We start from the raw sequence: 54,828 nt of genomic DNA, 5'->3' as shown, positions 1-54,828 counted from the left end.
GGGTGTGATGGCAATTCTCGCCATCCGGTCGTATGTCTGGCGCACCTCATGTTCGAACTTCCTGGCCTGATCTTCGTCCATCGTCTTGCGGGCAGCGGCGAGGTACTCCGGCACTACACCGTCGATGATTTTCACGCTGGCGCGGCCGCGGATCGATAGGGCGCGCGCTGTCTCAGCCGTGTCTCCGGAGTCGATGGACATAGCGACCTCCGGGGCTTTCAACAGGGCGGCGACCTTCGGAGACGTGGGGGCGGTGGCGATGACGAATTCTGCACCGGTCCAGAAGTATCCGACCGGAATGACCCGCGGCGTCCCGTCCTTACCGGCGTAAGCCAAGTGAGCCGCGGACGTCGACGCGAGCAATTTCTGCGCCCCCGTCACACTCAGTTCGGCGTCTATCTCCTGCCTGATCACAGTGATGCCCCTGTTCGTTGCTCGGGTCTGTCTACCTTTGTCGACTCGAGTGACACAACGGAGTCATCGGCATTGGGTGACTATTCGGGCTACAGCCCGGACGGCACGACCTTGCCGTTCACCGTCACGTCAACCTGGTCGGTCTTCTGGTTGTATGCGATGCGGCCGTGCTCGAAACTCGACACGAGCAGATCGCCGTCGGCGTTTGCGTCGCTGATCGGCAGCCCCAACGGACCTGCCGAACCGTTGGTGCCAGTGATCGCAGGCGTGCCGTCCGGGCCGCGCGGGATATTCCACGCCTCCCGGATCTTGCCCAGGGTGATATATGCGGGGGTGCCGGCCGCGTCGTTCTTGGCGGTGATCACCCCGCCCTGGAACTGCTGGAATACCACACCGCTGTCGCGCTTTCCGGCATTGCGGTCACCCGTTAACGGCTTGCCGAGAGCCTTCTTCTGATCCTCGGTTGCCGACGAGTACTTGGCAGCGATAGGCCCGGTCAGAGTCACCTGGACGTCGCGCTCCCCGATGAGCTTCACCTCGGTGGGCTGCGCTGGGGTCGTAGACGTGGAAGGGGCGTTCGCCCCGACCTGAGGCGGCGCCGATGCGTCGACGCTCTTGCCATCGGTGCAGCCAGTGATCAGCGCGGCCACAGTGAGGCAGACGGCTGCGGTGTGGCGGTTTGCGATCGTTCTCATAACTTCCTCTCGCGTCGTCCTGTGCGGTCTCCGTTGGCTCCGAACGAACTTACGCCGCGGATCACAGTCGGCGAGCCTGAGCACTCGTAAGGCTCCGCCGTGCTCGAGGTGACATGGCCTCGATCTTCGGCCGTGGGGATATGCATGAGTCGAATATGCGGCGTTAGCGCCAAAACTCGCGACGTTAAGTCATGCAAGTCCATTGTTGCCCCGCCCCTTCGGCGGTGAAAAAGCCGACAAGAATGGTCCGGCAGACGCCAGGTTTGAAATTTCGAGCTTTGGATAGACGTCAATCCAGTTGCCGCTCCTGGATAACCGGCACCTCACGAAGGGAGCCCGACGTGGCGTTCTCACACATTGCATCGAAAACAACCGCGGCGGCCGCCGCAATGGCGGCGGCCGGACTCCTCGCGGCGACGCCGGCATGGGCCGACCCACAAGTGCTGCAGTTCGGCCAGATGGCGGAAATTTCAAGCATGGGCGGCACCATCGACTACACCGTGAGCAACCTGCAGCCCAGCGGCCACAACGACGGCATCTGGTACTCCGACGTGACCGCCAAAGGCGTAAGCGGTAACGCGACTCCGAACATCGCCGACTTCAACGCGCGGGCCGTGAACAGCTCCACGTTCGCGGTGATGAAGGGTAACCAGACCGACGGCCTTCCCGAGGGACCACTCCCGCTGGGCAGCCCGGTCACTGGGCGCATTTACTTCGACGTTCGCAACGGAACGAACCCCGACAGCGTCGTGTACCGGGATGCCGGCGGCACGGACAAGGTTGTCTGGAAGGGCTAGCAATTCGCTTCGCGCACACGCGCATACGCACGGATTGAATATGCAGCACTAGTCCGAATCGTGCCGGCTGCGCTCGTAAAACCGTCGGACGCGCGCGCGATTACCGCAATCAGCCGTGCTGCACCAGCGGCGGTTCTGCCGATGGCTGCTGTCGAGGAAAAGCCATCCGCACTCCGGGTCGCCACAGTGCTTGACGCGTGAGCGGGGCACGGTGGTCAGCAGCGTCACGGATTCGATGGCCAGCCGGTGTAGTGGCGTTTGCGCCGTCAGCGCCGTGTCATACCACGAGACTTCATCCTCGTCGAGAGTGAGCCGCCTGCCGCGCAGCGCGGATCGGTAAGCATCGGCGACCCTATCGGCGTCGCGAGCCGTCCCGCGTCCCGTCCAGATGCAATGGAGCGCCTCTCTGAGCTGTCGCGTCTGACGCAGCGTTTTCGCGCCGGCGTCGCTGTCCGAAACCACGCGCTCGGCGAGGCCGCGAGCCTCGGCGGCCGACACCACACCGGCATGCTCCGTCCAGCTGACGAGGTCGAGATAGTCAACTAAGTAATCCTTAAGGCGCTGCGGGTCTCCGCGCCATGCCACCGTGTTCACCAAGTCGACCGCGGGGTGGCCCCCGCGTAGGTCGAGTTCGGAAGCCCCGGATCGCGCCACGGCTTTCAGTCTAATGCCCTTAACTTGATTTAGGCATTAGGACATCGGGTACCTGTTTCAGCATGAGATGGAGACGCACGGACGCAATGAGTCAGTTTGGGTTGGTCTTCGGCGCACTGTGCCTGTCGGCCTCGGCGATACTGCTGAAGTTGGCATCGACCACGCCGGCTACCGCGACAGCCGCACGTTGTCTGCTGGCGCTGCCTGTGGTGGTCGCCCTCGCGATCCCGGAATGGCAACGCGGAGAAGGCTTGTCGCGTCGCGGTGTGCTGTCAGCGGTGTGCTGTGGTGCGTTGTTCGCCGCCGACATGCTGCTGTGGACGCAGGCCATACCAGAAGTGGGAGCAGGGCTTTCCACGGTCCTGGTTAATACTCAGGTCGCCATCGTTCCGTTCTTGACCTGGCTGGTCGACCGGGAACGGATTTCGCGGCGATTCTTGCTTGCGCTGCCGGTGCTGCTGGCCGGCGTCATGCTCGCCGGCGGGTTGCTCGAGCACGGATTCTCCGGCGCCGACCACGCACGCGGAACGTTGCACGCGGTCGGCGCCGCGGTCTGCTATTCGGGGTTCCTGTTCTTGCTGCGACGCGGCGGGCAATCCGGCCGACCCATGCAGACCTATGCCATCGTGTTGGCGACGTCGGCGGTGGTGGCGGCGGCGGTCGGACCTTGGTGGCACGGCTTTGACTTGTGGCCGGGCTGGCGCGCCATAGGATGGCTGACCCTGGTCGCCATCACCGGGCAGTTGCTCGGTTGGCTGCTGGTGGCCGTGTTGTCGGCCCGCCTCCCGAGCACCGTCAGCTCCGCGCTGCTGTTGCTGATGCCGGTGGGCGCGGTCGCGCTCGGCGCTGGCGCGCTGCGCGAACGCCCTTCACCGCTGCAGCTCGCCGGTTGTGCACTCGTGCTGATCGCCGGCTACCTGGGCAGCGTAAAGCGCCCGGCGCCAGCACGCGGCGAATCTTGCGGCCCTTCCCTATTCGAACGACAAACGGACCGATCCGAGACCCGCGAAGTCGGCGACGAACTCGTCGCCGGGGCGCGCGTCGATCGCCCGCGTGCACGATCCCGGTAAGACGATGTCGCCGCGTCGCAGTCGCACGCCGAAACTCTCGACCTTGCGCGCCAACCACGCCACCGCCGTGACGGGATTGCCCAGCACGGCGTCGCCGCGGCCCTCAGCGACCACCTTGCCGTTGCGTGTCAGCACCGCGTCGATGGCCTTGGCATCGAGCTCGGCTGGCGGCACCCGCGCCTCCCCCAGCACAAAACCCGCCGAGGAGGCGTTGTCGGCGATCGTGTCGCAGAGGGCGATCTTCCAGTCGGTGATCCGCGTGTCGATCAACTCGATGGAAGGAACCAGCGCCTCGGTCGCCGCCAGGACGTCGTCCTCGGTGCAGCCGGCCCCGGGTAGGTCCGCCGACAGGATGAACCCCACCTCCACCTCGACTCGCGGGTAGAGGTAGCGCGCCGCCTTGACCGGGATGTCCTCGAACAGCTGCATCTCGTCGAGCAAATGACCGTAGTCGGGCTCGTCCACCGCCATCATCCGCTGCATCGCCAACGACGACAGGCCCACCTTGTGGCCCACCACCCGCGCACCGTCGGCCACCCGCTGGCGGATGTTGATCAGCTGGATTTCATAGGCGTCGACCACGTCGATGTCGGGGTGGGCGGCGATCAAGGGAGCGATGGGCTCGCGACAGCGCTGGGCGTGTGCGAGGTCGGCGGCCAACTCGTCCCGGATCGCCACGCTGAGCATCTGACGAACTCCCCTCATCCGTCCGACCGCGTCGCTCTCGCATGAGCGAGCGGCACAGCCGTAAACACGGTGCTCGGCCGTCAGAGGTTCATGAATGCAGGGTGGGCCGGTAAATGAGCTCTTGGATATTGCGGTCCAGTGTCCGGGTTTCGATCAGTTCAAGGTCGAAGTCCGCCGCACCCCGGAAGATCGGGGCATCACCGGTCTTTCCGGTGATCACCGGAAAGAGCGTCACCTGGACGCGGTCGACCAGGCCGGCGGCCATCAGCGCTCGGTTCATCGACAGGCTGCCGTGGGACCGCAACGGCACTGCTGACTCGTCCTTGAGTCGGGCGACGATCTCGACGGCGTCGCCGCGCGCGAGCGTCGCATCAGGCCAGTCGAGAGGTCCCTCCAGGGTCGTCGACACCACCGTCGCCGGCAGCTGCCTCAATCGGGTTACCCACGGGTCGCGCACGTCGGAATCCTCGGTGCTCTCGGCCAGCATTTGCGCGAATAGCCGATATGTGTTGGCGCCGACGACCATTCGCTGCGTCTCGCCATACAAGGTAAAACGGTGCTCAAGCAATTCTGGGCCTTGCTTGCCCCAGTAGCCACCCCAGTCTCCGGCGCTGACGCCGCCGAACCCGTCAAGGCTAGAAAAGACGTCGAACGTATAGGTAGCGGTCATTGATGCTCTCCTTGACTGCGGTTGGGGGCGCCTCGGGAGTACAGACCGGAAGCGACGGCGAAAGTAATCGCCGTCGAAGCCGAATAACCGCCGGTTTCGGCGCAATGGCGGCTGGGCATTCGCAGACATGAGCTTGTTACGTTCCATTGCTTTTCTCGCGGCTGCGGTGGTAACCGCATGGGCGGGAATTCTCTGTGCACCCGTCCCACCGTCGTCGGCCGACCCATGTCCGAATGTCGAAGTGGTGTTCGCCCGCGGCACCGGCGAGCCACCGGGGGTCGGCGGGATCGGCCAGGCGTTCGTCGATGCGCTCGGATCACGGACGGGCGGCAAGTCGGTGGCGGTTTATCCAGTGAATTACGAGGCGAGCAGCGACTTCAACGGCGGCATCGCTTTCGCCAGAACCGTCGTGGACGGAATCAGGGACGCCGGCACTCATGTCGAATCCACGGCGTCGAACTGCCCTAACACCAGGGTGGTGCTCGGTGGGTACTCCCAAGGCGCCGCGGTGGCCGGCTTCGTGACTTCGGCTGCCGTGCCCAAGGAAGTGCCGCAGGAATTCGTGTCCTACGTCCCGCAACCCTTGCCGCGGGCGGTGGCTGATCACGTGGCCGCCGTGGTCCTGTTCGGCACGCCGTCCACTGAATTCTTGCGCGGCGCCGGCGCGCCGCCGATTACGATCGGTCCCCTTTACGCGGGCAAGACCATTCAGCTGTGCGCCCCCGACGACAATATCTGCAATGGCGCACCTCCGGGACCGCCCGGTCTGGCTCACACTCTGTATGCGGCGAATGGCATGGTTGACCAAGGCGCGGATTTCGCTGCAAATCACCTTTAGCCGGCTGGCTGACCCCGGCCGTCGATCGGCGGTTCGAGAGACGCCCAGTGCGTTTTCGTGAGTTCTCATATCGGCGCGCAATCATGTACTGTCGTACGCAAGGGTAATTAGTCGCGCGTTGAACAGCGAGGTCTCAAATTCTCAGATCCTCGGGTTGTCGGGGCCTCGGACGCCGGATCCAATGCAGGCATCCAGTTTGACGAGACGGGCTGACAACCGACGTATCCACAGCATTTCGGAGAGGCGGGGGATTCACCGATGGCACGCCATGACCCAGATTACGAGCTTTACGAGCCACGTCGATCCCCCACCCTCTACACGTGCAAGGGTTGCGGCACGATCGTGCACAACATAAGAATTCATGACGCTTGGCATCGTGGGATAGACGAGCGCCGCCGGCAGGCTATCGACGGTGACCTCACGGACGACCATTAGGGCCCGTTGGTGATGCAAAGTAGCGCCCCTACGGGGCGATGCCCTCGACCAGCATGGTTGGTCCGAAGTGGCGGACTCGTCCGGGTCTGAGCCCGGCGTCGCGCATCAAGGCGTGCACTTGCTGCGGCGACCGTTCCCGACCGCCTTCGCAGGAAACCAGCATCAGCACGTCGAGCATCGCCGACACAGTGTTCAGCTGGCCTGATTCGTGGTGCATATCGATGGTGACCACCTTCGCGCCGGGCGGCATGGTGGCGTGCACCCGCTTGAGAATTTCGCAGCAGGCATCATCGTCCCAGTCGTGCAGGATCCACTTCATCGTGTAGACGTCAGCGCGAACGTCGAGCTGACCGAACAGGTCGCCGGTGCGGCGCTCTATCCGGTCGGCCAACCCTCGCTCGCGTAGAAACCCGTCTGCCTGCTCGATGATCTCGGGCGAATCGAGCAGGATGCCGCGAGCGTTAGGCCGACGTTCGAGGATGGCCGCGAGCATGTGCCCGACTCCCCCGGCCACGTCGCAGATGACTCCATGCGTTGGCCATGGATAGGTCCGCACGATGCCGGCGAGGTCGAACTGGGTGAGCTGGCGCATGGCGTCTGCGAACATGCTCCGCCTGTCGGGGTGCTCGTCCAGGTATTCCCATAACGACGAGCCGAAAGCCCTTCGGTATCCCGAGGTTTCGGCGCCTTCGCGGAGCTGGGCGTCGAGGTGCGCATATGCGGCTGCCGTGTCGGGGTGCGCGTAGTAGGCGACCCAGGAGGCGATCGATCTGGGGTGGTCGCGACGTAGCGGTGCCCCGAGCTTCGTCATGCGTGCACGGCCCCGGCGATCCAGTTTCATCAACCGGGACCCGGTCGCGGCGTTGACGATTCTGACCGTCACGTCAGGGTCTAATCCGAGTATGTATGCCAGTTCGACTGGATCCTGCGCGTCCTCGCCGAGGGCATCGGCTAATCCTGAAGAGACAAGCACGCCCGCGATTTTCAGCTTCTGCAACCCGAAGGTGATGTCGGAGAACAGCGCGAACTCCCCCGGCACCGCGACGTCCGCGAGATCCAACACACGGCGTCGAGCATCGAATACGCCGCGCGCCACCGAACGCGGTAATGGCAAGGTGGGCAGGCGCATCGACATCACCTATCGCCGATCGCCGAAATCCGGCGCAGCCGAAAGCGGGGATGCCGGATCGGTCGTTGGGCAGGCGCGATCATAGTGTCGGGCTCGCTTTCTCGTCGGCCGCAGTTTGGATGATGTCCTCGGTGGCGGCATGGGCGGCAGGCCACCATTTCGCCAGCATCGCGAGTTCGGCAGCTTCCTGTTGCAGCGTCGCCGCTCCCGACGCGCCGATCAGCGCTGCGTCCACGTCGGGCAGCTCCGGCGTCACTCCGGCCGCTTTGGCTCTGGCCGCGTAAGCCAGGCGCAGGGCCGCGACGGCCGCATCGCGGTCGCGCGTCGGCACCAGGCGGGGCTTGGTCAGAAAGCGCATCAGCTCATGGTTTGGTATCTCACGGACATATGGGCGCAGTCCCAAGATTGCGTCCCGGATCTCGACGACAGTGTGATGTAGCTGCAGCTGTGATTTTTGGCGCCGAGGCTCCTCGTGGTCAAGGGCGAAGACACACTCTGGGACGACGGTTCGCAGAGCCCGGCGCAGCGGTTGCAGCGTGCGCCAGCTGTGGCTGATGGGATCCAGGCCGAGTGAGCGACGCAGCTTGGTGGCAAGAGGGACAGCCGCGGTCGCGAACACGCCAAATATCATGAAGAAAAGGCCGAACGCGTGGTACTGCTGCCTGAAGTCGGCGGTGTGAGTCCAGCCAAACTGGTCGGACATTTGTAGGGCGGCCTCCTGTACCACATTCCCGATGCCGGCCAGGCCCATTGACAGAGTGCTGATCGCGATCAAGCGCTCCCGCAGCCTGCTGGCGATACGGAACTCGTGTACGGAAAGCAGAATCATGCGGGTCGCCAGGACCGTCAGCAACGCCGACACACAAGTCAAGCCCGTCACGCTCTCCCAGCCGACTGTGAACTCGAGGGGTTTTTCTGCGATTCGGGCGGGAGTGCCGAAGATGAGGACTCCGGAAGCCAGTAACACCCCCGCCAGGCGGTAATACCTGTGCTTGCGGCGGGCTTCGGCTTCTGACATCCCCGACCACAGCAGGATGAATCCCATGAATTCGGCGTAGCTGTAACTCATTAGAGCGGTACTCAGTTGCCAGGTGCCCGGTCTCGTCATGAAAGCTGCACCGACGAGCATGTTTTGGACCAGCCGCTCGCGCAACAATTGCGTCAGCAACAGGAGCACCAACGTGTTGTTGAAGTATTTCTCGTAGAGGTTGGTGTTGCACCATCGGAAGCGCCCGAGCAGCACGAGCGTCATGAACGCGATCACGGGCCAGGCGATGATGCCTGGCACGGCGGACGAGCTCACTGGCGGAAGAACACGCTGCTCATCATCGACTTCGGCGCCCTGCCCTCGGCGGCCGCGAGCATCACTATCGACGCGAACATCTCAGCGTCGCGTTCTCGGTCGTCGTCGAAAGCGGTGCGGCCCAGGATCTGCCCGACGCGGGGGTCGAAACCGGCCAGAGCGGTCGCAAAGATCATTTTGTGCTGGCTACCATCACTCCCGCTCGCGACCCCGCGGTCATGTTCCAACACCATGTGCCCGATTTCGTGGCACACGATCTGATCGATGTGGTACTCCGAAGTGCCTGCTTCGTGGATGATGATGTCGTCGTTGTCCCGTTTCATCCACAGCCCACAGGCGCTTATCGCGAGTTTGTCTACCGTCGGGACCACGCGAATCGGCCGACCACGCAAACGGGCGACGCCATCGATAAAAGTGGTGCGATCCCAAGGGACCGGGACGGGCAGGGTTCGCACCAGCGCGAGCATGTCAGCCTTAGACGTCATCTAGACCCGACCATTCTCCTGGCGCCATGGGCGGCAGGTCTTGCAGTTTGCGAATTTCATCGACCATCGCGGCCAAACTGCTTATGGCTTGCGGAGTCAGGCCGGACGTGCGCATGGCCAAATCTCGCACGCCGCTGTCGCGCAATGCCTGCATCAAAGTCAGCTGTGCCTCGATTCTCGGATCAGTGTCGCGATCAATCAAATAGGACGCAGGCACACCGAAAAAGTCCGCGATTGCGCGCAGATGTTGCACCGTCGGGTTGGTCTTGATGCCGTTTCGGAGCTGCCAGAGATAGGCCGGACTGATTGACACGCCAGTCTTGCTGGTGATAGCCGCCGCAGTGGCGGCGTTCGATAGCGGAGGCGTGCCGGCCTGCCGCATCACCTCGAACAGCTGGTTCAACTTGACCGAGAGATCCGAGCCGTCGTCAGCAACACGTTTCACACCGTTTGGCACATTGCCGCGATCCATTTACTCTCGTTTCATCGCAACGTTGTCCGCATATACTGACGTTATCAGCTGCCCGGCCTGCTAACCACCGACTTTTCGAACAACCCCAATTACACGCGCCGGTCATTAGGCTTTGAAAATGCGTTCGTACCGATATGCCTTCGCGGCAGTCATCAGCCTTTTATTCGCAGGCGTTGCCGCGACGGCGTGCACCAAAAGCACCACCGGGCACGCGGTGCATCCCCCTGGCGGTGCCGGCAACACCTCACAGATCGCGACGTCGACACCGCCGGCGCCGACCTCAGCTGCGGTCACCGGCCCGCCGGTCGGTACTGCGGTGATGAAGGTCAGCGGCGGGAGCGCACCGGTGACGATCCGTTACCGGATCAACGGCGGCCCGGAGCAGACCGAGACCAATGTGCCCCTGCCGTGGGAAAAGCAGTACTCCGTCTACAACGAAGTGGAGTCGCAGGTCTCCGCCGACGGCGGAGACGCGCCGCTCACCTGCACGATCGTCATGGACGGCGACAAGCTCGTGTCCCTCAAGAGCGAACCGCGCCCCACCTGCAACTTCGCCTACTGGGGCTGATCGGCAACGCAATCTGGACCGCGCCCGGGAGGCTCCCCGTCAGCGGACCGCTCGTAGATCATTTCGGGCGGGGGCGGTACCGGGGGCAGCGCGCCGCGGTATACGTCGAGATATGGTGCGGCATAAGGGTTTTGCCATGGCCGCACGCCAGCGCGTCGCCTGCGCACATACGTCACGACCAGGATGCCACAGGTCACGATGAGAAAGGCCAGCAACAGGGCTTTCGCGACCACTACCGCAGTCATGACGCGGATCTTAGCCCTGTTCTCGGCAACAGGCCGACGCCATATCTGTAGCCATACCATCCATACGTTCCGGCTTTCGGCGGTGACCACTGAGGCTTGAGCGATGCCTGAGACCACTGTGACCGACCCGCCCAAACCATCCCCCGACACCCCGCCGGCCGAACGCCGATTGTCGCCTCCGTGCCATATCTTGGAGCGTCCGAGACATGACTGATCGAGACGGAGGGCGCGTGCTGGACGACGACACAACGCTGTCGCCTGCCGACCTGCTCGAGTCCAACCGCGGCCTTCAGGGCTCGCCAACCGTCCGCCTGCTGGCCGCGTTGAACCTCAACCTCTATGCAACCCTGATGGAACGCCAGCTCAGCGGCGGTGTGGTCCCCGAGACCGACCTGGTCATTCGCCTCGAGCGCGACCTGGCCGAACTCGACCAGTCGGGAGAGCAGTCCGGCCTGGCCCTGATCAAGTCGTGGGCCAGCCAGGGCTGGCTACACCGGGTAGCCGACCAGCGCTCCGGCCTCGAACGCAACCTGTGCTATCTGACCCAGGAGGCACGCCGCGCGCTCGACTTCCTGCGCGGCATGCGCCGGCAGGACACCATCGCCACCGGCGGCTCGATCAACGGCATCGCCTCGCGGCTCAAGCAGATCGCGTTGCGGATTGGCAACGACCCCGCCCACATCCGCGCCGGCATCGAAGCCGAAATCGCCGCGCTGCAAGCCGAACTCGATGCCCTGGATCAAGGCGCCACTTCGGCTGAGGCCAGTCAAGACGTCGACCTCACCGACGCCTACGACGAAGCCCACGCCATCGCCCTGCAGATGGAACGCCTGATCACCGACATCGGCCAGTACGGGACGATGATCGAACGGGCCACCGCAGCCCTTGACGAGCCGATCGACAGCAACGTCGAATACCGCGATCGTCAGCGCCGCATGTACGCCGACTACGAGGCCGCGTGGGACTCGCAGGGCCGCGACTCGCACCGTGCCTTCCTGCGGATGATCAACGACCCGGATCAACGTGCCGAGTTCGAAGCCGACGTCGCCGCGGTCGCCCAAGCCCTGCCGGCCCTCGATCCCGCCCTACGCAAGGTGATGGCCGGCTTTTTCGAACTCGTCGGTCACCAGATCGATGAAGTGGAACGCATCCAACAGCGGTGCGCGCAGCGGGTCAAACGGTTCACCGCATTCGGCACCCTCGAGCAGAGCCGCGGCGTGGCCCGTCAGCTCAACGAGGCCATCGGCGCCGCGCGCAACCTGCTGAAGGCGTCGCTGACCGATTCCCGCCTGGACATCGAACTTCCGCTGGCCCGTCACGCGTTCAGTTCGGTTGGGGCGCTGAGCTTCCGGATCGGTGACCTGTCGAATCCGAAGCCGGCTCAGGCGGCCGAGGGCGAGGTCGACCTGACCAGCTTCGCCGCACTCACCACGCAGGTCGACGCGCCCGCGATGTCCGAGATGATCAACACCGCGATCAGCTCCGGGGCCAAGCTGTCGCTGCCGGATGCGGTCGCGATGCTGGATTCGGCCTATTTGGGCCACGTCATCGTGTTGTGGTCGTGGGCGCTCAAACAACCGGAATCCGAACAGGTTTCCGAATCGGCCACGGTCCGCTTTCAGTCCCTGGACGGGCGCGACCGCGAGATGGAGGTGCCGTCCTTGATGTTCACCGAGCCGGTGTCCAGTCTGCTGGGAGCCACTGCGTGACCGTCGAAGAAACCGTCGACTACAGCGGATTCTCCGCACTCCCCCAGGTCGACCAGACCGCGCGCATCCCGCACCAGCGCCGGCCCCGGTTCGACGGCGACGTCTCCGAGCTGCCCGACCGGGCCTGCTGGGCGCTACAACAGCTGCTGACCCGCCGCTACATCAGCGCCGAGGCCGACCGCGACATCTACACGTGGGTGCAGGAATACCGCGCCCAACTGTCCGTCAGACTCTCGGAACTGGATCTGTTGCTGCGCGTCGTCGAGGGCGCCTCCGAGACCGACGGGGTCGCGTTCGTCGAGCAGGCTCGCTACGAATCTGCCCGCGGCGTAAAGCTTTTGCGCCGTGAGCCGCTGGGCACCTACGATTCCATCTTGGCGCTGCACCTGGCGCAGATGATGCGCGCCTCCGGTGATCAGGCCGTCGTGATCAGCCGCGAGGAAATGCATGGGCTGTTCTCCGGGGTCCTCAACGATGTCGACCGCGACGCCGTCACCTTCGCCGCGCGCATCGACGGCGCCATCGCCCGGCTGGCGTCGCTGGAGATCCTGCGCAAGACGCGCGACGACGAGGACAGCTACACGGTCAGCCCGGTCATCAACGCCGTCATGACGGCCTCGGTGATCGCCGAGCTGCAGCAGCAGTTCGAGATCCTCCTGGGCGGCGGCATGCCAAAGGAACGGGGGCAAGGCGACGAGGAGGAACCCGAGGATGACTGAACAGTTCCACCTAGCGCGCCTGCAGGTCATCAACTGGGGTGTGTTCGACGGGTATCACTCCATCCGATTCAGTGAAGGCGGCGCGCTGATAGCCGGCGCCTCTGGCAGCGGCAAATCCTCACTCCTGGATGCCATTTCGCTCGGCTTCCTGCCCTTCAACCGCCGCAACTTCAACGCCTCCGGCGACAACACCGCCGCCGGGTCGAGCGCCGGCCGGCGCACCGTCGACAAATACGTCCGCGGCGCCTGGGGTCAGCGCAGCGACGCCGGCAGCAGCAAGGTGATGTATCTGCGCGGCGACGGCACCGCCTGGTCGGCGGTTGCCGTCACCTACCGCAGCAACACCGGACGCACTGTCACCGGCCTGGTGCTCAAATGGCTCACCGGTGAATCGCGATCGGACTCCTCGAGCCGGTTCGTGCTGGCCGACGGCGACCGCGACATCGAGAACGTCTGCAACCGCTGGGCCGCGGGACGCTTCGACGCGGCGGTGTTCAAAGACGATTGGCGGTTCTCCACCAAGGTGGAGTCGCAATACCTCGCCCAGTTGTATGCCACCATCGGCATCCGGGCGTCCGACGCCGCGCAGCAGCTGCTCGGAAAGGCCAAATCGCTGAAAAGTGTTGGTGGGCTTGAGCAATTCGTCCGCGAGTTCATGCTCGACGAGCCGGCCAGCCTGACCCGGCTGCCCGAGGCGCTCAAGCAGATCGACCCGCTGGTGGACGCCCGTGAACTGCTGGCCGTCGCGCAACGCAAACGCAAGATCCTGGGCGACATCGAGAAGATCCAGCAGCGCTACGCCTCGGAGTCCTCCGACCTGGGCATCATCGATCTCGTCGACCAACCGATGGTCCGCGCCTACACCGATCACGTCCGACTGGCGCAGTGCCCCGCGCAGATCGAATCGCTCGACGCCACCATCGATCAGCTCGGCAACGAATATGAGGACGTCACCCGCCAGCTCAATCTGGCTAAGGCCGAAGGTGATTCGCTCAACGCGCAGATCAGCGGATCCAGCACCAGCCTGGGTCCGCTGCAGTCGCAGGTGGCCGCCGCCGAAGCGCACGCCGAGCAGGTGTCGCGGCGGCGCACCGCCTATGAAACCATGCTCAGCGCGCACGGCCTCGACATCCCGGACACCGCCGACGAATTCTGGAATCTGCGTGAGGAACTCAGCACCCGCGCCACCGAGCTACTGGCAAAACTGGATCGGGGCCGGGAGGCCTCGACCGATGCCGAGTACGCCCAGAAGCTAGCCCGCATCGCCCGCGACGACGCGGCCAAGGAACTCAAACGCGTCGAGCGTGTCGGCTCGGCGCTGCCGGAGTTCGCACTGACCATTCGCGAGCGCATCTGCGGCGCGGTAGGTATCCACCCCGGTGAACTGCCCTATATCGCCGAGCTGATGGATCTGCGGCCCGAGCACAGTCGGTGGCGCGTCGCCGTCGAGAAGGTGCTGCGCGGCGTCGGTCTGCGGCTGCTCGTGCCCGACAGCCACTACGCAGCGGTGCTGCGGTTCGTCAACGAAACCAACATGGGTGGTCGGCTGCAGCTGCAGCACGTCCGCACCAGGTTCATCGGCGCGCAGATCACCGAGGCCGAGCCGAACACGTTGGCCGGCAAGCTGTTCGTCGTCGACCCCACCCATGACTGCGCCGCCGAGGCCGCCGACGTCATCGCCGCCGCCGGCGATCACGTCTGCGTCGACACCCCCGACGTGTTCCCCCGCTTTCGGCGCGCCGTCACCGACACGGGCCTGTACAAGGACTCCGAACGCCTCGCCATCAAGGACGACCGGCGACCGCTCAAACAGGCTGACTACATCTACCAGGGCGACGTCGCCGCCAAGGTCGATGCGCTGACCGTGGATCTGGCCAACGCCGAAGATGCGTATCGGTGCGCCCGCAGCGTCGCCGACGACATCGCCGCCGAGCGCCAGCAGTGGCGCGACCGGGCCGCGGCGTTCAAGGCGATCTGCGATCAGTACGAGCAGTGGACCCATATCGACACCGAGACCGCCGACGGGCACGCCGACCGGCTGCGCGAGCAGTTCGAGCTGCTGCTGGCCGACAACCCCGATATCGAGGCGCTCACCGCGCGGGCCGAGGAGTGCTGGGAGCAGATTCAAACCCTGATGACCCGTCGCGGCGCGATCCAGACCCGCCGCGACGACCTCGACGGTCGCCGCACCCAGTTGCTCGAGCTCTCCGACCGGCTCGCTCCGGCTTTCGTCTCCGAGCCGCTGATTGATCTGTTGGACCGCTACGCCGCCGACGTGCCCGTCGCGCTGGACATGCTCAACCCCGAACCGCACCGCGACGCGCTGTTCACCGCCATCCGGCGCGAACGCGAGCAACTGCGCGAAAGCCGCAGGCGCTCATACGATGAGCTCGCGCGCATCCTCAACACGTTCGACACCGCGTTCCCCGACGCGATCCCCAACGACAGCGACGTCTTCGACGAGCGCGTGCACGATTACGTCGCGCTGTGCCGTCACATCGACGAGCGGGAACTGCCCGAGGCCTACGAGCGAATGATGCGGCTGGTGACCGAGCAGGCACCCGACGCCATCCTGACCCTGCACCGGGTCGCCGAACAGGAGGCTCGGCGGATCGGCGAGCAGATCGAACGCGTGAACACCGGGCTGGGTGCGGTGGAGTTCAACCGGGGCACCCGGCTCACCCTGCGCGCCACCGGGCGCAGCCTGACCGCGGTCGCCGAGCTCACCGAGATCGTCCGGGCCATCTCGCGGCGCATCGCCGAGGTGGGCCTCGGCGACAAGCAGGCCATCCTGGACCAGTACGCCGACATCCTGCGCCTGCGTAATCGATTGGCTTCGACGGCCCCAGAAGACAAGGCGTGGACCCGCGATGCCCTGGACGTCCGCAACCGCTTCACCTTCGACTGCGCCGAGTGGGATGTCAGTAGCGATGAGCTGATCCGCACGCACAGCAACGCCGGTGACAACTCCGGGGGTGAGCAGGAGAAGCTGATGGCGTTCTGTTTGGCCGGGGCGTTGAGCTTCAACCTGGCGAATCCTGAAAGTGCCGACAACAAGCCGGTTTTCGCTCAGCTCATGCTCGATGAGGCGTTTTCCAAGTCCGACCCACAATTCGCTCAGCAGGCATTGCAGGCCTTCCGCAAGTTCGGTTTCCAGCTCGTCATCGTGGCAACCGTGCAGAATGCCACGACCATCCAGCCGTACATCGACAGCGTGGTGATGGTGTCCAAGCACGAAGCCACCGGCCGCAACTCGCGCCCGGTGGCGACCGTGACCACCAAGACCATTACGGACTTCACCGCGTTGCGGCATGAGATGCGGACGTCGTCGGCACTGGTCGCCGCCGGGGTCTAACGCGCTGACCCTTTTTGGGATCGGTAGCCACGCGAAAGCGCAAAAATTTCGCGAGTTTCGGCGTCGAATTTCCGATACCAGCGAAAGGGCACTGCTGTGATCATCAACCGAATCGCGAAGAAAGTCGTTGGCGCGGCGCTGTTGTCGGGCGGTGTCGCGGTGGCCGGAGTCGGGCTCGCCCTCGGCACCGCGCAGGCCCAGCCGGGGCCGGTGCCGCAGACGCATGGGTTGGCACCCGAAGACGGGCCGGTGCCGCCGGGTGCGAGCGGGCCGTATATCTGTTGCCCCGAAGATGAAAAGACCGGGCTTCACCCGCAGACCGGGCGCGGTTGCCCAGGGACGCAAGTCAACTGGGACGCCAGTCAGTGCCACACCTGGTACGGCGTCGTCTGGGGACATGGAAACGCCGCCCCCGGGATCTGGGAGGGTGGTCCCCCGCCGCCGGAGGCGACGCGCAAGCCGTGGTGCGGATTTCCGTTCATGTGTTCGGGAACGCCGTGATGTACCGGTGGCGGCCCATCCGCCGACCGAGCCCTGACACAGGCGCATAGCGACCGCTCAGTTTCTGCCCAGCGCGGGATCTACATCTTCGACAGCTTCGAAATTCGTTGATTAAGGAGGATGTGTGACCATCGCTGGGAAGACCGTTCTGGTGACCGGCGCGAATCGAGGCATCGGCAAGGCCCTGGTCGAGGAGGCGCTGCGTAGAGACGCCAAACACGTATACGCCGGCGCACGCCAACCGGCGCCCGATCCGGATCCGCGGGTCACCGCCTTGAGCCTGGATGTGACCGACGCCGCGCAGATCGACCAGGCCGCGCAACAACTCGAATCTCTCGACATTCTCGTGAACAACGCCGGCGTGGCACTCTACGACGACCTGAGTGATCGCGCGGTGCTTCAACAACACCTCGCCGTCAATCTCTTCGGCACCTCCGACCTCACTCAGGCCCTGCTGCCATTGCTGCTTCGATCTCGGGGCGCCATCGTGAACAATCTCTCGGTGAACGCGCTCGCGCCACTGCCACTGATTCCGGCCTATTCGATTTCCAAGGCGGCCGCATTCAACTTCACTCAGTCTCTGCGAGTTCTTCTCGCAGGACAGGGTGTAAGCGTTCACGCGGTCCTGACCGGCCCGGTGGACACCGACATGACCCGGGGCCTCGACATACCCAAGGCGTCAGCAGACTCCGTGGCCCATGCCATCCTCGACGGGGTGGAGCAAGGGGTCGAAGAGATCTTCCCCGATCCGATGTCGCAGTCGGTCTCGCCGAGCTGGTATGGCGGTGCGGCCAAGGCACTGGAACGTCAGTACGCCGCTCTACTGAATCGCTGAATCCGCACCGGGGTGCTAGCCGGCCGGCGGCCGGCATTCGTTGGTGCCCGGATCCCACCACCAGCCGTTGTCGCATGCGAGCGGTTGCGGCCCGACACCCAAGGGGCGGCACACGTTGGCTGTCGGGTCCCACCACTGGCCCGGGTCGCACGCCAAGGGTTGCGGCCCGACCCCGAGCGGCCGGCAGACCTTGCCGGTCGGGTCCCACCACTCGCCGTCGGCGCAGTCGGCCTTGCTCACCGCCGGCGTCAACACCGTCACGGCTGCCATCGACGCGAACGCCAGCATGACGATGACGACAGCTTGGCGAATGAATGTCCTCATTGGGACCTCCCTCGTAACGCCCCATTAATCGAACCCAGCGCGGGCATGGAGGTCAATAGCGTTTTCTGCGCTACGGCAGCGGCCAGGCGCGTGTCATTTCCGCTAGCGCCGGCGCTAGCGCAGATGCGATGCACCGATTGGATCAGCGGCAGCGGCGTCGGGGGCGTGCCGATGAATTTTGGACGCTGGACCGGTCAGACCTTTCGGACGGACAATTCGAGAGCAAAGGTGGAGCCATGTCCCCCGAAAACACGGCCTTGCCGCCGGTCGTCGATCACCAAACCTGGCGTGCCGCGCTGGACGAACTGCGTAAACGCGAGAAGGCGGCCACCCGCGAACTGGACGCGATCGCCGCCCAGCGGCGCCGGCTGCCCATGGTCGAGTTGCCCGACTACACCCTGGCGGGTGCCGACGGGCCCATCCGCCTGGTCGACGTGTTCGACGGCCGCTCGCAGTTGATCGTCTATCACCACATGTGGGCCGACGGCGCGGAATGGCAGTGCAGCGGGTGCACCGGCTTCACGTCGCAATTCACCCGACTGGAATTCCTTGAGAACTACGACGCCCGGTTCGTCATCGTCACCAACGGACCGATCGAGGAAGCGCTGGCCTACAAGCGGAGAGTCAGCAATCGGATGCAGTGGTACTCGTCAGCGCAGAGCCCGTTCGGCGCTGACATGGACGCCCCGCCCGGCGGCGGGTTCGGCGTGAACGTGTTCCTGCGCGACGGCGACACGGTGTATCGCACCTGGCACACGAACGGGCGAGGCACCGAGCAACTCAGTCACTCGTTCGGGTTGATCGACATTCTGCCGTGGGGTCGGCAAGAGGAATGGCTCGATTCGCCGCCAGGGTGGCCGTCGCGGCCCACCTACTCGGGATGGCTCGACTCCCCCGCCATCGCGGCCGTGTATGGAGGCACGACTGAGGCCAATCCGTGAGCGGCGCCGAACGTTTCGTCGTCACCCGCACCATCGCCGCCACCCCGGCCGCGATCTTCGCAATCCTCGCCGACCCGTCCCGTCACCAGCACATCGAGCCCACGGATTGGGTCCGCGACGCCGTGGACACCGCGCCGATCACCGGCGCGGGGCAGATGTTCGCGATGAACATGTACCTCACCGCGGCGGGTGGCGACTACGTCACCCACAACCTGGTGCACGTGTTCGAGCGGGACCGCGCCATTGCCTGGATGCCGGGGCTCATCGACGACGCGGGCAACCACTCTCCCGGCGGCTGGTTCTGGCGGTACGACCTGGTGCCGAGCGGCGACCGAACCGACGTCACACTCACGTACGACTGGAGCGGCACGCCGCAGGCCTTCCGGGACCGGGTTGGCGAGATGCCCATCTTCGGCGAGGATTACCTGGCTACGTCGCTGGCCGCTCTCGAGCGCTCGGTCGCCGGTTGACCAGCTAACCGGTCAATCCCAGCTCGTGGGCAGGCCGAAGGTGTCGCTGAGGCCTTGCCGTCCGGCATCGGTGAGCACCACCGCGCGGCATTGGTTGAGGTGACGGATCCAGTCCAGGTCGAACAGGCGCCGGGTAAGCGCCGCCCCGAGCGCGCCGGCGAGGTGGTGGCGTTGTTCGGACCAGTCCACGCAGTAACGGATCATGGGCCTGCTGCGGTCGAGCGCGGCCAGGTCAATTGCCAAGGCGCCGAAGGTTTCTCGTCCCTTCGCGGTGAGCCGGTAGGTCACGTCGCCACCTGGAGCGGACAGTCGGTCGGCGGCGGCGACACCGGGACGATGGCGTCCGTCGCCGCCGGCGAGCAGGTTCTGGTCGAGCATCGCGCTCATGATGGCAACCCCCAGCCTGCCGGCGAGGTGGTTGTAACAGGTGCGGGCGCGCCGCAGGGCGTGCGCGCGTGTCCCTTGGCGCAGGGAACGGATCGGCTCTGGCGCAGCGATTCGGGCGAGCGCCTCCAGGGCTTCGGCGACCGGTGGGCCGGCCAGCCGGAAGTAGCGGGCGCGGCCTTCACGGTGCACCGTCAGCAGGCCGGCATCGACCAGTCGGGCGAGGTGTTCGCTGGCCGTCGAAGCGGCCACTCCGGCTTCGGTGGCCAGCACGCTCGCGGGCAGCGCGCGCCCGTCGAGCAACGCCATCAATACCCGTGCCCGGGCACGCTCGCCGATCAGTGCGGCAACACTGCCGATGTCGGCGTCACCGCCATGCCGGGCGGCGACGGCGAGCGCGGGATCGCTGGACATGACACCACGATAAGCGGCGGACATTTCGGGCCGCACCGAAGCAATTCGGCGTCACGATGGGGTCATGGACAGCGACGACACCGCAACGCACACGACCACCCCGCGGGGCGCCATCGAGGCGGTGGTGCGGGCCTGGGAAAGCGCCCTGGCCGCTCATGACCTGGATGCCCTGCTGGCCTGTTATGCCACCGACGCGACCTTGGAAAGCCCGCTGGTCGCCCACATCACCGGCAAGGACGGAGTCCGCCGGGGGCACGCGCAGCTACGGCCGTTTCTCGCCGAGGTGGTAGCTCGCACCCCGAAGCTGCGCGCCTATCACCGGGCCGGCTTTTTCACCGACGGTCGGCGGGTGACCTGGGAGTATCCACGTGTGACACCAGACGGTGAGCAAATGGACTTCGTCGAGGTGATGGAGATCGACGGCGGCTTGATTCAGGCCCACCGGGTGTATTGGGGCTGGCGTGGCGTCCAGGTCCTGATGCGGGACGAATACCACCGGGATTCCTAGCGCCGGTGACTTTGCCGCGTGCACCTATCCATTCCGCAAGGTAGGGCGAACAATACGGAGATGGCCCTCAAAACCCGGTCGCACTGGCTGCTCGGGTACGGACTGGCTCGCGCGACGCTGAAGCTGCTGGCTCGCCGAGGCGACCCGTTCGCCAGGCTGGTGATCGACAACAACCAGCCGGGCAACGCGCACCGGCTCATCGAGCAGATCCGCGAACGGGGGCGCCTGTCGGCGGTGATCGGCGGCTGGGTCACCGCCGATGCGCAGATCGTCCGAGAGGTGTTGCGGGACGACAGGTTTCGGACCGCCAAACCCCGTGATCGCTCGCCTTTTCGCATCGCTCGGTGGGCGCTTGCGACAACGAATCCCGGCGTACTGAACGGTCTTGAGCCGCCGTCCTTATTGGTCATTGACCCACCCGAGCATGAGCGCCTCCGACGCCTGGTGTCGCGGGCATTCACCCCGCGGGCGACCGATCGGCTACGCCATCGCATCCAAGAGATTGTCGACGCCCTGCTCGACGACCTCGGCGACAACGGTCGTTGCGACCTGATCGCCGACTACGCCTCCCAGATTCCCATCGAGGTCATCGCCGAGCTGCTGGGAATCCCCCACACCGAAATCCCTTACCTCTACGCAATCGCCGAGCCGGGCGCCAAGCTGCTCACCACCACGGTGCCCGCGTGGCGGGACTTCGAGACCGCCCTCGCGGCCCTGCGCGAGTTCGAAGGCTGCCTCGAAACGCACATCGAACGGCTGCGCCGCAACGGCGGCGATAACAGCGTCCTGTCGGCGGTGCTGCAGGACAGCGAACTCACCGCGCTGGAAGTCAAAATGTTTGCGGGCCTCCTGCTCGGCGCCGGCTTCATCACCACCACCCACGCCTTCGGTAATGCCATCACGGCGCTGGTCGATCACCCCGACCAGCTGGCCCGCCTCCTAGCGCACCCCGAAGGCTGGCCCAACGCGGTCGAAGAAACGCTGCGCTACCACTCCGTCGCCCAATTCGCCGCCCGGGTGGCCACCCAAACGCTGCAGATCGACGGCCACACCGTGCGGGCGGGATCGACCGTCTTCCTCAGCATCGCCGGCGCCAACCGCGATCCGGCCGTCTTCGAACGACCCGACGAATTCGACACCACCAGGGTCAACGCCCGCGACCACATCGGCTTTGGTACCGGTATCCACGCCTGCCTCGGCGCGCCGCTCGCCCGGATGGAACTCAACATCGGGTTGCGCGCCCTCTTCGAACGATTCCCCCAACTCACCCTCGCCGGCGAACCGACCCCTAACGACAGCACCCTGCTGCACGGAGTCAAGCACCTCCCGGTCCATCTCGGGCCCGCCAGCGTCAACGCCGGCTGACCGCACCACCGTCTCACCACACGGCCGAGATCTCGCGGATTAGATCAAACCGGTTGCGGGACAACGGCATAAACGCCAACCGCGGCCCTTGCGGCAAGGACCGTCATCCGGGCGGCTATCGGCGTTCGGCGCCGTTTCGCCTTCGACACGGGCGCCGACAGGGCGCACACTTGTCGAATGGAGGTATGTCATTTCATCGGCGTTGCGCCGAATGCACCGCATCTGGCCGCGCCGCCACCCTGGCCCCGGGTTCGGGCCACGATGTCACCGCGACCGACGTGACGGGACCCCAGCAGCGTCAGACGCTGAACGGCCTGTCGGACATCCGCGCGTTCTTCCACACGAACAAGGTGCCGCTCTTCTTCATCTCGCCCACGCCGTTCAACCTGCTCGGCGTGGACCGTTGGATACGAAACTTCTTCTACCTCACCTACTTTGACTCCTTCGAGGGCACACACTCGCGCGTGTTCGTGCCCCGGCGGCGCGACCGCCGCGATTTCGACTCCATGGACGAGGTGTGCAGCCATCTGCTGTCCGATCCCGAGACGGTCGAGTTCATCGCCGGTAAGGGGCCGGGAGGTAAGTGCTGCTTTGTGATGCTGAACGAGGAAATTCAGGCACTCGCGCGGTCGGCGGGCCTCGACGTCATGCATCCGCCGATCGAGTTGCGGCAGCGCCTGGGCTCCAAGATCGTCATGACGCGGTTGGCCGACGAGGCGGGGGTGCCGAGCGTGCCTAATACGATCGGGCGGGCCGACTCCTACGACGACCTGCTGGCGCTCGCGCAAAACGCCGGATTGGGAGATGACCTGGTGATCTCGATCGCTTACGGCAACGCCGGCAGCGGGACGTTCTTTGTGCACGGTCAGCGCGACTGGGACCAGCACGCCGGTGATCTGGTGGGGCAAGACCTCAAGGTGATGAAGCGGATCCGCAATGTCGAGGTGTGCCTCGAGGGCGCCGTGACCCGGCATGGCACCGTGGTGGGCCCCGCGATGACGAGTCTCGTCGGTTATTCGGAACTCACTCCGAGCCGGGGCAGCTGGTGCGGCAACGACATCTGGCGCGAGGTGTTGCCGCCCGCCCAGACGCATGCCGCGCGAGAAATGGTGGCAAAGCTGGGCGATGTCATGCGGCGCGAGGGCTACCGCGGCTACTTCGAGGTGGACCTGCTGCACGATCTGGACGCCGACGAGCTCTACCTCGGCGAGGTGAATCCGCGGCTGAGCGGTGCCAGCCCGATGACCAACCTCACCACCGAGGCATATGCCGATATGCCGCTGTTCCTCTTTCATCTGCTCGAGTACATGGACGTGGAGTACGAACTCGACATCGAGGAGATCAATTCGCGCTGGGAGCGGGGCTATGGCGAAGACGAGGTCTGGGGCCAGGTGATCATCACCGAGACGTCGCCGGATATCGAGCTCTTCACCGCGACGCCACGCACCGGGGTGTGGCGGATCGACGACGATGGCCGGGTCTCCTTCTCGCGAACCGCCAACGACTGGGCCACGCTGCTCGACGGCTCCGAGGCCTTCTACATGCGGGTCGCCGCACCCGGCGACTTGCGTTCGCAGGGCGCCCAACTCGGTGTGCTCGTCACCCGCTCACACCTGCAGACGGACGACTATCGGCTCAGCGAGCGCTGCCAGCGCTGGGTCAAGGGGATGAAGTCGAAATTCGTCTCGACACCGTTGACGCCGGCCGCGCCGATCGTTTCTCGGCTCGTCGCACGAGCGTGAAAGGCGCCCCGGCCGGCATCGCACTGGACAACTGGCTGTCGGCGCCGTACGCGCGGTGGTCGTTCCAGCACGTCGAAGACTTCGTGCCGACCGCGGTCATCTCGCGCGGCGCCGGGCCGGTCGCGGCGTTGCCCGCAGCTACGGCCGATCTGTCGGCCATCCCGGTGACCGGAACGGACGGCACGGACACCACCGTCGGCGCGGTGTTGGGGGGCGCCGGCACCGACGGGTGGGCCGTCGCCTGCCGCGGTGCGATCGTGGCCGAGGAATATCTGGACGGCCTGGGCGCCCGGAGTCCGCACCTGTTGTTCTCGGTGAGCAAGTCGCTGGTGGGCGCGGTGGCGGGTGTGTTGCACGGGGCCGGTGCGATCGACCTCGACGCGCTGGTAACGAAATATGTTCCCGCCCTTCATGATTGCGGCTACGCCGGTGCGACGGTGCGTCACCTGCTGGACATGAGGTCGGGTATCGCGTTCTCGGAGAACTACGACGACCCGGCCGCGCAGATACACCTTCTCGACCAGGCAATGGGGTGGGCACCCAGGAGAACTCCAAACGCTCCTGCCACGCTGCAGGAGTTCCTGCTGAGCTTGCGCCGGCAGCGCGCTCACGGCGGCCCATTCGAATACCGTTCCTGTGAAACCGATGTGCTGGGCTGGATCTGCGAGGTCGCCGGTGCTGAACGGATGCCGGGGCTGATGTCGGAGTTGCTGTGGAGCCGCATCGGCGCGCAATGCGACGCCACCATCGGCGTCGACGCCGAGGGCACCGGGTTTTTCGACGGTGGTATCAGCGCCTGCCTCACCGACCTGATCCGGTTCGGGTCGCTGTTCTTGCGCGATGGCGTCTCGCTGACCGGCCGGCAAGTGGTGCCGGCGGCGTGGGTCGCCGACACCCTCGACGGCGGGCCCGACTCGCGTCAGGCGTTCGCCGCCAGTCCCGACGACAACGAGATGCCAGGCGGCATGTACCGCAACCAGATGTGGTTCCCCTACCCGGGCAGAAACGTCGTGTTGTGCCAAGGCATGTGCGGTCAGATGATCTATGTCAACCGCGCCGCGGAGGTGGTCGCCGCCAAGTTATCCACGCAACTAAAGACTCATGAGCCGCACATGTCCGACACCCTGCGCGCCTTCGATGCCGCGGCGCGCGAATTGGCTGGAATCCCCGGCTAGCCGACCGCAGTCAGTCGGATATCTCGGCGAGCCGTTTGGCCGAACTCCGGATATTCTGCATGTCTGTCTCGCTGTGGAGCAGCACGCTTTTGGCGGCCTCTATCGCCGCCAGGATCGGAAGGGAATCGAATGCCCTCACCCCGTTGGCCGGTCGCACTCGCCGTATCCCTGCTGGCCGCCGCGGCACTGCTCAGCACCGCCGGCGTCGCGGCTGCGAGCCCCCAAGATGATGCGTACCTCGCGCAACTGCGTGCCGTCGGCCTGACCTGGCCGCCGAAGACGGACGAGGCGCTGATCGCCGAAGCACACGACGTGTGTTACGACCTGACCTGGGGTTGGACGCCGCAACAGATCGCCGACGATCTTCACGGCCGCTTGGACACCAAGGGCGTGACGCTGTTGGACGTCGGGAGCCTGGTCAACGCCGCCCACTCGATCTATTGCCCCGGCAATGTGTGCGACGCCCCCAGCCTGTGCACCTGAGGTCCCCCGCCGAGCGACGCGGTAACTGGCTGTAGCGTGACGGCCGTGAAGTCCTCCCGGATGTATTCCTCCGTCGCGCTCGCGGCTTCGGTCGCAGCAACCGTTCTGACGCTCGCCGGAGCGGGCACGGCCACCGCGGCCGGCTCGTGTCCGACCGCGGCACCGCAAAACGGTGCAACGCCCGACTGGACGTTGAGCGGTACCACGGGCAGCGTCGCGGTCACCGGATCCACGGACACCACCGCTCCGCTGGTGAAGGTGACCACACCGTTCAGCGTGGGCCAGACCCAGGTGCACACGCTGCGCGCCGGAGACGGCCCGGTGGTCTCCAACACCGCCCGCGTCTCCGTCTGCTACATGGGCGTCAACGGGCGTGACGGATCTGTCTTCGACAGCAGCTACCAGCGCGGCGCCCCGGTCGACTTCCCGCTCACGGGGGTCGTGCCGGGCTTTCAGAAGGCCATCGCGGGACAGAAGGTCGGGTCGACGGTCGCCGTCGCGATGGTGCCCGCGGATGGCTACCCCGAAGGTCAGCCCAGCGCCGGCATCCAGCCCGGTGACTCGCTTGTCTTCGCGATCAAGATCCTTGGCGCCACCGGCTAGCTCGGGCCGCCAAATCCCTTGTGCCGCAGATCAATCGCCTAGCGGCGCGAACATGAGCGCGGGATCTATGCCGAGTTGTCCAGCGACGTGAGTGGTGTCCCAGTACTCACGCCAGTGCGTAATCGCGCCGTCGCGAACGTCGAAGAGCGCGGTGACGTGGAAGGTGACGGCCACGCCGTTCATGGCGTTCACGTCGACGCGTTCGACGACGACGGTGTCGTTGTCGGACACGATCGTGCGGATCTCGCTCCCCTCGAGCATTCCCGTCGCCAGGGTGTTGTGCTTCTCGAGTTCCGCGCGCGCCGCGTCACGTCCCCGCACCACCGGTGACAGCGGCACGTGCAGCTGCCACTCGAAGTCGTCGGCCATGAGCGCGGTCATCGCATCAACGTCCATGCTCTTGCCGTAAGCGGCATGTATGAAATCGACCACGATTCTTTCGTTGTCGTTTTTGGTCGCAACGCTTTTCGCCATCTCATTGTCCTTTGGGGGGCGGTCACGGTTCGCTATTGGTCGAACTGTAGATGGCAGTCGCCCGAAAAGGCGTTGATATACGAATCGCTTAACGCGTGTCAGGGCCGGAGCAGCGTGATGATGGTGACGTCGTCGTCGGTATGGCCCGACGCCATCGCGGTCCAGATCCGGGACGCCGTCGCATCGCCCGCCCGGCCGAGGGTCGCGGCCAAGAGATCGAGCCCGTCGTCGATCGACTCGCCGCGGCGCTCCACGAGGCCGTCGGAGAACAGGACCAATCCGTGTCCGGGTCCGACGGTGACTGTGCTGGGGGCGTAGCTGACACCCTTGATGCCGATCGGTGGGGAGAGCTTGATGGGCGCCGGGACCGCCTCGCCGACACCGTTGCCGGTCAGGTCCGTCACGTACGGCAGTAAGTGACCGGCCGAGGCGGCCTCCACCCGACCCGAATCGAGATCAACCCGCGCGGCGATGACCGTGGCGAATGCGCCGGGCAGCATGTGCAGGCAGAACTCGTTGAGCTGTTCGAGCGCCTCGGCCGGTGTGGCTCCGGTGAACAGTTGGGCGCGCAGCGCGTTGCGCAGCGCGGCCATGGTGCCGGCCGCGGCGATGCCGTGCCCGGCCACGTCGCCGATCAGCACGATCAGCCGGCCGTCGCGGAGCTCGAACGCGTCGTACCAATCGCCGCCGACGTTGTCCCCCGCCGCCGGTTCGTAATGCGCGGACAGGCGCCAGTTGTCGAGGGCGGGGATGGATTCGGGTAGCAGGCTGCGCTGCAGTGTCTCCGCCAGGCGCAGCGCTCCGCGCGTGCGGCGGTATAACGACTCGACCAGGTGGCGCCGCAGGGATCCGGCGGAGTCGGTCTCGCTCGGCGACCAGGGTTCGCTGCGCCCATGCACGATCTCGCGCCATCGGTCGAACGATTTGCGCGGGCTGAGGCGATACTGGTCGCCCTCGCTGATCGCGATCGACTTGTTGTAGGGGTCGCCGCCCCAGTCCACCGAGCGCAGCACCTCTCGGCGGAACCAGATCGCGTATTGCCCGTCGGGCAGATTGAGCGCCAGCGCGCCGGCGGCCACCTGCGGATCCAGCTCGAGCTCCGGCAGCGCCCGAGACAGGCACTCGCTGCTCGCGATCTCGTCGTCCACCTCGCGCGCCCAGGCGGCGATGGCGGCCACGACTTCCGGCGGTGGAACCGAGCCGCGCGCGCGGAAGTCGCCTCCGATGTCGACGACCACGCCGTCGGCGGGCACCAGATCGAGCAGGTCCGGCGCTCCGAGCAACGCCGCCGATAGCGGCTCGCCGTCGTCCAGCGTGGCGGCGGTGAGCTTGGCCAAGATGGCCTGCGCGGCCAGGCGCTTGTGCAGTTGTTCATCCTCGAACCGGTCGACGAGTCGCAGCGACAGGGTCGAGCCGAGGAATTCGGCCGCCGCCCGGGTGCCGAACGGTGGCAGGTGTGGTCCGGTGTAGTGGTGGCAGGCGATCAACCCCCACAGCCGGCCCTGCCGCAACAGCGAGATCGACATCGATGCGTGCACACCCATGTTCTGCAGATACTCGATATGGATGGGCGAAACGCTGCGCAGCGTGGCATACGTCAGGTCCAGCGGCGTGCTGCTCGCCGGGTCGATGCTCGGCACCAGCGGCGCCGGCGCGTAGTCGACATCGGAGATCAGTCGGATCCAGTTCTTCTCATACAGAGCGCGCGCCTGCGCCGGGATATCGGTCGAGGGGTAGTGCAGGCCCAGGAAGGAGTTGAGGTCGTCGCGCTTGCACTCGGCCACGACTTCGCCGTTGTATTCCTCGTCGTAGCGATACACCATGACCCGGTCGAAGCCGGTCAGGTCCCGGACGGCGCGCGCCGCGATGGCGTACAGCTCGGTCAGCGTGGCGGCACGGTTCAACTCCTCGACCGCGCCGCGGACCGCCTGGTAGGTGTTCGGGAAGGAGAACGGCCGCTCGCCGTAGGCGATTTCGAGCTCAACCAACAACACGCCACCCGGCTCGCGGTGCAGGATCGCGTCGAAGGCCCGCGACTCGCCGGCGACCTCGATGGTGAGCTCGAGCGGGTTGTTCTGACGCAGACTGCCGAAAGTCTGCGCCGTGCGCTCGATGCGGGCGGCTTGTTCGGAACCGAGCAGCGCGGACAGGTGCCGGCCGAGCACGGCTTCGACGGGACGGTCGAGCAGATCGGCGACGTTGGCGCTGACCTGGCGCACTTCGAACGCGGGTTCGTGTACCACCGCGAGCACCCCGCGCGGCTGAATGCTACCGGGGATGTGGATCGGCTCGCGCGCACAGTTGTCCAGGTCGATGGGAGTGCCGACCGGTACGAGATCGTCGATCGGCTGATCCGCGGACGCCGACGGCGCGACGTGCCGCTCGTCGCCGGTCACGCGAGCCGCTTCATTGGATTGGTAAGGGGTGGCAGCCAGACCTCCAAGCTATCAATGTGCGTCCCCGTTCGCCGACCAGGACAGCCGCGATTCGCGTGCCCTGGCAGATTCGCCCGGTAGTGACTTCCCCACGCGCCCAAGAAATTTTCCCCCTCCGACGGCGGTACGCGCCGTCGACTCCGGTTGGCCTCGCTGCGCTAACCGCTCCCGCCGCGCTCACCAAGGTAATCTGAGCAGGTCATGTGCTCGGTCGCCGTCCCAACAACCCGCCGTCTGTCGGTCGCGATGAAGCAGGGCTCGGCGGCCGAACACGACGCCGCCGAGCAGAGCCCATTCATGTCCGAACTGCTCGCCGGCCGGATCGGCGCCCCGGGCTATTGCGAGTACTTGCTTCGGTTGCGCGTGGTGTACGCCGCCCTCGAGGACGCCGTGCGGGCGCGCCGCCACGATTCCATGGTTGCCGCCGTGTACGACCCCGCATTGGAGCGCCTGACTGCTATCGACGCCGACCTCGACCACTGGCTGCCCCCGGGTGCCGCACACGAAGTCGACTCCCCGGCGGCGACGGTCTACGCCGAGCGGCTCGGCGCCCTCACGTGGGGTGGCGCCCTGGTGGCCCACCACTACACGCGCTATCTCGGGGACCTCTCCGGAGGCCGGGGCATCGGCAAAATCCTGGATCGCACCTTCGATCTTCGGGGCGCCGGGCTTGCGTTCTATGAATTCCCGGTGCGGCCCAAACCGTATAAGGACGCCTATCGTGCCCGCCTCGACGCGCTGTGTCCCGACACCGACGAAATCGATCGCATAGTCGGCGAGGTGAAATACGCCTTCGGCCTGAACCAGGCCCTCCTCGATGAACTGTCCGACGGCGTGCCGGACTGTCGGCGCTAAATCACACTCCGGCATCACACTTTGGCGCAATCCCAGCGAACCCGTGCGGCGGCGAACCAGGTGCCGTCGAAGAGCACCTCTCCCCCGAGTTCGTCGGCCAGTTGGCGACCGCCGAGGTAGCGCTTGTAAACGCGGTGACGCGATCCGTCATTCAAGGTCCGCTCTTGCCATTGCTCAGGTTCCACCCCTGCGCGAAGCGCGGAGTCGATGACGATCAGCTCCCCGGCTATCCGGCGCGCCTCGGTGAGAAAGGCTTGGCGTTCGTCGGCCGGAAGATGTCCGTAGAAGTGCCCGGTCAACACGCGGTCGAAGGCCTTGTCCGCGAAAGGCAACGACAACGCGTCAGCGATGACCGCTACGCCGTGGGGCAACCGCGATTGGGTCAATTCGACCATCGCGCGGCTTTGGTCCGCTCCCACCACGACGCCACGTAGGTGGCGGGTCAAAAATCCGCTACCGCAGGCGGCGTCCAGCGTGCGCGCGACCGGCAGGTCGGCAACCAGCCTCACCACCCGCTCGACCTCTGCGCTCCACCCTGGCCGGTCACGCTGAGCGAATTGCCCTTGTCCCAAATACCATTCGTCGTATTCGGCGGCGCGCCGGTCGTAATAGGCCGCCGTATTGGGGTCTCGGGCGAAGGCCGGGGAAGTTGGTGGCATTCGGTCAGTCTTCATCGAGCGCCGACCGATGGCCACCCATTTACGCGCGCTGACTCGTCGGACGGATCAGACCTGGTTGAATCCGCCGTCGGCGCTGACGGTCGATCCGGTGGTGAAGCTGGACAGATCGCTGGCCAAAAAGACTGCGGCATTGGCGATCTCCACAGGGTCGGCGAAGCGGCCCAGCGGGATGGTGGCGATGCGGCCGGCGCGGAACTCCTCGACCGAAGCGTCGGGGTCGGTCTGCGCGGCCAGCGCGTCGCTTCCGGGGGTGGCCGTGGACCCGGCAACGATGACGTTGACCCGGATGCTGCGGTCGGCGAGTTCGTTGGCCCAGGCGCGGGCCAGGGATCGGACGGCGGCCTTGATGGCGGCGTAGATGCTCAGCCCGGGGCGACCGCGGTCGGCGGTGGTGGAGCCGGTCAGAATGACGGAGGCGCCGTCGTTGAGCAGCGGCAGCGCCTTTTGCACGGTGTACACGACGCCCTTGACGTTGGTGGTCAGCAGTGCATCGAGGTCGTCATCGGTGATCTCCCCCAGCCGCGCCACCCTCGTCGATCCGGCGTTGGCCATCACGATGTCGAGGCCCGTACCGGCGGCCGCGACCTGGGCGTAGAGCCGGTCCAGATCTTCCGGCGTTCCGACGTCACCGCGCACGGCGGTCACGCGAGGCCCCAATGTGCTTGCTGCAGCGTCAAGTTCGGGCTGACGTCGACCCGTGATGAACACCCTGTCGGCGCCTTCGGCGAGAAACCGCTCGGCGGTGGCTAACCCGATCCCGGAGTTGGCGCCGGTGATGACGGCGGTCTTGTGGTCGAGCAATCCCATTCGGTTCTCTCCTCGGGTCGGCGTGCCGTCACCGTTGAAACCGCGGCCGCGAATCCGCGCGCCGCCGCCTCGATGATGCCGTGGATGACCTGCGCCGAAACCGTCGGCCCTGTGCGTCCTGCCCGTCGAGCACGGGATCACCGATCGTGAACCCGGAAACCCTCACCCGACACGTTCTCACCCGAACTCGTATTCTCTGCAGCATGATCGCCGCCTTGATCCTGACGCCGAGGTCAGCGCGCAGCCCGCTGCCGGCGGCCGCTATATCCGCGCGCTAGGCCCGGTGCGGACGCGTGGCGGCTCTGGCATTGGCGCTTGCCGGTCTGGCGTTTCTCGACTCGCTCAACGTGCTCAACGTGGGAGTGGTTTCGGCCGTCATCTTCGACAGCCGGCTGGGGCGCCGGTCTCCGCTTCCCGGAGCCCTGAGTTACGTCGCGGGCGTGTTCGCGGTGACGACCACGTTCGGCGTGTGCACCGTGCTGGGCATCGGCTTCATCACCGAGGTCCTCGACTTTCACCTGACACCGGCCATTCGTTTCCGGGGCGAACTGCTGCTGGGCATCGCGTTGATCTGCTTGGCCTACTTTCCGGTGACCGCACAGTCGTCGGCACCCGGCTGGGCGTTGGCGGCGATGCGGCAACGGCCCTGGCTGCTCGGATTCCTAGGACTGGCGGTGGGCAGTGGCCAGGCCCCCACCGCCGTGCCCTACCTCACCGGCTTGGCGATGCTCGCCGCGGTGCACCCGCGGCCGCCGCTCTGGCCGTTGGTCATCCTCGTCTACTGGGCCATCGCCCTGTCGCCGCCGCTGCTGATCCTTGCCCTCTCGATGAGAAAAACCATGCGGGCCAAGCGCATTCAGCGCGCGATCGTGCGCGCCCTCACCCGCTACGGGCCGATGTCGGTGCGGCTGTTGTTCCTGGTTTTCGGAACCGGGCTCATCGCCGACGCGCTCGTCAACCACAGCGCGCTGTGGTGAGGTGGCACGACTTCTCATCTGGTGCACAGCGAGCTGGATTACCTTGTCGCGTGTGACCGATCGCCACGAACGCGCAATGTCCTTCGGCTCGATCGCCGAGGACTACGACGGGCTGCGGCCGCAGCCTCCGCAGCGGGCGGTGGACTGGTTGCTGCCGTCGGACTGCGAGCTGGCCGTCGACGTCGGTGCGGGCACCGGTCTGTTCACCCGCACGCTCGTCGGCCGGGCGGCGCACGTCGTCGCCGTCGAGCCCGATGCGCGGATGCGAGCGGTGCTGGCCGAGCGGTCCCCCGGAGTTCGCGCCGTGGCGGGCACCGGTGAGTCGATTCCCCTCCCGAACAACTCCGCCGACGCGGTCTTCGTCTCCTCGGCGTGGCACTGGATGGATCCCGACCGGGCCGTCCCGGAGATCGGCCGCGTGCTGCGCGACGGCGGTCGGTTCGGGCTGATCTGGACCAGTCGCGACCGCGACGTGGACTGGGTCCGCGACCTTGAGGTGCTGCCCAAAGACGACACGTCCGAACTGGATGCGCCCGACCGCTTCCGCCGGCGCCACGAGAACGTTGTACTGCCGGATCCGCAGATATTCCACAACGTCGCGCGCGAGACGTTCGATTTCGTGCGCACGATGACGGTCGACGACATCGTCGCGATGCTCGCCACCTACAGCCGGGTGATCATCGCCTCCCCCGACGACCGCGCGCAGCGGCTCGACAACGCCCGAGCCACCTTGACCGAGCGTTTCCCCGGCGCCGAAGCGATCGACGTCCCCATGCAGTCCCGGTGCTGGCGCGCCGATCGGATCGCCCGCGGCCGGTAAGCGCGACCAAGGACCTGGGGCGCTCCCACCGACTGACCAAGGTGGTCAAAGCCGGAACCGTGGGACTCAACTGCGCTTTTCCCTACGACCACTCGATGCCCTTCGGCGGCTACCAGCAGTGCGGCTGGGGCCACGAGTCCGGCAAGGCCGGCATCGAGACCTACCTACAGACCAAAATCGTCTGGGCCCAGATGTAGCGGCTTCACGCCTGCGGCCCCTCCGGCGGCCACACGGTCCCCGGCGACGCCTCGCCGGGGCTTTCGAAATCGCCGCGAGACAGCGGCACCCACCGCTCGCTCGGTGCGGGCTGCTCCGACGACGGGAAGTCGCGCAGACGGCCGCTCGGCTTGGCGTCCCACTTGGCGAATGTCAGCGGCGTCTGCAGCCAGGCGTGCAGCAGGTTGTAGGCAGCCTCGAGCGAATCGATGTGGGTGCGCTCCCAGCCATGGCTGCCGTCGAGGCCGAAGCCGACCAGCGCGGCGCGGGTGTTGGCCCCCGCCTCGATAGCCGCCGCGGCATCGGACCGGTAGTAGCGAAAAACATCGCGGGCGAACGGAATTCCCTGCTCGTGGGCGAGGCGGCAGAGTTTGCGGGTCAGGTGATAGTCGAACGGGCCGTGCATGTCGGCCATCGGGATCGTCACGCCGTCCTCGAGGGAATGCTGGCCGGGCGCGCACACCGCGTTGTCCACCGAGACCAGCTCGGCGACGTCGGCGGGCAGGCCGTGACTGGCCCCGTGGCCGACCTCCTCGGTGATGGTGACCATGATCGTGGTGCGGTGCGGCAGCACCACCTTGTTCTCGGAGAAGTTCTTGGTCAGCGCGAGCGCTATCGCGACGCCCGCCTTGCCGTCCAGATGGCGCGAGACGATGAAGCCGTCGGCGGTGAGCTCGGGGCTGGTGATCAACGCCACGAAATCACCGACCTGCAGGCCGAGCCGAACCAGGTCCTCGCGCGAGGACACCTTGCGGTCGATGCGGACCTCGACGTGCTCCCAGTTGGTGGGTTGGGTGTCGATCTCATCGCCGAACGCATGCCCGCTGGCCTTCAGTGGCATGACCGTGCCGGTGATGAACTCATCGGGGTCGTCGATGAAGATGCGCACCCGGGCGCCCGCGGCGAACCGCGCCGAGAAGGTGCCGACCGGAACGATTTCGAGGCGACCGTTGTCCTTGAGATTGCGGACCATGCAGCCGATGGTGTCGGAGTGAACCACCAGGGCCCGGTCGATGGTCGAGGACTCACCCGGTAGTTCGGCGGTCAGCGCGCCGCGCCGGGTCAGCGTGAACGGCACCCCGAAGTGGTCGAAGATGTCGCCGATCACCTGCATCACCGCGTCCGTGCGTCCCGACGGGCTCGGGGTCTGCAGCAGCGCCAGCAGGGTGTCGATCATCCAGGTGCGGTCGGCCTCGGCCATGGCCGCGATCTGGCCCACGTTATCTCCTCTCGAGTCGCCTCCGAACGCGTTCAACCTACCGTGTGAGCGGCACCGACCGCCCGTTGCGGGCTGCCGCCGTCCAGCGGCTGCGAGCGCCCGATATGTCCGCCGCCCCTAGGAAGCGGATTCCATCTCGGCGATCAGATCCGCCAGGGTGAGGATGCGCTGGGCGTCACGCACGTGCAGGCTCTCGATCATGCGGCCGTCGACGGTGATGACACTGGTGCCGGCGGCCTGCGCCTGCTCGTATGCCGAGACGATCTTGCGGGCGTCCTCCACCTCTTTGTGCGATGGACCGAACAGCTCGTTGGCGGGGGCGATCTGCGACGGGTGGATCAGGGTCTTGCCGTCGAACCCCATCTCGCGGCCTTGCCGAGCCTCGGCGCGAAACGCGCCCTCGTCGGTGATGTCGTTGAACACGCCGTCCAAGATGACTTTCCCGGCCGCCCGCGCTCCCAGCAACGCCAAGCCGAGGGCGGGCACCGCCGGCGCGCGCCCGGGGACGTGCAGGCCGTGCAGCTCGTTGACCAGGTCGTTGGTGCCGACCACCAAACCGGCCAGGCGATCGCTGGCCGAGGCGACCTCCTCGGCCCGCAGAAAGGCCCGCGGCGTTTCGATCATCACCCACAGCTGCAACGACTTCGGTGCTCCCAATGCGTCCAGCGCGTCGGCCAGCGATCGAACCTGTTGACCCGTCTCGACTTTCGGCACCAGCACGCCGTCGGCGCTCGATCCGGCCACCGCCGCCAGGTCGTCGTCGTGCCAGTCGGTGTCCAAGCCGTTGATACGCACCACGACCTCGCGGGGCCGGTAGCTCTCCGACGAGATCGCGTCGCACACCGTCGTCCTCGAATCGGCTTTCGCGTCGGGACCCACGGCATCCTCGAGGTCGAAGATCAGCACGTCGGCCGGCAGCGTCTTGCCCTTCTCCAGCGCGCGTGGCTTGTTGCCGGGCAGGTACAGGGCGGATCGGCGCGGGCGCAGGGTCGGTGCCATGAAAGCGATTCACTTCCTGTCGTCGTTGCAGCGCGAGAGTCACGAGCGTGCGCGACGGGTGTTGCGTGCGCGCGGCCTAGGCAGAAAGTACCCTTCGGTACCGGTGGAGCAGTCGCCGGTGCTGAGCGGTCCGGCAGGCGAATTGGCCGACGCGGCGAGTGGATCGGCGGAAGGGGAAAACGAATGGCATCATCAGGCTCGGCGCGAAGCGAGGGCGACAGCTGGGACCTGGCATCCAGCGTGGGCGCGACCGCGACGATGGTGGCGGCCTCCCGGGCGCTGGCGTCCCGCGAGCCGGACCCGTTGCTGGACGACCGATTCGCCGAGCCATTAGTGCGGGCGGTCGGGCACCCCTTCTTCACCCGCATGCTGGACAACGACATCCCGCTCGAGACTGACGACATGCCGATGACGCTGCAGCAGCGGCGCGAGCAGATGACGGTGCGGACCCGGTTTTTCGACGACTTCTTCGGCGCCGCCACCGCCGCGGGCATCCGGCAGGCCGTCATCTTGGCCGCCGGGCTCGACTCGCGTGCCTATCGGTTGGCGTGGCCCTCGGGCACCGTGGTTTTCGAGGTCGACCAGCCTGAGGTGATCGCCTTCAAGACGGACACGCTCGCCCGGATCGGTGCCGAACCGACCGCCGAGCGCCGCACCGTCGGAATCGACCTTCGCGACGACTGGCCAGCGGCGCTGCGCGACAGCGGGTTTGACGCCGGCTCGTCCACCGCCTGGATCGCCGAGGGCTTGCTGCCCTACCTACCGCCCGACGCCCAGGACCGGCTGCTGGACAACATCACCGCGCTCAGCGCGCCGGGCAGCCGGCTGGCCACCGAGAACATCACCGACATGAGCGTGTTCACCGACGAACGCGCTCGGGCGATGCGCAACACCTGGCGCCAGCACGGGCTCGACATCGACGTGGCCGAGCTCGTCTGGCTCGGCGAGCGCCGCCCGGCCGCCGAGCACCTCGCCGACACCGGCTGGAGCGTCACCCGCCGCCCGACCGAACAGGTCTATGCCCATTACGGATTCGTGCTGCCCGACAACGAAATCCTCAAGGAATTCCGTCACTCGATCAGCTACCTCAGTGCCGAATTGGGTTGACTCCCAACGATTCAGTGGTATTCCGCGTCCGCTAGGACTTGGCTTCGCGCCACCCCCGCTCGAACGGCAGCCGCCACGCGTTGGGCGCGATGAGTTGGTGAATGGCGTTGGGGCCCCACGTGCCCGGCTGATATAGCTTGGCGGGGGGCGGATCGGAGAGCAGATCTTCGGAACGCTCCCACAATGATTCGATGCCGTCGGCGGTATTGAACAGCGTGTGGTCGCCCCGCATCGCATCCAGGATCAGCCGTTCGTAGGCCTCGAGCACGTCCACGACGGTGTCGATCTCCTGCGAGGAAAACTGCATGGACAGCTTGTCCAGCTTCATGCCCGGGCCGGGCCGCTTGCCGTAGAACGACAACGAAACCTTCGAGTTGTCGGCAAGGTCGAACGTGAGGTGATCGGGGCCTTGCGTGCCCACGCCGGATCCGGGCGGAAACATGGTCCGCGGCGCCTCTTTGAACGCGATCGAGATGATGCGGATGCCCTCCGCCATCTTCTTGCCGGTGCGCAGGTAGATGGGCACCCCGGCCCATCGCCAGTTGTCGATGCCGACCTTGAGGGCGATGAAGGTCTCGGTGTCGGAATCGTTTGCCACCCCGTCCTCGTCGCGGTATCCGTCGTACTGACCGCGAACGACGTTGGACGGCTTGACCGGCAGCATCGACCGAAAGACCTTGTTCTTTTCCTCGCTGATGGCAAACGGCTCGAGCGCGGTCGGCGGCTCCATCACCACGAACGCCATCACCTGGAACAGATGGGTCACCACCATGTCCTTGTAGGCCCCGGTCTCTTCGTAGAAGCTCGCCCGCTGATCCAGGCCCTTGTCTTCGGGGATGTCGATCTGAATGTGGTCGATGAAGTTGCGGTTCCAGATCGGCTCGAACAGGCCATTGGCGAAGCGGAACGCCAATATGTTCTGCGCGGCTTCCTTGCCCAGGAAGTGGTCGATGCGGAAAATCTGGGATTCCTCGAAGGTTTCGTGCACGAAGTCGTTCAGCGCCACCGCGCTGGCCAGATCGGTGCCGAACGGTTTCTCCATCACCACCCGCGAACGTTCCACCAGCTTGGCGTCGCGCAACATGGTGATCACGTCGCGCGCCGCCTTGGGCGGCACCGACAAATAGTGCAGTCGCCACACGTTGGACCCGAGGTTGTCCTCGGCCTGCGCCACCGCCTCGGCCAGCGCTTCGGGTCCGGCACCCTGCGGGACGTAGCTGATGATCTTGGCGAAGTTCGACCACTGTTCGGGCGTGAGCTTGTGCGTTCCGAAGGAATCGATCGCCTCCTTCGCGAGGTCGCGGAATTCGTCCTGACTCAGGTCTTCCAGCGACGTGGCGACGATCTGGATATCTGGTGCCAATTCGGACTGGTCCAGGTACGCCAGGCCGGGGAGCAACTTACGTTTCGCTAGATCGCCCGTCGCACCGAAAAGGACGATGACGTGCGGATCGAGCGGGTCCGAATGGTGGCGACGCGGGCGGGCGTCGGCAGCTGGGTAAGCGATGGTCTGAGGTTTCTCGGTAGCCACTCTTGCGATACTTCCACCGTCGCGGCGCTGTGTCTCGTCCGTCTCGCGGCCGCCGATTTTGGTTAGCGATCGCCCGATCGGGTATGGAATAGCGGCGGGTTCCCGGCGCCGGGGCCCGTCCCCCACCCACGCTCATTTGGAAAGCGATATGACCAAACCCGACAAAGACCCGCTGAGCCGCGCGCAGGAGCTGGAAAACATCGTCGACCAGCTCGAGGAGAAGGTTACCGAGGAGAGCGAAGCCGAAGGCGTTCCCGGCAACCGCAGCGACCGGGAGCAAGCGGCCGTCCGAGGTGCCACCAACGAGCCGCCGGACTGATCGGCCGCCGGCCCGGCTCAGCCGAGCACGCTCATTCGCCCGGAAGGTCGATGGCGTGCGCCTTCAGCGTCGCCAGCAGCTCGGGCGCGGGCCATTCGTTGGCCCGGTAGCGGACCGGACTGATTCCTGCAACGGGCAGGATGCCCACCACGTCGACAACCGTGGCGAATGGCACGGTGAACTTGTCGGACACGTTCGACGGATCGCCGACCAGAAAAGTCACGTAGTCGGTCTGCGGCAGCTCCCACGGGATGCCCTGACCCCACGCCGCGGTGCTGCGCCGGCCCCAGGCCGTCTCAATCATCTGTGCGTCGCCGACGTATTGCGGGAACAATTCGCGCTCATAGTGCTCCCGCAGGAATTCGGTCTGATGGCGGTATTCCTTTGTGGCCAAAAGGGTTCGGGCCCGCAGCGCCAGCTCGCGCAGCGGGTGCGGGCCGGCCTGATCAAACGGCGCGATGATGGTGCCCTCGATGGTGTAGCCCTGCGGCGAGATCGGCTGCTCGGCATCGAGGTACATCTGCTCGGCGACCTCGAAGAGGTCCCCGGCGTCGTCGGGCGCGTCGGTGCCCAGCAGCAAGACACCGTCGCCCGGGAAAAACACCAGCGGACGGGGGCCGCCGGCCACCGCTAGCGATCCCAGCCACCCGGTGGCCAGGATCATCGAATCGATATAGGTGCCGCCGTCGGCGTCCTTCAACAGGAACTTCTCACCCGGCGCGAAGGTCTGCTGCTGCGCCGACAGGTTCTCCCGGGCGACCGCGAAGGCCTGATCGCCGGTGATGCCCCAGGCGCCCGTTTCCGCCGGGGTCACCATGGCTCGCACGGTCGGCAGGTCGACCACGACCATCTCGTTGATGAAGGGAAACACCGGGCGCACCCACGGCTGGGCACCGGCGTTGACCAGGTGATTGACGTAGCTCTGCGGGCGCAGCACCGGCCTGAGCAAGGGTTGGGCCTCGGCCCAATCCTGCGGCGCCGTCGGCGGTTGCTCGGTTGCCATGTCCACGGTGAGTGCTTTCCTGCTCTTGAACAGCGAACACGCACGTTACACCCTGCGCGGGCCGACACAAGTCACCTTTTTGGCGCGGGCGCGGTCGGCCTCAGGTCGCGACGGGCGGCCCGAACCAGGTGCCGAGGGCACGGTGCAGCGCCGCGTCGGTGCGGGCGCCGACCCAGGCGACGTGCCCGTCCGGTCGGATCAGCACCGCGGGTGGTGCGCTGACCGCCCCTAGCGCCGGAAGTTCGCACAAACCAACATGTTTGGCGTCGACCAGGCGCACCCGGTCCGCCCAGGACATGATGTCGACGGCGCCGGCGTCGCCGAAATTGACCAGCACCGGACGGGCGTCTCGCAGCAGGTCGAACACGCGTGACGAACCGTCGGCGGTGAGCAGATCCAGGTCGGGCATGCGGCGCCCCACCAGCGGGTGCGCCTCCCCGAGGTCGTAGCGGATGTCCAGGCCCGACATCATCGCCGCGAACCGCGCGCGGGGTTCGTCCATGTCGAGCAGCTCGGTCACGGTGTCACGCAGCGCCTGGGTGCGGTCGTCGGGGCGAAGGAGCGCCATCTGCGCCAACGCGTTGCGCAGCACACGCTGGGCGACCGGATGCCGTTCGGCGTGATAGGTGTCCAGCAGACTGTCGGGTGATGTTTTGGTGACCACCTGGCCCAGCTTCCAGCCCAGGTTCACCGCATCCTGCACGCCTGTATTCAGGCCTTGCCCGCCCACCGGGTGATGGATATGCGCGGCGTCGCCGGCGAGCAGAACCCGTCCGCGCCGATAGTCCGCGGCTTGTCGCGCCGCGTCGGTGAACCGGGAAATCCAAGCGGGACTGTGGATCTTGTAGTCGGTCCCGTATACGGCGACGAGCGCCTCACTCAGCTCGCGCAGCGTGGGTTCGGACGGCGGCCCGAGGCGCCGCTCGGTGACCATGATTCGAACCGGTCCCCCCTCCTCGGCAACCGAGAGGGCATGGACGCCGAGCGCGTCGTGGCGGATGCCCCACTGTGGGGATTGCCCGGTCGCCGAATCCATTTCGGCTTCGGCGAGCAAATAGCTCGTGGTCGCCTCCCAGCCTGGAAACTCGATGCCGGCCGCCTTGCGGACGATGCTGCGTCCGCCGTCGCACCCCACGACATACTGCGCCCGCAGCATCCGGTGACCGGACAGTCCGACGTCGGCGCCGTCGTCGTCCTGCGCGACGGTCGCCACCTCTTCGCCCCGATAGATCGGCACGCCCAGCTCGTCGACCCAGTCCGCCAAGATGTGTTCGATCTCGTTCTGCCACAGCGCGAGTCCGTAGGGATGCCGGGTGGGAAAGTCACTGATGTCCAATCGGATCTGGGAGAAGCCGGCGACTTGAGCCACCTGACCCCGGGACAGAAACCGATCGGCGATGCCGCGCTGATCGAGAACCTCGATGGTGCGGGCATGCAGCCCGCCGGCCCGCGTCCCGACTAGGTCCTGGCTGGTGCGCCGCTCGATTATGGCGGCGTCGATTCCCGCCAAACCCAGTTCGCCCGCCAGCATCAGCCCCGTCGGGCCGCCCCCGACAATGAGCACCGCGTGCTCCATGTCGCCGTGCGAGTTCCCCGCAGACCCCCAAACGCCCACTTCGCTACCCCGATTCGATTGAATTCTGGTTGAGGACAGCGATTTTGCATCAGCACCCGGGCCTTGCGGCAAGCCCCCGGTTGCGCTATAGGTTGGAAGTGGCGGGGAACATCGATCACCAGCGGTCGCGCAGGGCGTCGATCGCGCGGTAGATCCGCTGCTCGCTGACCGGGCGGGGCGTGCCGAGTTGCTGGGCCCACAGGCTCACCCGGAATTCCTCGATCTGACGCCCGACATCCCGGACGTCGGCGGCCGCCTTGGCCGCCTGCGGCAGCTCGCGCACCAACTCGGCGTAGGCATCCTGCACCGCGTGCACCCGTTGCATGCGCTCCCGATCGGCCTGGACCGCACGGGCCAGGCCTTCGAGGCGGCGGCGGATCGCGAGCAGGTAGCGGGCGAGATCGACGAGGTGCGCGGCCCCAGTCGCGGTGACGAAACCGGCCGGCAACAGCCGATCCAGCTGCGCGCGGACGTCGGCGATAGCATCGGCCTGCGCGGCCGGCGGATTCGCGGGCACCAGGAGCTGCACTTCCTGGGCGGCGGTCAGCACCTTCTCGACCCGGCCCACGATGTCGACGGTGGTGGGCGACAAGGATTTTGCCGCCCGCTGCTGCAGCGCGGCGAACTCCGCGCGCGTCCACACCGGCGCCGACACGAGCGCGTCGGCCGCGGCGTCGGCGCAGTCGTCCAGCAGCGCGGACAGGTCACCGTCCGGATTGCTGCCGAGAACCAACCGGGTGCGCGGATCAAGTTGACGCACAATGGCTTTGGTCGGCGACGCGACGCTGAGGCGAATCAACCGCCGGATCCCGGGTCGCATCGCCTGCTCCTGCTCGAACGACGTGGCGTACACGCGCAGGTCCACGCCGCCGCCCGCGTCGACGAATGCGGGAAAGCCCCGCACGGTGCGCCCGCCGACCGTGCGCGCCATGACCCGCGGCAGTTCGTCGAGGGCCTCGGGCCAGCCGCGCAACCCGGTTCGCTCCAGATCACCGGCGACCGCATGGGCGACGGCCTGCTGGGCCGGCGTCGTGAGGCGTTCCTGCAGCACCCGCAGATCCTTGCCGCGCGCCACCTCGGCGCCGTCAGCGGACTCGACCGCGAACGTCACCTGCAGATGCGACGGCAGCTTGTCCAGGTCGAAGGCGTCGACGGGCACCAATACCCCGGTGCGACGGCGTAACTCGCGTTGCAGCGCCGGCAACAGCGGCTCACCGCCCGGGTCGATCGCCGCCAGCACCGCGCGCGCGGTGTCGGGGGCGGGAACGAAGTTGCGGCGCAAGTCTTTCGGCAGTGAGCGGATGAGCGCGGTCACCAGCTCCTCACGCAGCGCCGGCACCTGCCAGGCGAACTCGTCGCCGCCCAGGCGGGCCAGCACGTCGATCGGCACGTGCACGGTGACGCCGTCGTCAGCGGCGCCGGGCTCGAAGCGGTAGGTCAGGGGCAGCGCGGCATCGCCCGTCCGCCACGTGTTCGGCCGATCCGCGTCGGCCGTCTCCTTCGTGCGCAGCAGGTCGGCGCGGGTGAAGGTGAGCAGGTCCGGCGTCTGGTGGCGCTGCTTTTTCCACCAGGCGTCGAAGTGCCGCGCCGAGACGACATCGGCGGGGATGCGGGCGTCGTAGAGCGCATAAATCTCGTCGTCGCCGACCAGGAGGTCGCGTCGCCGGGCGCGCTCTTCCAGCTCCTCGAGCTCCGCGCGCAGCCGTGCGTTGTCGCGAAAGAAGTGGTGACGGGTCTGCCAGTCGCCTTCGACCAGCGCGTGGCGGATGAACAGTTCCCGCGCCAACACCGGCTCGACGCGTGCGTATCCGACCCGGCGGCCCGCGACGAGCGGCAGCCCGTACAGCGTCACCCGTTCGTAGGCCATCACCTCGCCGCGCTTGGCGTCCCAATGGGGTTCGCTGTAGGTGCGCTGCACCAGGTCACCGGCGGCCCGCTCCACGAGCTCGGGCTGGATGCGGGCGGCGGTGCGCCCGTAGAGCCGGCTGGTCTCGACCAGCTCCGCCACGACGACCCAGCGCGGGGGCCGCTTGGTGAGCGCCGAGCCGGGCGCCAGCACGAAATGCGAGTTGCGCGCGCCCAGATACTCGCGGGTGTCTTCGCGGCGCATACCCACATGCGACAGCAGCCCGGCGAGCAGCGCCGCGTGCACCCGGGCCGGATCGGCCGGCTCGTCGGACGCGGCGTCCTGCACGATTCCCAGGTCGCGAGCGATGCTGCGCAGCTGCCCGACCAGGTCCTGCCACTCGCGGATGCGCAGATAGTGCAGAAAGTCCGAACGGCACATCCGCCGAAACGCATTGCCGGACAACAATTTCCGTTGCTCTCGCAAATAGAGCCACAGGTTGAGATAGGACATGAAGTCGGAGTGCTCGTCGGCGAAACGGGCATGCTTTTGGCGGGCCGCCTCCTCGCGGTCGCTGGGCCGCTCCCGGGGGTCGGGAATCGTCAACGCAGCGGCCAGCACCAGCATTTCGCGCACACATCCCTCGGCCTGTGCCTGCAGGATCATCCGGCCCAGCCGCGGGTCGACGGGCAACCGCGCGAGGCGGCGGCCGAGGTCGGTGATCGCGCCGTGCTGGTCGAACGCGCCCAGCTCGGCCAGCAACTGCACACCGTCGCGCACGCTGCGGCGGTCTGGCGGGTCGAGGAAGGGAAACTCGTCGATGTCGCCGAGCGCCAGCGCCGCCATCTGCAACAGCACGGCCGCCAGGTTGGTCCGCAGTATCTCGGGATCGGTGTAGCGCGGCCGGGTCGCGAAGTCCTGTTCGGAGTACAGCCGGATGCACACGCCGGGCGCCACCCGGCCGCACCGGCCGGCCCGCTGCGCGGCGGACGCCTGCGAGACGGGCTCGATCGGCAGCCGCTGCACCTTCAGGCGCCGGCTGTAACGGGAGATGCGGGCGTTGCCCGGGTCGATCACGTAGCGGATCCCGGGCACGGTCAACGACGTCTCGGCGACGTTGGTCGCCAGCACGACGCGGCGCCCGGTATGGGGGGCGAACACCTTCTGCTGCTCGGCGGTGGGCAGCCGGGCGTACAACGGAAGCACCTCGGTGTGTTTGAGGGCGCCGCTTAAAGCCTCTGCGGTGTCTCGGATTTCGCGCTCACCCGACAGAAAGACCAGGATGTCCCCCGGCGGCTCGGTCTCGAGCTCGGCGATGGCGTCGACGATCGCCTCGACCTCGTCGCGGGTCTCGGTGCGCACGATCTCGTGGTCGGGGTCGTCGGGATCGTCCTGCGTGTCGACCGGCACGGCAACCTCGCGCGGCCGGTAGCGGATCTGCACCGGATAGGTGCGTCCCGACACTTCGATGATGGGCGCGTTGGCGCTGAATCCGTGCTCGGCTCCGCCGCTGGGCCCATGTTCGGTTCCACCGAAGTGGGCGGCGAAGCGCTGCGGCTCGATGGTCGCCGAGGTGATGATCACCTTCAGGTCGGGCCGGCGCGGCAGCAACTCGCGCAGGTAACCGAGCAGGAAATCGATGTTGAGGCTGCGCTCGTGGGCCTCGTCGAGGATCAGGGTGTCATAGCGCAGCAGGCGGCGGTCGCGCTGGATCTCGGCGAGCAGGATGCCGTCGGTCATCAGCTTGATCAGCGTGCGGTCGCTGACCTGGTCGGTGAACCGCACCGTGTAGCCGACGACGTCGCCGAGCGGACTGCCCAGCTCGTCGGCGATGCGCTGCGCGACGGTGCGGGCGGCCAGCCGGCGCGGCTGGGTGTGTCCGATGGTTCCGCGGACACCGCGGCCGGCCTCGAGGCAGATCTTGGGCAGCTGGGTGGTCTTCCCCGATCCGGTCTCCCCCGCGATCACCACCACCTGATTCGCCCGGATCGCGTCGGCGATCTCCTGCCGCCGCTCGCTGACCGGCAGGTCGGGGTAGGCGATCGGGGGCACCGCGGCCTGGCGCGCGGCGACGACCGCCTGCGCGGCCGCGATCTGGTCGGCCAGCCTGCGCAGCTTCTCGGGCGGGGCCCCGCGGAAATTCTTCAGGCGCCGGCCGAAGCGGGCCGCGTCGTGCAGCGTCACACCGTCAAGCTGGGTGCGCAACTGCGCTACAGACGGTTCGGCCACTGCTGCCACGATAGGCGCCCCACCGGCCGCAACCCCAATGCACTGAGGTGACCGGCGAGGTTGACGGCAGCTGAATCCGGGTATCAGGTGGCGAGTGCATCGACTTTGGATGCCGGCTTGCGGGGGAAGTGATCGGCGATGGTCGGTTGGCTGGACAGGCTGCAGCGACGGAATCGAGTCGTCGGCGTGATCGTCGGTGTCGTCTACAAGTACAACGACGATCAGGGCGGTTACCTCGCCGCCCTGATCACCTATTACGGGCTGGTGTCGCTGTTTCCGCTGCTGCTGCTGCTGACCACCGGCCTCGGGGTGGTGCTGGCCGGCAGACCCGATCTGCAGGCGCAGGTGCTGCACAGCACCCTGAGCCAGTTCCCGGTACTCGGCGACCAGCTGCACCACCCCCAGGGGCTCAGCGGCGGAGCGGTGGGCGTGGCCGTCGGCTTGCTCGGCGCGCTCTACGGCGGCCTGGGCGTGGGACAGGCGCTGCAAAACGCGATGGACACGGTGTGGGCGGTACCGAAGCACAAGCGCCCCAACCCGATTCGGTCCCGGCTGCGTAGCCTGCTGTTGCTGTTGGTGCTCGGCTCGGCCGCCATCGCGGCCACGGTGTTGGCCGCGGCGGGCCACGCCACCAGCGCGCTCGGCGTCTTCAGCAAGTTCGGCCTCGCACTGGCCGCAGTGGCGATCAACACGATGATCTGCCTGGTGGCCTTTCGCGTGACGACCGCACGCGCACTGACCTACCGGCAGGTGTGGCCCGGAGCGGTTGCCGCGGCGTTCATTTGGCAGATGCTGCAGTGGTTCGGCGCCGGCTACGTGGCGCACACCGTGAAAAGGGCCAGCGCCACCAATAGCGTGTTCGCACTGGTGTTGGGGGCGTTGGCGTTTCTGTTCCTCGCCTCGGTGGCGCTGGTGATGTGCGCCGAGATCAACGTCGTCCTGGTGGAGCGCCTGTACCCGCGCGCCCTGCTCGGCGCATTCACCGACGACGCGGACCTGACGATGGCGGATCGGCGGACCTACACCAAGAAGGTCAAAGCCGAACGGGTCAAAGCCTTCGAGCGGGTGCATGTGCATTTCGACGACATCAAGCGGTTGCCCGCGAAAACCGTTGGGCGCCTTGGCGCGTTCCATGACTTTCGCCGCCCGCGCACGCCATGACGTGGGCTGGTTTCCCGGCGTGTGGCGAGGGCGTCGGCGTGGCGCAATAGTCTGCAGTGATGAGTCTGGTCACCTATGAGCTGCACGACCACGTTGCCACCATCACCCTGAACCGCCCGGAGGCCCGCAACGCCATCAACGGCGCGCTCCGCCAGGACCTCAACGCCGCCTGGGATCGCTTCCGCGACGACCTGGACGCCTGGGTCGGCATCCTGACGGCCAACGGCGGCGTCTTCTGTGCCGGCGGCGACCTCAAGGACGGGGAAGGCTCGGTCGGGACCTTCGGTGGCACCTTCTGGGAGAAGCCGACCATCAACTCCTTCGAATCCGGCATGGAACTGTTCAAGCCGACCATCGCCGCCGTGCACGGTCCCTGCATCGGCTACGGGGTGACGGGGGTGTTGTTCTGCGACTTCGTCATCGCCAGCACCGAGGCCACGTTCTGTTTCCCCGAGGTGTCGATCGGGGTGCCCACCATCGTCGGGGCCATCCGACTCCCGCAACGGGTGGGCTGGGCCAACGCGATGGAGTTGCTGTTGACCGGAAAACCCATGAGCGCCGAGCGGGCCAAGGAGATCGGTCTGGTCTGGAAGCTGGTCGAGCCCGACCAGCTGCAGGCCGAAGCCCAGGCGTGGGCCCGCACGCTCACCGAGGCCGCACCGCTGGCCCAGCGGGCGACCAAGGAAGTGGCGTGGCGGACCGCGGACATGGGCTGGATCGAATCGGTGCGCTTCGGCGAGACCATGCGCAAGGTGGCCGGTGCGACCGAAGACGTCGCCGAGGGATTGCGGGCCTGGGCCGAGAAGCGCAAACCGCAGTGGCGTGGGCGTTGACGCTCAGAAGGCGTACCGCACTCGGCACGCGGGCAGCGTGACCGCGAGCAGGTCGGTCAGGTCCTCTACCCAGCGTCCCTTCCACGGGCTCTTGTAGCGAACGTTGCACTGCCCGCTCTGGCTGCGCTTGAGCTGCTGCAGGTCCGGCCGCCACAGCAGCTCCTCCCCCTTGGGGTGCCAGCCGAGGTTGACGTCGTGTAGCCCCTGGTTGTGCGTCAGGAAGATGACCTCGGCCGCCAGCTGGCGCTTGGTGCGCTCGCTGGTGTTGTCGGCCACCTGGGCCAACAGCTCGGACCAGTCGTCCAGCCAGCCGTCGTAGACGATGACCGGGCTGAGATTCAGATGCACCTCATAGCCCGCTTCGACGAAGTCGTCGATGGCCGCGATACGGTCGGCGATCTTCGAGGTGCGAATGTCGACCAGGAGCGATGCCTGCGCCGGCATCAGGCTGAACCGCACGCGGGTGCCGCCCTTGGGGTCAAGGTTCAGCAGGTCGCGGTTGACGAGCTTGGTCGCGAAGCTGGCCTTGGCGTTGGGAATGCGGGCGAACAGCTCGATCAGGTCGGCCACGTTGTCGGACACCATCGCATCGACCGAGCAGTCGCTGTTCTCCCCGATGTCGTAGACCCAGTCGACGGGATCGCATTGATTGGGCTCGGGTTTGACGCCCTGACGGGCGGCGTGGCGTTCGAGGTAACCGGTGATTTTCTCGATGTTCGCGAACACGGTGATCGGGTTGGCGTAGCCCTTGCGGCGCGGAACGTAGCAATACGAGCACGCCATCGCGCACCCATTGGCCGTCGAGGGCGCGATCCAATCGCTGGACCGCTCGTTGCGGCGCGCCGACAGGCTCTTTTTCTCCCCCAGGACCAGCACTTCGCGTTTGATCCGGACCCAGTCCTCGACGTTGCCCTCGTTGCCATACAGGCCCGGTATCGCCTGGTGCGAGGCGACCTGGATGCGCGCGGCGTCGGGAAATCGGCCCAGCACCTGACGCGCGCGGGGAAACCGGTCGATGTCGGGCTCGTGGTAGATCCGCTTGATTTCGAGCAGGCGGTCCGCGAGGTCGGCCGGCGCCCGGTGCGCATTCGTGTCTTCTGCGAGCGTGGGCGGCATGTTTATCCAACGCGTGCGCGCCGGGCGCGGTTCCACCGCGCGGTGGCGCACGGGCGGCGCCGTGGCCTTGACTGGTGGGATGGATCAGCGATTGCGTGACGAACTGGTTCGGGTGCTCAGCGGTGGCGGCCGCGGCGCCGACCATGCCGAGATCGCCCTCGGCGACGGACCGATCGGGCTGCGGTTGGAGGCGTCGATCCGCGCGTTGGCCGATCATCGCGGGCCGCGCAGCAGCATCTGCCCGTCGGACGCCGCCCGCGCGGTGGGCGGCGACGACTGGCGCGAGTTGATGGACGACGCCCGCCTGGCCGCCCGCCGGCTCGCCAGATCAGGTGACGTGGAGATCACCCAGCGCGGCAACGCCGTCGACCCCGACGGTGACTGGGCCGGACCGATCCGCATCCGCACCACCGGGACTAGCGATTAGCGTTGGGGCGCAACGCCTTTCGCCTTCCCACCCGCATGCGGCCGGCCCAGCGCCAACCGCCGGAACCGCCGCGACCGCCGATATGACAGGATTTCGGCATGAGTGCACGCGGACTTGCTCGCTTGGTTGGTATCCCGGTTCTGATGGTGTGGGCGCTGCTGAGTGCACCCATCGGTGGCCCCACAGCCGCCGCCGATCCCTGCTCGGACGTCTCGGTGGTGTTCGCCCGTGGCACCCATCAGGAGCCCGGCCTCGGCAACATCGGGCAGGCCTTCGTCGACTCGCTCACCTCGCAACTCGGCGGTAAGTCCGTCGACGTCTACGCGGTCAACTACCCGGCCAACGACGACTATCACAACAGCGCCAACGCGGGCGCCACCGACGCGAGCACACACATCCAGGACGTCATCGCCGGCTGCCCGAACTCGCGGATCGTGCTGGGCGGCTATTCCCAGGGCTCGACGGTGATCGACCTGGCCACCAACGCCCTACCGCCCTCGGCGGCGAACCACGTCGCCGCCGTCGCCCTCTTCGGCGAGCCCACCAGCCAGTTCTCCACGATGCTGTGGGGCGGTCAGCCGCTACCGACGATCAACCCGGCCTATAGCGGCAAGGTGACCAGCTTGTGCGCGCCGGACGACCCGATCTGCTCCGGCGGCGGCAACATCATGGCCCACGTCTCCTACATCGACGCCGGGATGACGGCGCAAGCCGCCACGTTTGCGGCCGACAGGATCAACCAGGGTTCGCCGCAAACCTGAGGCGCCTAGTCCTTCGCCCGCTCCTCTTGCCGTTGCCGCTTCTCTGCGGCCGCCAACTCGGCCACCCGATCCGCCTCGGCGCGCGTGGCGGCCGCCTCGCCGAGCTTGTCCTCGGCTTCATCGACCTTGGCCGCCGAGGCTTTGGCCGCGGCCTTCTCGGCGGCCTGAGTCCGACTTTCCACCTGGCGCTTGGCTGACTCCACCCCCTGCTTGCGCTTGGCGGCCGCCTCGTCCGCGCGCTGCTTGGCCGCCGCGCTCTGCCGCTGCGCCGACTGCGCCGCCTCACGCTTGCGCTGCTCGGCGTTGACGCGCGCCTCTTTGACCGCCTGCTTGGTGGCCTCCTGCGCCTCCTCGCGTTCGCGGATCGCCTCGTCGCGGGCGCCCTTGAGCTTCGCGTCGGCCTGTTGCTTCCGGGCCGCCGCCCTGGCGTCCAATTGAGCCGCACGGCCGAGCGCGTCGCTGCGATCGACCAGGGCGGTCCCCCGTTCGACGATCGCCGGATCACCGAGCGCGTTGCCCACCGTGGTGTCGAGCATGCCCAGCGAGCGCTCATAGAGCAGTCGCGCGGGAGCTTCCGTCGGGATGCGGTTGACCACCCGATCCTCGATCAACTGCAACGGGAACCGGGCGAGCTGGTAGTGAAACCGCAGAAGCGCCAACGGGACTTCGGAAATTTTCATCAACTTCTCCTGGGTAAGGCCCGCCGTCAGGGCAGGTCGGCTTCGTCGGTCACGTTCTGGGCATGGCGTCGCAGACGGTCGGCTTCCGACTCGTCGTTGCGGGCCACCTGAACCGAGGTCTGATGTTCGGCGACGGCGTCGACGATGTCCTCGGACGCTTCGCGGATCTCCGCGCGCTCTTCGGCCTTGGCTTGCTGGATCTCGCGCTGCGCGTCCACCTCGGCCTGGGTCTTCGCAGACGTCGCCTGTGCAAGCGCCGCGCGGTCGGCCGCGCGCTTCTGCGCGGCCTCCTGGGCCTCGATCGAATTCTCCGCGGCCACGGCCTGGGCGTTGGCCGCCAGGCGTTGCTGGGCGCCTTCGACCCTGGCTTCGGCCGCGTCCTCCTGCGCCAGCTTGACCTGGGCTTCTGCCACGGCCTCCGCCGCGTTCGCTTCCTTGCGCTCATGCGCCTGGGTCTGCTCGAGTTGCCCCTCGGCGGTCAGGGATTCGTTGCCCGTAACAGCGCCGACGACCTCTTTTGCCTTGCCTTTGGCCGAGTCGATCAGGCCCCTGCGCGCTTCGTCGGCCTTGTTGTGCTCACTCATCGAAATACTCCTTGAGGGTTGGCCAAGAACGTTCGTTCGTGCCACGGTGTGTGGTTCCACGGACTGGGCCGCTCAAACATCGGCGTGTCCGGGGTCACGGGCGGTCAATCGGCACGAGCACCGTATCGGTGATGAAATCCCAAGCGCCATTGGATGTTTCGCTCGGGCCACCCGGTGTCGTGCGTGATACCAACGAAATGGCGATACCCTGGCCGGCATGGCCATCGAGTCCACCATGCTCGCCCTGGGCACTGTCGCGCCGGACTTCACGCTGCCCGAGCCGGCCACCGGCCGCACGCTGGGCCGCGCCGACCTGAGGGGGCCGGCCCTGGTCGTCACCTTCATCTGCAACCACTGCCCGTACGTCAAGCACGTCGCCGACGGGCTCGCCGCGCTGGGGCGCGACCTCGCCGAGCAAGGCGTTGCAATGGTCGGCATCTCGAGCAATGACGTGGCCACCTACCCGCAGGACGGTCCCGATCAGATGGTCGCGGAGGCCCGCGACCACGGCTGGACGTTCCCCTACTTGTACGACGAAACCCAAGACGTCGCCCGCGCCTTCTCGGCCGCGTGCACGCCCGACACGTTCGTATTCGACGGCGACCGCCGGTTGGTCTACCGCGGCCAACTCGACGATTCGCGACCCGGCAACGGCCGGCCGGTCACCGCCGCGGACGTCCGCGCCGCGGTCGACGCGGTGCTGGCCGGGCGACCGGTGAACCCAGATCAGCGCCCGTCCATCGGCTGCGGCATCAAATGGCGCCCAGGCGCGGTTAACGGCGGCGATCGCGGGTAGCCGGGCTGTCCACTACCTTCAGAGGGAGTGCGTTAGGCGAGGAGCCGTCATCTACGGCGAAGGTGACGTCCGATTCGAGGACCTGCCCGAACCCGAGATCGTCGCCCATGGACGAGCGCCGCGCCAGCAAGGCCTTCTTGCAGCCCTAGGTGAGCTCGCTCACTGACGTGGCCGGCCCGGGCAGCGGCCGCGCCTCTTCGGCTAACGTCGACGCTATGTCCAAAGTCTCCGGCAACGACCTGATCGACGACGTCAGCCCTGGCGACATCATCGCCGTGGACCGCGGTTCGGGTGAACAGCCCTACAAGGTCGTCTTCAAGGATCCCAGCGACGCCGGGTATCTCATCACGTTCGAGACCGACGGCGGCGAAACCTTTCAGCTCGACCTGCCCGCCGGCACCAGGGTGACGAGATCGCTGGAGGCGAAGTGGGAGTCCGCGCAGAGCCCCACCCCGAACACGGAGATTTAAGACGCCCTACGACGAACTCGCCCGAAACCGTTGACGGGCAAGGTTTTTCGATGATCGACGCGTACCCGGCGCGGGCCGCCGCGGTGAACAACGTGATTGACCTGCCGTCCCGGCAGGCCAGGGCGCAAACGGTGACCACCGCATGCCCGGTCGAGAGGATCGAACAATTCGGGCGCGACCCCGACCAGTCATCCGTAGTGCTCGGTGACATTGCGGAGATCGACGTCGGCGCACGGGACCACTATCGCTGGAAGATGTCGGCAGAACCGGGGGTGGAGCGGGAATCCACGCCCGTGGGCGCCGTCGGCCTATTCGTCCTGGCGTTCATCGCGGTGGCGGTGCTGCTGGTGATGAAGATGACCGGGGCGGCGGGTTAGCATGCCGAAACCTTTCGCGTCGGCTCCTGATTACATCGGCCCGGTAGCGGGCATAGCCAAATGCATGGCCGACGATGCCGCGCAGGCGCCACAGGAGAATCCGGAAAAGGACCAGTCGCAGTGGGTGACCGGCGACGAGCCCATGACCGGCCCGCAGCGCAGCTACTTGAACACGCTGGCGCAAGAAGCGGGCGAACAAATCCCCGACAACCTCACCAAGGCCCAGGCCTCCACCCTGATCGATGAGCTACAACAACGAACCGGGCGGGGCGGCTCATGACCATCGGCGCCGACCACGTCCGGCGATTGCTGGCGAGCCAGGACGCGGACACAGCGCTGGTGGTAGTCGAGGGGCGCGCCGCGGTCGTCGCGCCGGCCGATCTGAACTCCGACGAGTACCGAGGCGCCCTGCGGGTTGCGACGCGCGAGGAACTGGTGCAGCGCGTCGGACACGCGGAGCTGTCCGGCCGCGAATTGGCCGAGCAGGCCGAAGAACTCGACACGGCGGTGCGCAATCTCGGTGGCTGACGCCACGGCGCGGTGGCGCCAATACGGCCGGTCTATGGCGCGGCAGTGACGGCGTCACCGACCCGGATGACGCCGTTGGTCACCACGGAAAGGTAGACGCCCGCGCAGGGCTGTTTGCCGTGTCCGCCGGTGTCCAAACGGTTTTCGGCCGCGGGGATCCGAAGCGCCTGCGGAGCCCGGGGTAACGGGCCGTGCTCGAGGGTGGGCACCACGCAGCGTGACGTGGCCGTGAGGACGCGCAGCCGCGCCTCCCCAATGGCGATTTCGCCGCCGACCCAATCGTTTTCGGCGTATGGCGGATGGTCCGGCGGCGTCGAGATCACCACATTCGGGCGGTAGCGCAGCGCCTCCACACCGATGTGTTCGACGGTGGCCGTCGTGATCGCGTGCAGCGGCGCCTCGTCGGTGAACGACTCGCCCGGGGTGGTAGCGGCGATCCGCAGAATGCGGCCGCCGACCTCGGCGTCCAGACCGAGTTCGAGCAGTTGCTCCGGATCGGGGCGCACCAGTGTCGCGCCGTCGGGGCGCTGGGCGATCAGCCGCACCCGCCGTCCCGTCAAGCGGGAGATCAGCTCGTCGACGCCGGGATCGTCGGCGGCCACGTCGGTCCCGTCGGGCAGCCTGATGCGCACCCCCCGGGCGTCCGCGTGCGCGGTGCACGTCAGCAGGTCGCGCCACAGCCGGGGATTCTTGGCGCTGGCCACGTGCCCCGTTTCGCCGTCGAGCAGTGCCAATCGCCGGTCGCCGTCGGCGCCACGCTCGTCGACCGGCAGGCAATCGAGGGTCTCGCCAAGCATCGACTTCACCGGATACCGAAGCAACGCCTGCACCCGCATCGGCACCGCGCCAGAAGCGTTGGGGGCGGACGACTTCTCCATGAGGCACCTCGCTCGGTAGTACTGCACACTGTGCCCGAAACCGCCTGGCGTTACCAGTGATCAGCCGCGGGCCGCCGTGACGACGATCGACTGATCACTGGTCTGCCAGGCGGCCATGAACGCGGTGACGCTGACCTGTTCATCGGCGTGGTCGATTCCGGGGTCGTTGAGATGAACGATATCTCTGCCCGTGTCGATGCCCGTGACGACCAGGAAATGGTCGGCCTTGGTGCGCTGGTCGTCGGCGCTCAGGATCACCGAGGAGTTGACGAACGCGATGATCTTGCGGTCGTGCGCCAGGTATTGCTCGAGGAGAGGCAGGCCGTTGCGATCCCGGTCGGACTCCGCGGTCATCTCCGCTTTGATACCGAAGTGGTCGAGCAGGATGACCAGGTCTGACATCGAGACGCCGCTGTCCGGCCCGGAGTGGCTCGGGTCGTTGCGCGGTGCATAGATGGGCCCCGGATTGGCCCCCGACGGTGTCGACTCCGCCAGGTCCAGCATCTGCCGTTCGGTCGGTGCGTTGCCGGTGAGTTCACCCACCACGTCGGCGACCGAGACGAGGCCGCAGTTGTCCTCGAGCGACTGCGCCACCCAGTACTTCGCCGCGGCGGCGGGGTCGCCGTACACGCCGGGTGCCGTCGTTGGCGCGGGCCCGGCCGAACGTACGGGAGGTGTACTACTCTGTGCCGCAACGACTTTCGTTACTGAGGTGGTAGCGGCCGTGGTCGCCGGCGGGGCCGAGCCGCACGCTGCCAGCGGCGCTCCGGTCGGGGCGATGAATGCGCACGCCACCGCCACTCGGGCGAGCCGGAAGGTGAACATGAGCTAGGAGGAATCCCGTCGACGGTCGGGTGGCCAGCAAACGGTAACACCCGTACCGCGCCGCCATGGCCGAATGACCGGTGATCCGTTGTGCCTGATCAGCTCGGCAGCAGACGCTTTTTCTGCTCTTCGAATTCCTGCTGCGTCAAAATCCCCGCATCGCGCAGCGATGCGAGTTCGCGCAACTCGGCCGCGATGCTGGTGATGGGCCCCCCGGCCACAACTTGCGGCGCGGCCGGCTCGTTCGCCTTGTCCTTTTTCGGCTCGCGC

General features: G+C 66.7%; 60 protein-coding genes (1 of these 60 only partly in view). 32 read left to right on the top strand and 28 right to left on the bottom strand.

The window, feature by feature from the left end:
* Together DQP58_RS11135 and DQP58_RS11130 are read right to left on the bottom strand one after the other, a co-directional pair.
* Positions 1 to 414 carry the 5' portion of a pyridoxamine 5'-phosphate oxidase family protein gene (locus DQP58_RS11135; protein WP_112708447.1) on the bottom strand. Its footprint begins 81 nt before the window's first position, so 414 of the gene's 495 nt are visible here — the first part of the coding sequence; it begins with the start codon at positions 412 to 414; its stop codon lies beyond the left edge, outside the window.
* Between the two features lie 89 nt (positions 415 to 503).
* The gene (locus DQP58_RS11130) at positions 504 to 1,109 is read right to left on the bottom strand and encodes an LGFP repeat-containing protein (protein WP_112708446.1); all 606 of its coding nucleotides are present in this window, start codon (positions 1,107 to 1,109) and stop codon (positions 504 to 506) included.
* A 341-nt stretch (positions 1,110 to 1,450) separates the two neighbouring features.
* Between DQP58_RS11130 and DQP58_RS11125 the strand changes: the two genes are divergently transcribed.
* Positions 1,451 to 1,906 (top strand): MPT63 family protein, encoded by a 456-nt coding sequence (locus DQP58_RS11125; RefSeq protein WP_066876844.1) that lies wholly within the window; start codon positions 1,451 to 1,453, stop codon positions 1,904 to 1,906.
* Positions 1,907 to 1,954: 48 nt separating this feature from the next.
* Here DQP58_RS11125 and DQP58_RS11120 read toward each other — a convergent pair whose 3' ends face one another.
* Entirely contained in the window at positions 1,955 to 2,560 is a 606-nt protein-coding gene (locus DQP58_RS11120; protein WP_112708445.1) for a CGNR zinc finger domain-containing protein, read from the bottom strand.
* An 86-nt stretch (positions 2,561 to 2,646) separates the two neighbouring features.
* Between DQP58_RS11120 and DQP58_RS11115 the strand changes: the two genes are divergently transcribed.
* Positions 2,647 to 3,630: a DMT family transporter gene (locus tag DQP58_RS11115; protein ID WP_240629741.1), complete on the top strand. Its 984-nt coding sequence runs from the start codon at positions 2,647 to 2,649 to the stop codon at positions 3,628 to 3,630.
* On the opposite strand, the gene DQP58_RS11110 is transcribed toward DQP58_RS11115, so the two are convergent.
* Positions 3,532 to 4,317: a 2-keto-4-pentenoate hydratase gene (locus tag DQP58_RS11110; protein ID WP_112708443.1), complete on the bottom strand. Its 786-nt coding sequence runs from the start codon at positions 4,315 to 4,317 to the stop codon at positions 3,532 to 3,534. The genes DQP58_RS11115 and DQP58_RS11110 overlap by 99 nt on opposite strands.
* An 88-nt stretch (positions 4,318 to 4,405) precedes the next feature.
* A complete protein-coding gene (locus DQP58_RS11105) occupies positions 4,406 to 4,987 on the bottom strand; it encodes a dihydrofolate reductase family protein (protein ID WP_112708442.1) in 582 nt (193 codons plus the stop codon).
* A 127-nt stretch (positions 4,988 to 5,114) separates the two neighbouring features.
* Here DQP58_RS11105 and DQP58_RS11100 point away from each other — a divergent pair, with 127 nt between their 5' ends.
* Positions 5,115 to 5,825: a cutinase family protein gene (locus tag DQP58_RS11100; RefSeq protein WP_112708441.1), complete on the top strand. Its 711-nt coding sequence runs from the start codon at positions 5,115 to 5,117 to the stop codon at positions 5,823 to 5,825.
* A 463-nt stretch (positions 5,826 to 6,288) separates the two neighbouring features.
* Here DQP58_RS11100 and DQP58_RS11095 read toward each other — a convergent pair whose 3' ends face one another.
* From DQP58_RS11095 to DQP58_RS11080, 4 genes are all read right to left on the bottom strand, one after another.
* A complete protein-coding gene (locus tag DQP58_RS11095; protein ID WP_165827842.1) occupies positions 6,289 to 7,389 on the bottom strand; it encodes a methyltransferase in 1,101 nt (366 codons plus the stop codon).
* Between the two features lie 79 nt (positions 7,390 to 7,468).
* The gene (locus tag DQP58_RS11090) at positions 7,469 to 8,692 is read right to left on the bottom strand and encodes a DUF6545 domain-containing protein (protein WP_112708439.1); all 1,224 of its coding nucleotides are present in this window, start codon (positions 8,690 to 8,692) and stop codon (positions 7,469 to 7,471) included.
* The gene (locus DQP58_RS11085) at positions 8,689 to 9,159 is read right to left on the bottom strand and encodes a hypothetical protein (protein WP_240629740.1); all 471 of its coding nucleotides are present in this window, start codon (positions 9,157 to 9,159) and stop codon (positions 8,689 to 8,691) included. The genes DQP58_RS11090 and DQP58_RS11085 overlap by 4 nt, the downstream gene beginning before the upstream one ends.
* Positions 9,160 to 9,166: 7 nt before the next feature.
* Positions 9,167 to 9,649 carry a helix-turn-helix domain-containing protein gene (locus DQP58_RS11080; RefSeq protein WP_112708437.1) on the bottom strand — a complete coding sequence of 161 codons (483 nt, stop codon included), beginning with the start codon at positions 9,647 to 9,649 and terminating at the stop codon, positions 9,167 to 9,169.
* A gap of 118 nt (positions 9,650 to 9,767) precedes the next feature.
* Between DQP58_RS11080 and DQP58_RS27125 the strand changes: the two genes are divergently transcribed.
* Entirely contained in the window at positions 9,768 to 10,217 is a 450-nt protein-coding gene (locus DQP58_RS27125) for a hypothetical protein (RefSeq protein WP_240629738.1), read from the top strand.
* Here DQP58_RS27125 and DQP58_RS11070 read toward each other — a convergent pair.
* Positions 10,205 to 10,462 (bottom strand): hypothetical protein, encoded by a 258-nt coding sequence (locus DQP58_RS11070; RefSeq protein WP_112708436.1) that lies wholly within the window; start codon positions 10,460 to 10,462, stop codon positions 10,205 to 10,207. The genes DQP58_RS27125 and DQP58_RS11070 overlap by 13 nt on opposite strands.
* A gap of 206 nt (positions 10,463 to 10,668) precedes the next feature.
* Here DQP58_RS11070 and DQP58_RS11065 point away from each other — a divergent pair, with 206 nt between their 5' ends.
* The 5 genes from DQP58_RS11065 (at position 10,669) to DQP58_RS11045 (ending at position 17,581) form a co-directional block, all read left to right on the top strand.
* A complete protein-coding gene (locus DQP58_RS11065) occupies positions 10,669 to 12,171 on the top strand; it encodes a DUF3375 domain-containing protein (RefSeq protein ID WP_112708435.1) in 1,503 nt (500 codons plus the stop codon).
* Positions 12,168 to 12,890, top strand: a complete 723-nt coding sequence (locus DQP58_RS11060; protein WP_112708434.1) for a DUF4194 domain-containing protein — start codon at positions 12,168 to 12,170, stop codon at positions 12,888 to 12,890. Before DQP58_RS11065 ends, DQP58_RS11060 begins: the two co-directional genes overlap by 4 nt.
* Complete coding sequence (locus DQP58_RS11055) at positions 12,883 to 16,245, top strand: ATP-binding protein (RefSeq protein ID WP_112708433.1); 3,363 nt, start codon at positions 12,883 to 12,885, stop codon at positions 16,243 to 16,245. The genes DQP58_RS11060 and DQP58_RS11055 overlap by 8 nt, the downstream gene beginning before the upstream one ends.
* Positions 16,246 to 16,341: 96 nt before the next feature.
* Positions 16,342 to 16,746 carry a hypothetical protein gene (locus DQP58_RS11050; RefSeq protein WP_112708432.1) on the top strand — a complete coding sequence of 135 codons (405 nt, stop codon included), beginning with the start codon at positions 16,342 to 16,344 and terminating at the stop codon, positions 16,744 to 16,746.
* A 124-nt stretch (positions 16,747 to 16,870) separates the two neighbouring features.
* Entirely contained in the window at positions 16,871 to 17,581 is a 711-nt protein-coding gene (locus tag DQP58_RS11045; protein WP_112708431.1) for an SDR family NAD(P)-dependent oxidoreductase, read from the top strand.
* Between the two features lie 15 nt (positions 17,582 to 17,596).
* On the opposite strand, the gene DQP58_RS11040 is transcribed toward DQP58_RS11045, so the two are convergent.
* Positions 17,597 to 17,905 carry a hypothetical protein gene (locus DQP58_RS11040; protein WP_112631423.1) on the bottom strand — a complete coding sequence of 103 codons (309 nt, stop codon included), beginning with the start codon at positions 17,903 to 17,905 and terminating at the stop codon, positions 17,597 to 17,599.
* 236 nt (positions 17,906 to 18,141) lie between these two features.
* Between DQP58_RS11040 and DQP58_RS11035 the strand changes: the two genes are divergently transcribed.
* Positions 18,142 to 18,846, top strand: coding sequence for a DUF899 domain-containing protein (locus DQP58_RS11035; protein ID WP_112708430.1), 705 nt, complete (start codon positions 18,142 to 18,144; stop codon positions 18,844 to 18,846).
* The gene (locus tag DQP58_RS11030; protein WP_112708429.1) at positions 18,843 to 19,316 is read left to right on the top strand and encodes an SRPBCC family protein; all 474 of its coding nucleotides are present in this window, start codon (positions 18,843 to 18,845) and stop codon (positions 19,314 to 19,316) included. The genes DQP58_RS11035 and DQP58_RS11030 overlap by 4 nt, the downstream gene beginning before the upstream one ends.
* A 12-nt stretch (positions 19,317 to 19,328) precedes the next feature.
* On the opposite strand, the gene DQP58_RS11025 is transcribed toward DQP58_RS11030, so the two are convergent.
* Positions 19,329 to 20,114, bottom strand: a complete 786-nt coding sequence (locus DQP58_RS11025) for an ArsR/SmtB family transcription factor (RefSeq protein ID WP_112708428.1) — start codon at positions 20,112 to 20,114, stop codon at positions 19,329 to 19,331.
* 64 nt (positions 20,115 to 20,178) lie between these two features.
* On the opposite strand from DQP58_RS11025, the gene DQP58_RS11020 reads away from it, so the two are divergent.
* The 6 genes from DQP58_RS11020 to DQP58_RS10995 all read left to right on the top strand — a co-directional run bounded on the left by DQP58_RS11020 (position 20,179) and on the right by DQP58_RS10995 (position 25,990).
* Positions 20,179 to 20,622 carry a nuclear transport factor 2 family protein gene (locus tag DQP58_RS11020; RefSeq protein WP_165827841.1) on the top strand — a complete coding sequence of 148 codons (444 nt, stop codon included), beginning with the start codon at positions 20,179 to 20,181 and terminating at the stop codon, positions 20,620 to 20,622.
* A gap of 60 nt (positions 20,623 to 20,682) precedes the next feature.
* Complete coding sequence (locus DQP58_RS11015) at positions 20,683 to 21,987, top strand: cytochrome P450 (RefSeq protein WP_112708427.1); 1,305 nt, start codon at positions 20,683 to 20,685, stop codon at positions 21,985 to 21,987.
* Positions 21,988 to 22,172: 185 nt separating this feature from the next.
* Positions 22,173 to 23,729: a biotin carboxylase gene (locus tag DQP58_RS11010; RefSeq protein ID WP_240629736.1), complete on the top strand. Its 1,557-nt coding sequence runs from the start codon at positions 22,173 to 22,175 to the stop codon at positions 23,727 to 23,729.
* Positions 23,726 to 24,904 (top strand): serine hydrolase domain-containing protein, encoded by a 1,179-nt coding sequence (locus DQP58_RS11005; protein ID WP_112708426.1) that lies wholly within the window; start codon positions 23,726 to 23,728, stop codon positions 24,902 to 24,904. The genes DQP58_RS11010 and DQP58_RS11005 overlap by 4 nt, the downstream gene beginning before the upstream one ends.
* A 129-nt stretch (positions 24,905 to 25,033) precedes the next feature.
* Positions 25,034 to 25,387 carry a DUF732 domain-containing protein gene (locus tag DQP58_RS11000; RefSeq protein WP_240629734.1) on the top strand — a complete coding sequence of 118 codons (354 nt, stop codon included), beginning with the start codon at positions 25,034 to 25,036 and terminating at the stop codon, positions 25,385 to 25,387.
* Positions 25,388 to 25,447: 60 nt separating this feature from the next.
* Entirely contained in the window at positions 25,448 to 25,990 is a 543-nt protein-coding gene (locus tag DQP58_RS10995; protein ID WP_430915883.1) for an FKBP-type peptidyl-prolyl cis-trans isomerase, read from the top strand.
* 30 nt (positions 25,991 to 26,020) lie between these two features.
* Here DQP58_RS10995 and DQP58_RS10990 read toward each other — a convergent pair whose 3' ends face one another.
* Both DQP58_RS10990 and DQP58_RS10985 read right to left on the bottom strand, forming a co-directional pair.
* Positions 26,021 to 26,464 carry a limonene-1,2-epoxide hydrolase family protein gene (locus tag DQP58_RS10990; protein ID WP_112708424.1) on the bottom strand — a complete coding sequence of 148 codons (444 nt, stop codon included), beginning with the start codon at positions 26,462 to 26,464 and terminating at the stop codon, positions 26,021 to 26,023.
* A gap of 98 nt (positions 26,465 to 26,562) precedes the next feature.
* On the bottom strand, positions 26,563 to 28,860 hold the full coding sequence (locus tag DQP58_RS10985) for a SpoIIE family protein phosphatase (RefSeq protein ID WP_112708423.1): 2,298 nt from the start codon (positions 28,858 to 28,860) through the stop codon (positions 26,563 to 26,565).
* 240 nt (positions 28,861 to 29,100) lie between these two features.
* Between DQP58_RS10985 and DQP58_RS10980 the strand changes: the two genes are divergently transcribed.
* Positions 29,101 to 29,754 (top strand): heme oxygenase (biliverdin-producing), encoded by a 654-nt coding sequence (locus DQP58_RS10980; protein ID WP_112708422.1) that lies wholly within the window; start codon positions 29,101 to 29,103, stop codon positions 29,752 to 29,754.
* Between the two features lie 14 nt (positions 29,755 to 29,768).
* Here the strand turns inward: DQP58_RS10980 and DQP58_RS10975 are convergent, their stop codons facing one another.
* Positions 29,769 to 30,413, bottom strand: a complete 645-nt coding sequence (locus DQP58_RS10975; protein WP_165827840.1) for a class I SAM-dependent methyltransferase — start codon at positions 30,411 to 30,413, stop codon at positions 29,769 to 29,771.
* A 66-nt stretch (positions 30,414 to 30,479) separates the two neighbouring features.
* Entirely contained in the window at positions 30,480 to 31,241 is a 762-nt protein-coding gene (locus DQP58_RS10970; protein ID WP_112708420.1) for an SDR family NAD(P)-dependent oxidoreductase, read from the bottom strand.
* Between the two features lie 293 nt (positions 31,242 to 31,534).
* Between DQP58_RS10970 and DQP58_RS10965 the strand changes: the two genes are divergently transcribed.
* The 3 genes from DQP58_RS10965 to DQP58_RS10955 are packed head-to-tail and all read left to right on the top strand — an operon-like array spanning position 31,535 to position 33,235.
* Positions 31,535 to 32,218: a GAP family protein gene (locus DQP58_RS10965; protein WP_112708419.1), complete on the top strand. Its 684-nt coding sequence runs from the start codon at positions 31,535 to 31,537 to the stop codon at positions 32,216 to 32,218.
* A 52-nt stretch (positions 32,219 to 32,270) separates the two neighbouring features.
* Positions 32,271 to 33,038 carry a class I SAM-dependent methyltransferase gene (locus DQP58_RS10960; RefSeq protein WP_112708418.1) on the top strand — a complete coding sequence of 256 codons (768 nt, stop codon included), beginning with the start codon at positions 32,271 to 32,273 and terminating at the stop codon, positions 33,036 to 33,038.
* A 41-nt stretch (positions 33,039 to 33,079) separates the two neighbouring features.
* Positions 33,080 to 33,235 carry an aldehyde dehydrogenase family protein gene (locus DQP58_RS10955; protein WP_240629732.1) on the top strand — a complete coding sequence of 52 codons (156 nt, stop codon included), beginning with the start codon at positions 33,080 to 33,082 and terminating at the stop codon, positions 33,233 to 33,235.
* Between the two features lie 5 nt (positions 33,236 to 33,240).
* Here DQP58_RS10955 and DQP58_RS10950 read toward each other — a convergent pair whose 3' ends face one another.
* Together DQP58_RS10950 and DQP58_RS10945 are read right to left on the bottom strand one after the other, a co-directional pair.
* A complete protein-coding gene (locus DQP58_RS10950; RefSeq protein ID WP_112708416.1) occupies positions 33,241 to 34,473 on the bottom strand; it encodes an osmoprotectant NAGGN system M42 family peptidase in 1,233 nt (410 codons plus the stop codon).
* A 117-nt stretch (positions 34,474 to 34,590) separates the two neighbouring features.
* On the bottom strand, positions 34,591 to 35,472 hold the full coding sequence (locus DQP58_RS10945) for an HpcH/HpaI aldolase/citrate lyase family protein (RefSeq protein ID WP_112708415.1): 882 nt from the start codon (positions 35,470 to 35,472) through the stop codon (positions 34,591 to 34,593).
* Between the two features lie 183 nt (positions 35,473 to 35,655).
* On the opposite strand from DQP58_RS10945, the gene DQP58_RS10940 reads away from it, so the two are divergent.
* Positions 35,656 to 36,579, top strand: a complete 924-nt coding sequence (locus tag DQP58_RS10940) for a class I SAM-dependent methyltransferase (RefSeq protein WP_112708414.1) — start codon at positions 35,656 to 35,658, stop codon at positions 36,577 to 36,579.
* 31 nt (positions 36,580 to 36,610) lie between these two features.
* Here DQP58_RS10940 and zwf read toward each other — a convergent pair whose 3' ends face one another.
* On the bottom strand, positions 36,611 to 38,110 hold the full coding sequence (gene zwf, locus DQP58_RS10935) for a glucose-6-phosphate dehydrogenase (protein WP_112708413.1): 1,500 nt from the start codon (positions 38,108 to 38,110) through the stop codon (positions 36,611 to 36,613).
* A gap of 136 nt (positions 38,111 to 38,246) precedes the next feature.
* Here zwf and DQP58_RS26775 point away from each other — a divergent pair, with 136 nt between their 5' ends.
* A complete protein-coding gene (locus DQP58_RS26775) occupies positions 38,247 to 38,429 on the top strand; it encodes a hypothetical protein (RefSeq protein WP_197497982.1) in 183 nt (60 codons plus the stop codon).
* Between the two features lie 31 nt (positions 38,430 to 38,460).
* Here DQP58_RS26775 and DQP58_RS10930 read toward each other — a convergent pair whose 3' ends face one another.
* From DQP58_RS10930 to hrpA, 3 genes are all read right to left on the bottom strand, one after another.
* Positions 38,461 to 39,438 (bottom strand): hypothetical protein, encoded by a 978-nt coding sequence (locus DQP58_RS10930; RefSeq protein ID WP_112708412.1) that lies wholly within the window; start codon positions 39,436 to 39,438, stop codon positions 38,461 to 38,463.
* A 94-nt stretch (positions 39,439 to 39,532) separates the two neighbouring features.
* Positions 39,533 to 41,008: an FAD-dependent monooxygenase gene (locus tag DQP58_RS10925; protein WP_112708411.1), complete on the bottom strand. Its 1,476-nt coding sequence runs from the start codon at positions 41,006 to 41,008 to the stop codon at positions 39,533 to 39,535.
* Between the two features lie 154 nt (positions 41,009 to 41,162).
* Positions 41,163 to 45,122, bottom strand: a complete 3,960-nt coding sequence (gene hrpA, locus DQP58_RS10920; protein WP_112708410.1) for an ATP-dependent RNA helicase HrpA — start codon at positions 45,120 to 45,122, stop codon at positions 41,163 to 41,165.
* A 138-nt stretch (positions 45,123 to 45,260) separates the two neighbouring features.
* On the opposite strand from hrpA, the gene DQP58_RS10915 reads away from it, so the two are divergent.
* Together DQP58_RS10915 and DQP58_RS10910 are read left to right on the top strand one after the other, a co-directional pair.
* Positions 45,261 to 46,283, top strand: a complete 1,023-nt coding sequence (locus DQP58_RS10915) for a YihY/virulence factor BrkB family protein (RefSeq protein ID WP_112708409.1) — start codon at positions 45,261 to 45,263, stop codon at positions 46,281 to 46,283.
* A gap of 59 nt (positions 46,284 to 46,342) precedes the next feature.
* Entirely contained in the window at positions 46,343 to 47,116 is a 774-nt protein-coding gene (locus DQP58_RS10910) for an enoyl-CoA hydratase/isomerase family protein (protein WP_112708408.1), read from the top strand.
* A 3-nt stretch (positions 47,117 to 47,119) separates the two neighbouring features.
* Here DQP58_RS10910 and DQP58_RS10905 read toward each other — a convergent pair whose 3' ends face one another.
* On the bottom strand, positions 47,120 to 48,232 hold the full coding sequence (locus DQP58_RS10905; protein ID WP_112708407.1) for a spore photoproduct lyase family protein: 1,113 nt from the start codon (positions 48,230 to 48,232) through the stop codon (positions 47,120 to 47,122).
* Here DQP58_RS10905 and DQP58_RS10900 point away from each other — a divergent pair.
* Positions 48,231 to 48,659, top strand: a complete 429-nt coding sequence (locus DQP58_RS10900; RefSeq protein WP_346427271.1) for a DUF3253 domain-containing protein — start codon at positions 48,231 to 48,233, stop codon at positions 48,657 to 48,659. The two genes, DQP58_RS10905 and DQP58_RS10900, sit on opposite strands and share 2 nt — an antisense overlap.
* 98 nt (positions 48,660 to 48,757) lie before the next feature.
* Entirely contained in the window at positions 48,758 to 49,420 is a 663-nt protein-coding gene (locus tag DQP58_RS10895) for a cutinase family protein (protein WP_165827839.1), read from the top strand.
* A gap of 5 nt (positions 49,421 to 49,425) precedes the next feature.
* Here the strand turns inward: DQP58_RS10895 and DQP58_RS10890 are convergent, their stop codons facing one another.
* The gene (locus DQP58_RS10890; protein WP_112708406.1) at positions 49,426 to 50,100 is read right to left on the bottom strand and encodes an IF2 family translation initiation factor; all 675 of its coding nucleotides are present in this window, start codon (positions 50,098 to 50,100) and stop codon (positions 49,426 to 49,428) included.
* A gap of 26 nt (positions 50,101 to 50,126) precedes the next feature.
* Positions 50,127 to 50,684, bottom strand: coding sequence for a CsbD family protein (locus DQP58_RS10885; RefSeq protein WP_112708405.1), 558 nt, complete (start codon positions 50,682 to 50,684; stop codon positions 50,127 to 50,129).
* A gap of 217 nt (positions 50,685 to 50,901) precedes the next feature.
* Here DQP58_RS10885 and DQP58_RS10880 point away from each other — a divergent pair, with 217 nt between their 5' ends.
* The 5 genes from DQP58_RS10880 (at position 50,902) to DQP58_RS10860 (ending at position 52,855) form a co-directional block, all read left to right on the top strand.
* The gene (locus DQP58_RS10880; RefSeq protein ID WP_112708404.1) at positions 50,902 to 51,480 is read left to right on the top strand and encodes a thioredoxin family protein; all 579 of its coding nucleotides are present in this window, start codon (positions 50,902 to 50,904) and stop codon (positions 51,478 to 51,480) included.
* Positions 51,481 to 51,695: 215 nt separating this feature from the next.
* Entirely contained in the window at positions 51,696 to 51,950 is a 255-nt protein-coding gene (locus DQP58_RS10875) for a hypothetical protein (protein WP_112708403.1), read from the top strand.
* Between the two features lie 50 nt (positions 51,951 to 52,000).
* On the top strand, positions 52,001 to 52,327 hold the full coding sequence (locus DQP58_RS10870; RefSeq protein ID WP_112708402.1) for a hypothetical protein: 327 nt from the start codon (positions 52,001 to 52,003) through the stop codon (positions 52,325 to 52,327).
* A 64-nt stretch (positions 52,328 to 52,391) separates the two neighbouring features.
* A complete protein-coding gene (locus DQP58_RS10865) occupies positions 52,392 to 52,607 on the top strand; it encodes a DUF3072 domain-containing protein (RefSeq protein ID WP_112708401.1) in 216 nt (71 codons plus the stop codon).
* The gene (locus DQP58_RS10860) at positions 52,604 to 52,855 is read left to right on the top strand and encodes a hypothetical protein (RefSeq protein WP_112708400.1); all 252 of its coding nucleotides are present in this window, start codon (positions 52,604 to 52,606) and stop codon (positions 52,853 to 52,855) included. Before DQP58_RS10865 ends, DQP58_RS10860 begins: the two co-directional genes overlap by 4 nt.
* A 32-nt stretch (positions 52,856 to 52,887) precedes the next feature.
* Here the strand turns inward: DQP58_RS10860 and DQP58_RS10855 are convergent, their stop codons facing one another.
* The 3 genes from DQP58_RS10855 to DQP58_RS10845 form a co-directional block, all read right to left on the bottom strand.
* Entirely contained in the window at positions 52,888 to 53,733 is an 846-nt protein-coding gene (locus DQP58_RS10855) for an MOSC domain-containing protein (RefSeq protein ID WP_112708399.1), read from the bottom strand.
* Between the two features lie 60 nt (positions 53,734 to 53,793).
* Positions 53,794 to 54,363, bottom strand: coding sequence for a C39 family peptidase (locus tag DQP58_RS10850; protein ID WP_240629730.1), 570 nt, complete (start codon positions 54,361 to 54,363; stop codon positions 53,794 to 53,796).
* Between the two features lie 293 nt (positions 54,364 to 54,656).
* Positions 54,657 to 54,828, bottom strand: a 172-nt coding sequence (locus tag DQP58_RS10845; protein WP_133259356.1) for an SHOCT domain-containing protein, incomplete at its 5' end; no start/stop codon positions are given.

Origin of the sequence: Mycobacterium colombiense (assembly GCF_003284975.1) — a bacterium.
In the GTDB taxonomy this organism is placed as follows: Bacteria; Actinomycetota; Actinomycetes; order Mycobacteriales; family Mycobacteriaceae; genus Mycobacterium; species Mycobacterium europaeum_A.
The sequence above is the reverse complement of the archived record's forward strand: the minus strand, read 5'-3'. Positions and strand labels throughout refer to the sequence as shown.

Excerpts from the sequence above, each read along its gene's own strand:
- DQP58_RS10910 (WP_112708408.1), top strand. The coding sequence starts at position 46,343 with ATGAGTCTGGTCACCTATGAGCTGCACGACCACGTTGCCACCATCACC.
- DQP58_RS11040 (WP_112631423.1), bottom strand. The coding sequence starts at position 17,905 with ATGAGGACATTCATTCGCCAAGCTGTCGTCATCGTCATGCTGGCGTTC.
- DQP58_RS10940 (WP_112708414.1), top strand. The coding sequence starts at position 35,656 with ATGGCATCATCAGGCTCGGCGCGAAGCGAGGGCGACAGCTGGGACCTG.
- DQP58_RS10880 (WP_112708404.1), top strand. The coding sequence starts at position 50,902 with ATGGCCATCGAGTCCACCATGCTCGCCCTGGGCACTGTCGCGCCGGAC.
- DQP58_RS10945 (WP_112708415.1), bottom strand. The coding sequence starts at position 35,472 with ATGGCACCGACCCTGCGCCCGCGCCGATCCGCCCTGTACCTGCCCGGC.
- DQP58_RS10975 (WP_165827840.1), bottom strand. The coding sequence starts at position 30,413 with ATGCCACCAACTTCCCCGGCCTTCGCCCGAGACCCCAATACGGCGGCC.
- DQP58_RS10915 (WP_112708409.1), top strand. The coding sequence starts at position 45,261 with ATGGTCGGTTGGCTGGACAGGCTGCAGCGACGGAATCGAGTCGTCGGC.
- DQP58_RS11085 (WP_240629740.1), bottom strand. The coding sequence starts at position 9,159 with ATGCTCGCGCTGGTGCGAACCCTGCCCGTCCCGGTCCCTTGGGATCGC.
- DQP58_RS11115 (WP_240629741.1), top strand. The coding sequence starts at position 2,647 with ATGAGTCAGTTTGGGTTGGTCTTCGGCGCACTGTGCCTGTCGGCCTCG.
- DQP58_RS11110 (WP_112708443.1), bottom strand. The coding sequence starts at position 4,317 with ATGCTCAGCGTGGCGATCCGGGACGAGTTGGCCGCCGACCTCGCACAC.
- DQP58_RS27125 (WP_240629738.1), top strand. The coding sequence starts at position 9,768 with ATGCGTTCGTACCGATATGCCTTCGCGGCAGTCATCAGCCTTTTATTC.
- DQP58_RS10980 (WP_112708422.1), top strand. The coding sequence starts at position 29,101 with ATGTGCTCGGTCGCCGTCCCAACAACCCGCCGTCTGTCGGTCGCGATG.
- DQP58_RS10990 (WP_112708424.1), bottom strand. The coding sequence starts at position 26,464 with ATGGCGAAAAGCGTTGCGACCAAAAACGACAACGAAAGAATCGTGGTC.
- DQP58_RS10860 (WP_112708400.1), top strand. The coding sequence starts at position 52,604 with ATGACCATCGGCGCCGACCACGTCCGGCGATTGCTGGCGAGCCAGGAC.
- DQP58_RS10885 (WP_112708405.1), bottom strand. The coding sequence starts at position 50,684 with ATGAGTGAGCACAACAAGGCCGACGAAGCGCGCAGGGGCCTGATCGAC.
- DQP58_RS10890 (WP_112708406.1), bottom strand. The coding sequence starts at position 50,100 with ATGAAAATTTCCGAAGTCCCGTTGGCGCTTCTGCGGTTTCACTACCAG.
- DQP58_RS11105 (WP_112708442.1), bottom strand. The coding sequence starts at position 4,987 with ATGACCGCTACCTATACGTTCGACGTCTTTTCTAGCCTTGACGGGTTC.
- DQP58_RS11020 (WP_165827841.1), top strand. The coding sequence starts at position 20,179 with ATGGACAGCGACGACACCGCAACGCACACGACCACCCCGCGGGGCGCC.
- DQP58_RS10905 (WP_112708407.1), bottom strand. The coding sequence starts at position 48,232 with ATGCCGCCCACGCTCGCAGAAGACACGAATGCGCACCGGGCGCCGGCC.
- DQP58_RS11130 (WP_112708446.1), bottom strand. The coding sequence starts at position 1,109 with ATGAGAACGATCGCAAACCGCCACACCGCAGCCGTCTGCCTCACTGTG.
- DQP58_RS11025 (WP_112708428.1), bottom strand. The coding sequence starts at position 20,114 with ATGTCCAGCGATCCCGCGCTCGCCGTCGCCGCCCGGCATGGCGGTGAC.
- DQP58_RS10855 (WP_112708399.1), bottom strand. The coding sequence starts at position 53,733 with ATGGAGAAGTCGTCCGCCCCCAACGCTTCTGGCGCGGTGCCGATGCGG.
- DQP58_RS10875 (WP_112708403.1), top strand. The coding sequence starts at position 51,696 with ATGTCCAAAGTCTCCGGCAACGACCTGATCGACGACGTCAGCCCTGGC.
- DQP58_RS11065 (WP_112708435.1), top strand. The coding sequence starts at position 10,669 with ATGACTGATCGAGACGGAGGGCGCGTGCTGGACGACGACACAACGCTG.
- DQP58_RS10995 (WP_430915883.1), top strand. The coding sequence starts at position 25,448 with ATGTATTCCTCCGTCGCGCTCGCGGCTTCGGTCGCAGCAACCGTTCTG.
- DQP58_RS10900 (WP_346427271.1), top strand. The coding sequence starts at position 48,231 with ATGTTTATCCAACGCGTGCGCGCCGGGCGCGGTTCCACCGCGCGGTGG.
- DQP58_RS10865 (WP_112708401.1), top strand. The coding sequence starts at position 52,392 with ATGGCCGACGATGCCGCGCAGGCGCCACAGGAGAATCCGGAAAAGGAC.
- DQP58_RS11055 (WP_112708433.1), top strand. The coding sequence starts at position 12,883 with ATGACTGAACAGTTCCACCTAGCGCGCCTGCAGGTCATCAACTGGGGT.
- DQP58_RS11070 (WP_112708436.1), bottom strand. The coding sequence starts at position 10,462 with ATGACTGCGGTAGTGGTCGCGAAAGCCCTGTTGCTGGCCTTTCTCATC.
- DQP58_RS11000 (WP_240629734.1), top strand. The coding sequence starts at position 25,034 with ATGCCCTCACCCCGTTGGCCGGTCGCACTCGCCGTATCCCTGCTGGCC.
- DQP58_RS11010 (WP_240629736.1), top strand. The coding sequence starts at position 22,173 with ATGTCATTTCATCGGCGTTGCGCCGAATGCACCGCATCTGGCCGCGCC.
- DQP58_RS10970 (WP_112708420.1), bottom strand. The coding sequence starts at position 31,241 with ATGGGATTGCTCGACCACAAGACCGCCGTCATCACCGGCGCCAACTCC.
- DQP58_RS11095 (WP_165827842.1), bottom strand. The coding sequence starts at position 7,389 with ATGCGCCTGCCCACCTTGCCATTACCGCGTTCGGTGGCGCGCGGCGTA.
- DQP58_RS11100 (WP_112708441.1), top strand. The coding sequence starts at position 5,115 with ATGAGCTTGTTACGTTCCATTGCTTTTCTCGCGGCTGCGGTGGTAACC.
- DQP58_RS11080 (WP_112708437.1), bottom strand. The coding sequence starts at position 9,649 with ATGGATCGCGGCAATGTGCCAAACGGTGTGAAACGTGTTGCTGACGAC.
- DQP58_RS10870 (WP_112708402.1), top strand. The coding sequence starts at position 52,001 with ATGATCGACGCGTACCCGGCGCGGGCCGCCGCGGTGAACAACGTGATT.
- DQP58_RS11035 (WP_112708430.1), top strand. The coding sequence starts at position 18,142 with ATGTCCCCCGAAAACACGGCCTTGCCGCCGGTCGTCGATCACCAAACC.
- DQP58_RS10925 (WP_112708411.1), bottom strand. The coding sequence starts at position 41,008 with ATGGAGCACGCGGTGCTCATTGTCGGGGGCGGCCCGACGGGGCTGATG.
- DQP58_RS11015 (WP_112708427.1), top strand. The coding sequence starts at position 20,683 with ATGGCCCTCAAAACCCGGTCGCACTGGCTGCTCGGGTACGGACTGGCT.
- DQP58_RS10895 (WP_165827839.1), top strand. The coding sequence starts at position 48,758 with ATGAGTGCACGCGGACTTGCTCGCTTGGTTGGTATCCCGGTTCTGATG.